Origin of the sequence: Kutzneria chonburiensis (genome assembly GCF_028622115.1) — a bacterium.
In the GTDB taxonomy this organism is placed as follows: domain Bacteria; phylum Actinomycetota; class Actinomycetes; order Mycobacteriales; family Pseudonocardiaceae; genus Kutzneria; species Kutzneria chonburiensis.
On sequence record NZ_CP097263.1, the window covers coordinates 8,681,359 to 8,739,029 of the forward strand.

The 57,671-nt window shown below is 70.2% G+C and carries 38 protein-coding genes and 1 pseudogene (2 of these 39 only partly in view); 29 read left to right on the plus strand and 10 right to left on the minus strand.

Annotation, left to right across the window (positions count from 1 at the left end; all coding sequences use genetic code 11):
• A protein-coding gene (locus M3Q35_RS40540; RefSeq protein ID WP_273937865.1) for a dihydrofolate reductase family protein crosses the window boundary here: on the minus strand, positions 1–20 show its 5' end (the start). Its footprint begins 655 nt before the window's first position; 20 of the gene's 675 nt are visible here — the first part of the coding sequence; it begins with the start codon at positions 18–20; its stop codon lies off the left edge, out of view.
• Between the two features lie 210 nt (positions 21–230).
• Between M3Q35_RS40540 and M3Q35_RS40545 the strand changes: the two genes are divergently transcribed.
• Together M3Q35_RS40545 and M3Q35_RS40550 are read left to right on the plus strand one after the other, a co-directional pair.
• Positions 231–1,049, plus strand: a complete 819-nt coding sequence (locus M3Q35_RS40545; protein ID WP_273937866.1) for an NAD(P)H-binding protein — start codon at positions 231–233, stop codon at positions 1,047–1,049.
• A gap of 65 nt (positions 1,050–1,114) precedes the next feature.
• A complete protein-coding gene (locus M3Q35_RS40550) occupies positions 1,115–2,047 on the plus strand; it encodes an XRE family transcriptional regulator (protein ID WP_273937867.1) in 933 nt (310 codons plus the stop codon).
• A 51-nt stretch (positions 2,048–2,098) separates the two neighbouring features.
• Here the strand turns inward: M3Q35_RS40550 and M3Q35_RS40555 are convergent, their stop codons facing one another.
• Positions 2,099–2,419, minus strand: coding sequence for a putative Ig domain-containing protein (locus M3Q35_RS40555; protein ID WP_273937868.1), 321 nt, complete (start codon positions 2,417–2,419; stop codon positions 2,099–2,101).
• A complete protein-coding gene (locus tag M3Q35_RS40560; RefSeq protein WP_273937870.1) occupies positions 2,416–5,340 on the minus strand; it encodes a protease pro-enzyme activation domain-containing protein in 2,925 nt (974 codons plus the stop codon). The genes M3Q35_RS40555 and M3Q35_RS40560 overlap by 4 nt, the downstream gene beginning before the upstream one ends.
• 741 nt (positions 5,341–6,081) lie before the next feature.
• Here M3Q35_RS40560 and M3Q35_RS49160 point away from each other — a divergent pair.
• From M3Q35_RS49160 to M3Q35_RS40575, 3 genes and pseudogenes are all read left to right on the plus strand, one after another.
• Positions 6,082–7,842: pseudogene (locus M3Q35_RS49160) on the plus strand (DUF6531 domain-containing protein); the annotation flags it as partial.
• Positions 7,843–8,276: 434 nt separating this feature from the next.
• The gene (locus M3Q35_RS40570) at positions 8,277–9,464 is read left to right on the plus strand and encodes an RHS repeat-associated core domain-containing protein (protein ID WP_476408951.1); all 1,188 of its coding nucleotides are present in this window, start codon (positions 8,277–8,279) and stop codon (positions 9,462–9,464) included.
• Positions 9,465–9,475: 11 nt separating this feature from the next.
• Positions 9,476–9,883, plus strand: coding sequence for a hypothetical protein (locus tag M3Q35_RS40575; protein ID WP_273937872.1), 408 nt, complete (start codon positions 9,476–9,478; stop codon positions 9,881–9,883).
• Between the two features lie 148 nt (positions 9,884–10,031).
• Here the strand turns inward: M3Q35_RS40575 and M3Q35_RS40580 are convergent, their stop codons facing one another.
• The gene (locus tag M3Q35_RS40580) at positions 10,032–10,781 is read right to left on the minus strand and encodes a hypothetical protein (RefSeq protein ID WP_273937873.1); all 750 of its coding nucleotides are present in this window, start codon (positions 10,779–10,781) and stop codon (positions 10,032–10,034) included.
• Complete coding sequence (locus tag M3Q35_RS40585) at positions 10,778–11,386, minus strand: RNA polymerase sigma factor (RefSeq protein WP_273937874.1); 609 nt, start codon at positions 11,384–11,386, stop codon at positions 10,778–10,780. Before M3Q35_RS40585 ends, M3Q35_RS40580 begins: the two co-directional genes overlap by 4 nt.
• 182 nt (positions 11,387–11,568) lie before the next feature.
• On the opposite strand from M3Q35_RS40585, the gene M3Q35_RS40590 reads away from it, so the two are divergent.
• The 6 genes from M3Q35_RS40590 to M3Q35_RS40615 all read left to right on the plus strand — a co-directional run bounded on the left by M3Q35_RS40590 (position 11,569) and on the right by M3Q35_RS40615 (position 19,053).
• Entirely contained in the window at positions 11,569–12,285 is a 717-nt protein-coding gene (locus M3Q35_RS40590; RefSeq protein WP_273937875.1) for a hypothetical protein, read from the plus strand.
• A 193-nt stretch (positions 12,286–12,478) separates the two neighbouring features.
• Positions 12,479–14,317: a glycoside hydrolase family 9 protein gene (locus tag M3Q35_RS40595; protein ID WP_273937876.1), complete on the plus strand. Its 1,839-nt coding sequence runs from the start codon at positions 12,479–12,481 to the stop codon at positions 14,315–14,317.
• 119 nt (positions 14,318–14,436) lie between these two features.
• Positions 14,437–15,927: a PKD domain-containing protein gene (locus M3Q35_RS40600; protein ID WP_273937877.1), complete on the plus strand. Its 1,491-nt coding sequence runs from the start codon at positions 14,437–14,439 to the stop codon at positions 15,925–15,927.
• Between the two features lie 20 nt (positions 15,928–15,947).
• Complete coding sequence (locus tag M3Q35_RS40605) at positions 15,948–17,405, plus strand: PKD domain-containing protein (RefSeq protein WP_273937878.1); 1,458 nt, start codon at positions 15,948–15,950, stop codon at positions 17,403–17,405.
• An 85-nt stretch (positions 17,406–17,490) separates the two neighbouring features.
• Positions 17,491–17,859 (plus strand): VOC family protein, encoded by a 369-nt coding sequence (locus tag M3Q35_RS40610; RefSeq protein WP_273937879.1) that lies wholly within the window; start codon positions 17,491–17,493, stop codon positions 17,857–17,859.
• 246 nt (positions 17,860–18,105) lie between these two features.
• Positions 18,106–19,053, plus strand: coding sequence for an SdiA-regulated/phytase-like domain-containing protein (locus M3Q35_RS40615; protein WP_273937880.1), 948 nt, complete (start codon positions 18,106–18,108; stop codon positions 19,051–19,053).
• Positions 19,054–19,097: 44 nt separating this feature from the next.
• Here M3Q35_RS40615 and M3Q35_RS40620 read toward each other — a convergent pair whose 3' ends face one another.
• From M3Q35_RS40620 to M3Q35_RS40630, 3 genes are all read right to left on the minus strand, one after another.
• Positions 19,098–20,051 (minus strand): SMP-30/gluconolactonase/LRE family protein, encoded by a 954-nt coding sequence (locus M3Q35_RS40620; protein WP_273937881.1) that lies wholly within the window; start codon positions 20,049–20,051, stop codon positions 19,098–19,100.
• The gene (locus tag M3Q35_RS40625) at positions 19,964–20,500 is read right to left on the minus strand and encodes a lectin (RefSeq protein WP_273937883.1); all 537 of its coding nucleotides are present in this window, start codon (positions 20,498–20,500) and stop codon (positions 19,964–19,966) included. The genes M3Q35_RS40620 and M3Q35_RS40625 overlap by 88 nt, the downstream gene beginning before the upstream one ends.
• 101 nt (positions 20,501–20,601) lie before the next feature.
• On the minus strand, positions 20,602–20,976 hold the full coding sequence (locus M3Q35_RS40630; protein WP_273937884.1) for a glyoxalase superfamily protein: 375 nt from the start codon (positions 20,974–20,976) through the stop codon (positions 20,602–20,604).
• A 90-nt stretch (positions 20,977–21,066) separates the two neighbouring features.
• Between M3Q35_RS40630 and M3Q35_RS40635 the strand changes: the two genes are divergently transcribed.
• From M3Q35_RS40635 to M3Q35_RS40655, 5 genes are all read left to right on the plus strand, one after another.
• Positions 21,067–21,864 carry a MerR family transcriptional regulator gene (locus tag M3Q35_RS40635; protein ID WP_273937885.1) on the plus strand — a complete coding sequence of 266 codons (798 nt, stop codon included), beginning with the start codon at positions 21,067–21,069 and terminating at the stop codon, positions 21,862–21,864.
• A 9-nt stretch (positions 21,865–21,873) separates the two neighbouring features.
• Positions 21,874–22,230: a VOC family protein gene (locus tag M3Q35_RS40640; protein ID WP_273937886.1), complete on the plus strand. Its 357-nt coding sequence runs from the start codon at positions 21,874–21,876 to the stop codon at positions 22,228–22,230.
• A 19-nt stretch (positions 22,231–22,249) separates the two neighbouring features.
• A complete protein-coding gene (locus tag M3Q35_RS40645; RefSeq protein WP_273937887.1) occupies positions 22,250–22,900 on the plus strand; it encodes a hypothetical protein in 651 nt (216 codons plus the stop codon).
• 103 nt (positions 22,901–23,003) lie between these two features.
• Positions 23,004–23,621, plus strand: a complete 618-nt coding sequence (locus tag M3Q35_RS40650; protein WP_273937888.1) for an RNA polymerase sigma factor — start codon at positions 23,004–23,006, stop codon at positions 23,619–23,621.
• On the plus strand, positions 23,618–24,295 hold the full coding sequence (locus M3Q35_RS40655; protein ID WP_273937889.1) for a hypothetical protein: 678 nt from the start codon (positions 23,618–23,620) through the stop codon (positions 24,293–24,295). Before M3Q35_RS40650 ends, M3Q35_RS40655 begins: the two co-directional genes overlap by 4 nt.
• Here the strand turns inward: M3Q35_RS40655 and M3Q35_RS40660 are convergent.
• Positions 24,292–25,419, minus strand: coding sequence for an acyl-CoA dehydrogenase family protein (locus tag M3Q35_RS40660; RefSeq protein ID WP_273937890.1), 1,128 nt, complete (start codon positions 25,417–25,419; stop codon positions 24,292–24,294). The two genes, M3Q35_RS40655 and M3Q35_RS40660, sit on opposite strands and share 4 nt — an antisense overlap.
• A gap of 270 nt (positions 25,420–25,689) precedes the next feature.
• Between M3Q35_RS40660 and M3Q35_RS40665 the strand changes: the two genes are divergently transcribed.
• From M3Q35_RS40665 to M3Q35_RS40690, 6 genes are all read left to right on the plus strand, one after another.
• The gene (locus M3Q35_RS40665) at positions 25,690–26,271 is read left to right on the plus strand and encodes an HNH endonuclease family protein (RefSeq protein ID WP_379794615.1); all 582 of its coding nucleotides are present in this window, start codon (positions 25,690–25,692) and stop codon (positions 26,269–26,271) included.
• 290 nt (positions 26,272–26,561) lie between these two features.
• Positions 26,562–28,172, plus strand: a complete 1,611-nt coding sequence (locus M3Q35_RS40670) for an ABC-F family ATP-binding cassette domain-containing protein (protein WP_273937892.1) — start codon at positions 26,562–26,564, stop codon at positions 28,170–28,172.
• 87 nt (positions 28,173–28,259) lie between these two features.
• Positions 28,260–29,888, plus strand: a complete 1,629-nt coding sequence (abc-f, locus tag M3Q35_RS40675; protein ID WP_379794614.1) for a ribosomal protection-like ABC-F family protein — start codon at positions 28,260–28,262, stop codon at positions 29,886–29,888.
• Positions 29,889–29,963: 75 nt separating this feature from the next.
• Entirely contained in the window at positions 29,964–31,130 is a 1,167-nt protein-coding gene (locus M3Q35_RS40680) for an alpha-hydroxy-acid oxidizing protein (protein WP_379794598.1), read from the plus strand.
• 133 nt (positions 31,131–31,263) lie between these two features.
• Positions 31,264–32,085 carry an AfsR/SARP family transcriptional regulator gene (locus M3Q35_RS40685; RefSeq protein WP_273937894.1) on the plus strand — a complete coding sequence of 274 codons (822 nt, stop codon included), beginning with the start codon at positions 31,264–31,266 and terminating at the stop codon, positions 32,083–32,085.
• Positions 32,086–32,122: 37 nt separating this feature from the next.
• The gene (locus M3Q35_RS40690) at positions 32,123–32,764 is read left to right on the plus strand and encodes a ScbR family autoregulator-binding transcription factor (RefSeq protein ID WP_273937895.1); all 642 of its coding nucleotides are present in this window, start codon (positions 32,123–32,125) and stop codon (positions 32,762–32,764) included.
• Positions 32,765–32,851: 87 nt separating this feature from the next.
• On the opposite strand, the gene M3Q35_RS40695 is transcribed toward M3Q35_RS40690, so the two are convergent.
• The gene (locus M3Q35_RS40695) at positions 32,852–33,484 is read right to left on the minus strand and encodes a ScbR family autoregulator-binding transcription factor (protein ID WP_273937896.1); all 633 of its coding nucleotides are present in this window, start codon (positions 33,482–33,484) and stop codon (positions 32,852–32,854) included.
• Between the two features lie 287 nt (positions 33,485–33,771).
• Between M3Q35_RS40695 and M3Q35_RS40700 the strand changes: the two genes are divergently transcribed.
• The 7 genes from M3Q35_RS40700 to M3Q35_RS40730 form a co-directional block, all read left to right on the plus strand.
• Positions 33,772–34,665 carry a ScbA/BarX family gamma-butyrolactone biosynthesis protein gene (locus M3Q35_RS40700; RefSeq protein ID WP_273937897.1) on the plus strand — a complete coding sequence of 298 codons (894 nt, stop codon included), beginning with the start codon at positions 33,772–33,774 and terminating at the stop codon, positions 34,663–34,665.
• A 45-nt stretch (positions 34,666–34,710) separates the two neighbouring features.
• Positions 34,711–35,697: an NAD-dependent epimerase/dehydratase family protein gene (locus M3Q35_RS40705; protein ID WP_273937898.1), complete on the plus strand. Its 987-nt coding sequence runs from the start codon at positions 34,711–34,713 to the stop codon at positions 35,695–35,697.
• Between the two features lie 231 nt (positions 35,698–35,928).
• On the plus strand, positions 35,929–37,842 hold the full coding sequence (locus tag M3Q35_RS40710) for an alpha-ketoacid dehydrogenase subunit alpha/beta (protein ID WP_273937899.1): 1,914 nt from the start codon (positions 35,929–35,931) through the stop codon (positions 37,840–37,842).
• A 15-nt stretch (positions 37,843–37,857) separates the two neighbouring features.
• The gene (locus M3Q35_RS40715; protein WP_273937900.1) at positions 37,858–40,302 is read left to right on the plus strand and encodes a beta-ketoacyl synthase N-terminal-like domain-containing protein; all 2,445 of its coding nucleotides are present in this window, start codon (positions 37,858–37,860) and stop codon (positions 40,300–40,302) included.
• Positions 40,303–40,319: 17 nt separating this feature from the next.
• Positions 40,320–51,008: a non-ribosomal peptide synthetase gene (locus M3Q35_RS40720; RefSeq protein ID WP_273937901.1), complete on the plus strand. Its 10,689-nt coding sequence runs from the start codon at positions 40,320–40,322 to the stop codon at positions 51,006–51,008.
• Positions 51,009–51,024: 16 nt separating this feature from the next.
• A complete protein-coding gene (locus tag M3Q35_RS40725) occupies positions 51,025–57,498 on the plus strand; it encodes a beta-ketoacyl synthase N-terminal-like domain-containing protein (protein WP_273937902.1) in 6,474 nt (2,157 codons plus the stop codon).
• 10 nt (positions 57,499–57,508) lie between these two features.
• A protein-coding gene (locus M3Q35_RS40730; RefSeq protein ID WP_273937903.1) for a phosphopantetheine-binding protein crosses the window boundary here: on the plus strand, positions 57,509–57,671 show its 5' portion. Its footprint extends 77 nt past the window's final position; 163 of the gene's 240 nt are visible here — the first part of the coding sequence; it begins with the start codon at positions 57,509–57,511; its stop codon lies beyond the right edge, outside the window.

Here is a 57,671-nt window from a genome sequence, read left to right on the forward strand (position 1 = left end):
CCGGCCGGTGATGTCGTCATGACTACCCCTTCCCATCTGCGGTTTCACCCACAGGTCGGATGCCGACGACGATTCTCTACATCGGCCGGGGATTTTTCTCGACGAACCTTCGACATGGCCTCTGACCTGGTGGTTCCGCGGGATTGCCGTGGGGGCGTTGCACCTGCGGACCTGACGTAGCCGTCAGCAATACCCGCACAAGTACGGACCGTGCGGCCTAGTATCGGCGGATGATCGTGGTGGCTGGGGCGACCGGGAACGTGGGGCGTGAAGTGGTCCGCCACCTGCTTGAGGCGGACGAAGCGGTGACGGCGCTGGTGCGGGATCCGGCGAAAGGGGTGCCGGCGGGGGCGAAGGCGGTGGCGGGGGATCTGACGGACCCGGCGACGCTCGGGCCGGGGCTGACGGGGGCGGACGCGCTGTTCCTGCTCAGCGGATACTCGCCGGACATCTTCACGGAGGCGGAGAAGGCCGGCGTGCGGCGGGTGGTGCTGCTGTCGGGCGGCTCGGCGGAGACGGGTGATCGGACGAACGCGGTCGCGCGCTACATGATCGACACGGAAGACGCGCTGCGAGCGTCGGGGCTGGCCTGGACGATGGTGCGGCCACGCATGTTCATGACGAACGCGTTCCAGTGGACGGAACAGATCAAGCGGGGCGTGGTGCGGGCGCCATGGGCGGACGTGCCGTCGGCGGTGATCGACCCGGCGGACATCGCGGCGGTGGCGGCGAAAGCGCTGGTGTCGGCGGAGCACGAAGGCCGCGAATATGCGGTGACCGGGCCGGAAGCGCTGCGGCCGGGGGATCGTGTCCGGATCCTCGGCGAGGCGCTGGGGCGGGAATTGCGCTACGAGGCGCAGCCGGACGACGAGGCCCGCGCGGACATGCTGGCGCAGATGCCGGCCGAGTACGTGGACGCCTTCTTCGGCTTCTACTCGGACGGAAAGCTCGACGAGGCAACGGTTTTCCCGACCGTGGAGCAGGTGACCGGCCGCCCGCCGCGGACGTTCGCGGACTGGGCCGCGGCCAACGTGGCCCGGTTCAAGTGACGTAGCGCAGCCCTGTCGCGCGGGGTAGTCGGCCGCTAGCATTCGTCCGTCTGGAGGTGAGACGAATGCTTCCGACGAACGACCGCGAGCTGCGCAGACTGCTGCGCCACGGCACGTTCGCCCAGGCGCTCGATCGTGCGATGACCGTGCGGGGCTTGAGCCTCGACCGCGTGCAGCAGCACCTCGCGGCGCGGGACGTGCGGGTGAGCCGGGCGGCGCTGAGCTACTGGCGCCGAGGCCGCAGCCGTCCCGAGCGGACGGAGTCGTTACGGGCGATCCGGGCGCTGGAGGATCTGCTCGGCCTGCCGGCGGAATCCTTGGTGGCACTGCTCGGACCGCCCCGCCCGCGCGGACGTACCGTGGGATCCGAGGCAGCCTCGGTTGACCGGCGCCGGCTGTGGACGGCCTGCGGGCCGCTGCTGGCCGACATCTCGGCCCCGCCGGAAGGCCAGGTGCGTTATCTGGCCGTGCACGAACACGTCTCGGTCGACGGCGACCGGTATCTGCGGTCGGTGCGGACCAGGCTGGTGCTGGAGGCGGCGGTGGACCGGGTCGACCGGTGCGTGGTCTACCAGTGGGCCGAGGATCCGGTGCGGCCGAGCCTGGACGGGCTGGCCTACTGCCGGCCCGGCCGGATCCGGGTGGACGCCTCGAACGCGGCGATGGTGTGCGAACTCCTGCTGGAGCAACGACTCGGGGCCGGCGAGCGGACGGTCGTCGAGTACGGCTTCACCTATCCCGCCGGCCTGCCGCTGACCTCCTACGACCGGCGGTTCACCCGGGCCAGCCGGCAGTACCTGCTACAGGTGGCGTTCAACGACGACGTGCCGGCGAGCTGCATGCCGTACCACCAGGCAGCGCCGGGTGCGCCCCGGCACGTGGAAGGCCCGCTGTGGCTGGGTGCTTCGGCGACCGCGCACCTGGTGGTGCCGGACGCCGGCCCGGGAATCGTCGGTCTGCGCTGGGAATGGGGCGAGCGGGCCGCCGCAGCCTCGTGAGCTGCGACGGCCCTTTCCGGAACCCGCCTGCCCGAGTGCCGGAGTCGGTCCTCAGTAGACGAACCAGTACACGGTGGTCTTGCCGCTGGCCCCGGCGGTGTCGGTCGCGGTGACGGGTGACTGGTACGAGCCGGTGGCCGGCCGGCCGGTGATCACCCCGGTGGCGGGATCGAGGGACAGGCCGGGCGGCAGGCCGGTGGCCGACCACCGGTAGCTCCCGGTGCCGCCGCTGGCCTTCAGCGACAGGGTGACGGTTTGGTTGTGCACCAACTGGAAGCCGGGATCGGCCACCGTGACGGGGCCGGAACTGCCCGGCTGCACGGTGAGGCTGATCGTGGCGGTGTGGGTGTGTTGGGCGTTCTTGCCGGTCACGGTGCCTTGTAGGTACCGGCCGGCGTCGACGAACTGGTGGCGATGGTCAGCGTCGACGACCCGCCGGCGTCGACCGAGCCGGGGGAGAAGGACGCGGTCGCGCCGGCCGGCAATCCGTCGGCGCTCAGCGCGATGCCGCCGGTCCCGCTGGTCGGCAGCTGGGCCTTGATCTCGTCGGCGTAGGTGGTGACGCGGGCGTACACACCGTAGGTGTTGCAGGCGTTGGACATCCACGAGAAGAAGCCGATGATCTGGTTGCCCACCAGGAACGGGCTGCCGCTGTCACCGACGCAGACGCCCTTGTGGCCGTCGGCGTAACCGGTGCACAGCATGGACCCGTCGTTCTTCCAGTACGACGACTCGTCGGTCTGGTTGGCGCAGCCCGAGTCCTCGGCCACCGGGAACTCCGCCGTGCGCAACACATCGGAGTAGGTGTCGGCGCCGGTCTTGCCCCAGCCGAGGGCCCGGCCCATGGTGCCGGGCTTGTTCAGCGAGGTGTCGGTGGCGATGGTCGGATACTGGATGCCGGCCGGCACCGGGACGTCCCGGTCCAGCGTGATCACGGCGACGTCGTGGCCGTTCTCCCAGCTGGTGTAGGCCGGATCGGTCCAGGACGACGCGATGTCGGCCCGGAACCCGGTGTCGTTGAGATTGGTCGCGCCGTAGACGAACCACTTCGTGCCGGCCTTCTCCAGCAGGCAGTGCGCGGCGCCGACCACGGTGTGCGGTCCGACCAGCGCCATGCTGCACGACTGCTGGCCGGGGAACACGCTGCCGTCCCGGCGCATCGAGATCATGAACGGGTACTGGTCGACGGTGGTCGGCTCGCCGCCGACCACATTCGACCTGACGGCGGCCGCGGTCTTCACGGTCGCCTGCGCGGACTGTCCTATTGCGACACTCAACGAGGTCGGATCGGTGCTGAGCGAGAAGTCGCCGGTTCCGGTGCCGTTGACGGTGAGCGCGACGGTCGTCGTGTGGGTGGCGTCGGATCCCTTGCCGGTCACGGTGATCGTCGCATTGCCGGCGGCCGCGGACGCCGATGCGGCCAACGTGAGGGTGGCACTTTGGCCGGCTGTGACGGAAGTCGGCGAGAACGTCGCGGTGACGCCGGCCGGCAGACCGCCGGCGGTGAGGTCGACGGATTGCGCCGAGCCCTTGGTGATCGTCGAGCTGATGGTGGCGGTCACCGACTTGCCCGGGTCGACGCTGACCGAGGACGGGTCCGCGGCGAGCGAGAAGTCGTTGCTGGGCGCGGGACCCGTGCCGTTGATCAGCGGGTCGGCCAGGTTGTCACCTCGCATCGATCCCCAGCCGGTGCACAGGTCGTAGCCGGTGCCGGCGCTGTAGGTGCCGTTGTTGCCGGTGGTGACGTCGTGGAAGGTGTTGGCGTACTGGGAAGAGCCGGCGATGGCGTACAGGGTGGGGTTCATCGCGCCGACGGTGTTCTTGTCGCCGGCCTTGGCCTTCTGATTGACCATCGCGACGTAGCCGGCCCACAGCGGGGAGGAGAGGCTGGTGCCGCCGACGTCCTGCCAGCCGCCGTTCATGTACACCGACAGCGCGCCGGCGCCGTAGTCCGCGTCCAGCGCGACATCGGGCACCGAGCGGTGCGCGTTGGTGCCGGTCTGCCAGCTGGGGCGGTCGAACAGCTGGGAGTAGCCGCCGCCGGAACGCGTGTTGCCGGAGCTGCCCTGGTTCCAGCACGACTCGGACTGGTAGGTGCCGGCACTGTCGCTGGTACGCAGCTGCGTGCCGCCGACGCCGGTGAACAGCGGGTCGCTCGGCGGATAGTCGGCCTGCACGGTGGAATTGTCGCCGTTGTAGCCGCAACCCGTTGCGCCCCAGTCGCCCGAGGCCGACAGCAGCGTGACGCCCTGGGCGGCCAGCTGCGAGTACGAGTCGTGCGAGGGATTGATCGGGTCGGCCTCGCACTTCTCGCCCAGCAGCCAGGAGTTGGACAGCACGGTGACCGCGTTGTCGCCGGCGATCTTGGCCATCTCGTCGACCCACGCCTTGTCGCTGTTCGGCGCCTCGTAGACGACCTGTGCGGCGCCGGGCGCGGTGGCGGCGACCGCCTCCACGTCCAGCGTCACCTCCAGCTGGTCGCTGCCCGGCGAGGAGACGCCGCCGTCGACCGGGACCACCTTGGGGCTGACCGACGGCTGCTTGAAGTACTGGGTCCACGAGTTCAGGTCGGACTGCTTGAACGCGTCGAACTCGATCAGGCCGACGGTCTGCCCGGATCCGTTGTAGGAGCCCGAGATGCTGCTCATGCCGTACGCGGTGCGGAACTGGGCCGGCGTGTAACCACCGCCAGGGCCGCCGGGGCCGCCCGGTGCGGCGGACCGGTGCGCGGCCGTTCGGTCCGACAGTCCGGCGACGCCGCGGACGATGCCGGCCAGGGTGCTCGGGATCGTCGGTGCGGTGTCGTTGGCGTGGAACCGTTCGCCGCCGGCGGTGTAGGTGCTCAGCCGCGTGCCGAACGCCGCCTCGACCTTGTCGGCCGGGCCGGCCGCGTCAACGACCTGCCGGTTGGCCGACCTGGACGTGATCGAAAGTCCTTGTGCCTGAAGGAAATCCGTCACCTGTCGAACGTCAGATGCGGTGGGCGCGAACCGGTCGTTGTACTGGGCGCTCGTGAGGTGGTGGCGGTACTGCGGCGAGCGTGGATCGCTGACCGCGGCGACGAACCGGTTCAGGCCGGCCTGGTCGTGCGGCTTGAGGGAGATCGCCAGATCGACCCGGGTGTCACCGGCGAGCCGGGCTCCGCGCTGCGCCCCGGCCGGGGCCGTCGAAGCGCCGGTCAGCGGCACCCGCCCGGGCTGTGCGGTCGCCGTCGGCGTTGACAGGGCCGCCGTCGCCAGTACCAGGCCGGTCGCCGCGGCGACCAGCCTCCCGAAATGCAGGGATAAGGGCATGCCTTCCTCCTGAGATTGCCGTGTTCGGCGACGCTAACGAGAGGAATTGCCCGACGAATCCCCTGAGTGGAAATTCAGTTCCGTCAACAGCTCGGGTCTACTCTTCGGGATTTCCGCAGCTCAGGGTGGTCATTGGTGACCAGGCGTCCACAGTTTCCCGCGGTGTTCAACCGTTCCGACGGAGGGTGTGCGGCCTGTGGGCCGGCGAACTCGTCCGGGGCGGAAGTTCGCCGATCGGCCGTGCGGCGACGGTCGGTGGCCTACCGTTGCCGTGAGGACGAGCCGGCTGGGGGACCCGTGAGCAAGATCAATATTCACCCGGACCATCTGCGCAGTTCGGGCGGCAAGCTCAGTGCCTTCGGCGGGAAGCTGGCTGAGGGCGGGCAGAAGCTGGAGTCGGCCGGCCAGAGCCTGGTCTCGCACGCCGGCGGGGACCGCTCCGGGATCGGCGCCGTGGTGGCCAAGGCGTTCGGCAAGGGCGTGCAGATCACCGGCAAGGTGTTCAGCGAGGGCGGCCGGGTCGTGGAAGGCGCCGGCAAGCGGCTGCACACGACCGCGAACCTGCACGAGGACGCCGACAACCACGCCGCCGGTCTGCTCAAGCGGCATCACTCGGGCGGCAAGGGCGACATCGACCCGAAGGGCGGCGGCCGCCGCAGCGCCACCCGGGTGGGCAGCGGCGGCAGCGGCAAGCCGTCCCGGGCACGGCGGCTGCTCGGCGGCAACGCCCGCCGGTCCGCGGTGCCCAACGGCAAGAAATGCACCGGCGGCGACCCCATCGACATGGCCACGGGTGACGTGCTGCTCACCCACATCGACGTCGAACTGCCCGGCACGCTGCCCCTGGTCCTGGCCAGGACCCACCTGTCGTCCTATCGGGCCGGCCGCCGGTTCGGCCCGAGCTGGGCGTCCACTGTGGACCAACGGTTGGAGATCGACGCCGACGGCGTCGTCTTCGTGACCGACGACGGCATGCTGCTGTCCTATCCGACACCGTCCGCCGACGGCGACGCGGTGCTGCCGGTGGAAGGTCCGCGCTGGCCACTGAGCCGCGTCGAGGACGGCTACCGGGTACGGATCCCGGAAACCGGGCTGACGCTGGACTTCGCGGGCGACGACGAGCTGGCGCCGTTGACCTCGATCTCCAACCGCGCGGCCGACCGGATCGACATCGAGCACGGGCCGGGTGGCATACCGGTGGCCGTCCGGCATACGGGCGGCTACCACGTCGTCGTCGGCACGAGCGGCGAACTGATCACCGGGCTGGCGGTGCGCACCGAGGACGGCGACGTCACGGTCCGGCGGTTCGGCTACGACGACCAGGACCGGCTGACCGAGGTGTTCAACGCCGCCGACCAGCCGCTACGGCTGGCCTACGACGCGGAAGGCCGGCTCACCGAGTGGATCGACCGCAACGGCATGTCCTACCGCTACGGCTACGACGCCGTCGGCCGGTGCGTGCGCGGCGAAGGCGACGGCGGCCATCTCGACTACACGTTCGACTACGACACCGTCGGCCTGGTCACCACGGCGACGAACTCGTTGGGGCACAGCACGCGCTACCACCTGAACGAGGCGTTGCAGGTCGTCAGGATCGTCGACCCGGTCGGCGGGGAGATCGTCTCGGAGTTCGACCGCTACGACCGGGTGTCCGCCCGCACCGATCCACTGGGGCGCACGACCCGGTTCGAGCGCACCGACGACGGCGACGTGCTGCGGGTGACGCGCCCCGACGGTTCGCAGACGTTGGCCGAATACAACGACTTCCGTCTGCCGATCACGTTGGTCGACCCGGACGGGGCGGTCTCCCGCTGGGAGTACGACGCCGTCGGCTCGGTCGTGGCCGAGACCGACCCGCTCGGCGCCACGACCCGCTTCGGCTACGACGAGAGCAATCACCTGGCCTCGGTCACCGACGCGCTCGGTGCGGTGACCAGGATCGTCTGCGACCGGGCCGGTCTGCCGGTCGCGGTGACGGATCCGTTGGGAGCGAACACAAGCTACGTCCGTGACGCGTTCGGCCGGGTCACCGCCGTCGTGGATCCCTTGGGCGGCACCACGGAGCTGGGATGGACCGCCGACGGCAAGCCGGCGTGGCGGCGTGAGCCCGACGGCGCGGTGCAGCGCTGGTCCTATGACGGGGAAGGAAACCAGGTCGAGCACGTCGACGCGCTCGGCCAGCTCGAACGCACCGAGTACGGCCCGTTCGACCTGCCGGTCGCCCATGTCGACCGCAACGGCGAACGGACCGGGTTCACCTACAACACCGAACTGGGCCTGGTCGCGGTGACCAACCCGGCCGGCCTGGTGTGGCGCTACGACTACGATCCGGCCGGCGACCTGATCGGTGAGACCGACTTCAACGGCCGCACCGTGCGCTACGAGCGCGATGCCGCCGGACAGCTGGCCGCCCGGACCAACGGGGCCGGCCAGACGGTCACGTTCAGCCGGGATGCGTTGGGGCGCGTGGTCGAGCGCCGCGCCGGCGACAACGTGACCACGCTGGCCTATGACGCGGCCGACCGGATCGTACGTGCCACCAACCGCGACGCGGATGTGGTGTCCGCGTACGACCCGCTGGGACGGCTCGTCGCCCAGACCACCAACGGCCGTACCGTGTCCAACGGTTATGACGCGGTCGGGCGCCGGGTCCGACGGATCACCGCCAGCGGTGCGGAAACCCGCTGGCACTTCGATCCGGCCGGCAATCTGACCACTGTGGACACTGCTGCGCGGCGGCTGGAGTTCGGCTACGACACGGCCGGGCGGGAGGTGTCCCGCCGCCTCGGCGCCCTGACGCTCGACCAGACCTGGGACGCCAACCACCGCTTGCGCACCCAGGCGTTGACCGCCCCGGCCCGGCCGGTCGGCGGCTTCTCCAGCGGCGTGCGTACACCTACCGCGCCGACGACGCCGTCACCAACATCGTCGACCAGCTGGCCGGTGTCCGGCAGTTCGACCTGGATCCGCTCGGCCGGGTCACCGAGATGCAGGGCGTCGAGCGTCGGGAAAGCTATCGCTACGACGCCAGCGGCAACGTCGAACAGGGGCAGGTCACCGGCACGCTGGTCCGCGCCGCCGGCAACGTCCGCTACGACCACGACGGCCAGGGCCGGGTGATCATGCGGCAGGCCCGGACCCTGTCCGGCCAGGTTCGCGTCTGGCGTTACTCGTGGGACGCCGACGACCGCCTGGCCTCGGTCACCACCCCCGACGGGGTCGTCTGGCGCTACGGGTATGACGCCTACGGCCGTCGCGTGCACAAGCTGCGGCTCGCCGCCGACGGGCAGATCGCCGAACGCACCGACTTCACCTGGGACGGCGCGACCCTGGCCGAGCAGGCCCATTCCGGCGGGCACATCACGACCTGGACCCACCGGCCGGACGGCGTCACGCCGCTCACCCAGGCCGATCGTGTGCGCGACGCGTCGCAGGGCTGGATCGACCGGCAGTTCTACGCGATCGTCACCGATCTCGTCGGCGCGCCGGCCGAACTGGTCGACGATCGCGGCGAGGTGGCCTGGCGGGCCGACACCACGCTCTGGGGCGCAGTGCTGGGCCAGCCGGCCCGGTGCCCGCTCCGGTTTCCCGGGCAGTACCACGACGGGGAGACCGGGCACGACTACAACCTGTACCGCTACTACGATCCCGCCGCCGGCGGCTATCTCTCACCGGATCCGCTCGGCCTCGACGGCGGCCCCAATCCGCACGCCTACGTGCCCAACCCGATCACCTGGTTCGATCCGCTCGGCCTGAAGTGCCAGCCGAAGCGGATCTACGACGACTCCTCGTACGGCAAGCACGGCCGCAGCGAACGGCAGACCTCGCGGGGCGTGTCGAGCCGTCGGCCGACCAACGGCCAGGCCGCGCTGGACCGGTCGATCGACCCCGACCCGGACAACCCCGCGGTGTTCCGCCGCTACGGTGTCGACCACGAGAACGGCGAGATCGTCGTGCTCGACCGGCACCACTACGAGGAGGACAAGGACGGCAACATCACCAAGGAGTACTACCACGGGCACGTGCCCGATCCGGACACCATCCCGTCCAAGATCATGACCATGCTCAAGCGGAACGGCATGGTCGGCAAGAAGAACCGGGTCCTGCCCCCGGACAGCGACTAGGAAACGGAACCGTGGACGACATCGACTGGGCGACCGGGCGTGGGCTGCTGGCCGTCGACGACCCGGCGGAGGTGGACGACGCCTTCGCCCGCAAGGAGAAACACGTCGGCATCGCGGTCGTGGGGCTGGCCTTGAACAACGAGGACCTCGACGCCGTCGCACCGCGGGTGGTGCGGGCCATCGAGTCCGACGACGTGGAAACCCGGCGGCTCGGATTCACTGCCGCCGGGCACAGCGCCCGGCTGTTCCAGACGCTGGACCCGCGGATCGGGGAAGTGCTGCACCGCTTCCGCAAGGACGGCATCGCCTCGACCGCGCTCGACGACGTCCTGTCGTTCGTGCCGTTTCGACAGCTGCCACGGTGGCTCAAGGTCGAGTCGGTTCGGCGCAAGCTGCGGTGGCTGGTGCTCCGGCGCTGAACCACGGCCGCGGCGCGTGCGGCGATGGAACGTTGACCCGTTGTAGCGCAAGAAAAAGGACGGGCGGCGGTGGGCTGGGGGTACACATCGCCGCCCGTCCGTCATGCGGCGCGGGGAGGGAGGCCCGGGCGCCGCAGGTCTGACGAGCTCAATGGCCCGGATGCGTGGTCGGTGGACCAGTGGGATGGTCCGGACCAGGATCCGGGTGCGTGCTCGGCGGGCCGTGACCCTGGCCGCCGTGGTCCTTCTCCTTGGTGGTGGTGGTCGTCGTCGGTGTGGCCGAGCCCTTTTCCTGTTTGCCGGCAAGCAGATCGGCGCAGTAGGCGTCGACCTTGTCCCGTCCGCCGGCGGCGGTGATCAGGGCGGAGAACGCCGGGTTGTCCAGGGCTTTGCCGTGGTCCGAACCGGCGCCGGCGGTGAAGGCGTTGCACAGCCCGGTCAAGGACGGGGACGGCGAGCCCGATGTCGGCGCGGCACCGTTCTCGTGTTCGGTGGTTGTCGGGTGGCTCGTCGGCGGTGGGGCAACCGCCGACGAGCCGGGATCTCCGGTGCGGGATGGTGGTGCGACGTGGGAGTTCCCGCCCAGTGGTCCCGGCAGGTAGCCGATGACGGCGGCCGTGGCGACGCCGCCCGCGGCGACGGCGAGTACGGCGACGACGGCCGCGAGCTTGGCGCTGAACAACTTCGCCAGCAACGGTCTCCGGGGCTGCGCTGCGCTGGTGAGACGAGCGGCGCGGAATGCCGCGACCGCAGCGTGTTCACCCGCCAGCTCGCTGTCACGGGCTGGGGCGGCCGCGACGGCGAGCAGGGCGTTCAGCGGGTGGCCGCCCGCAGCCGGCGCACCGTCGAGCATCTCCTCAGCGGTGCGCCGATCTGGGCGGCGGTCGTGCGTGCTCATCTCACCTGCTTCAGCGTCGGGGTGGACAGATGTGTCACACCACCCGCTGACCTGCGGGTTTCCGGCAGCAGATCGGCCAGCGTGCGCAGTCCGCGATGGGCCGCCATGCGCACGGCGCCGGCACGCTTGCCGAGGACCTTGGCCGCGGCCGTGGCATCGAGGCCCATGACCGCACGCAGCAGGACCGCTTCGGCCTGGTCACGGGGCAGTTTCGCGATCAACGCCAGGGCCGCGTCGGTGTCCATCGCGGTCACCGCGGACTCGGCCGTGTCCTCGCGGGCCGGCACCTCGGACAGCTGCTCGTCGGTGGCCGCGCTGACCGGGCGTCTGCGCTGGTGGCGCAGGTGATCCAGGGCTCGGTTGCGGGCGATCGTGGCGGCCCAGCCGCGGAAGCCGTCCTCGTCGCCCTTGAAGGTCGACAAGTCCCGCGCGATGTGCAGCCACGCCTCCGAGGCGACGTCCTCGGCATCGGTGCCGACCAGCACACGGAGGTAGCGCAGCAGGCCCGGTTGAACCGCGCGGTACAGCACCCGGAAGGCGTCCTCGTCCCCGTCCTCCCGCGCCGCCCGCAACGCCGCCGACACCTCTCCGTGGTGCTCCGACACCAGCGCCTCACCGCCTCTCCCGCCGCGCCATCATGGTGCATGCGGGGCCGCAACGGAACCACTGCGGAGCGTGGTGTCCACAAACCGTGTCGTCTAACGAAAAGCTAACGACACTGTCCATTGCGGAGCGAGCGGCGCAAGATGCCGCGTCATAGCCTTCCGCCCGCTTCCTGGAGTCCACCATGGTCAAAACCGGTCTGCTCAGAGTCGCCACCGCGGTGCTGCTCACGCTCGGCGCCACGCTCGTGGCGTCCGGTGTGGCCGCCGCGGCCACGGACACCCCGCCCCCGTCAGGGGATGATCGGGCGGTTGTCCACTCCGGCAACGCCGTCACGTGCGAGCAGGCCCACCTGGCCGGCACCATCATCAAGGTCACCGCGAAGGTGGACGCCAGCAACACCTACGTCACCGTGACCGGTGTGCCCGACGGCACCACCGTCACCGGCATCGTGGTCAAGGGCAGCGACGCCTTCAACGTCTACGCGCCCGGCAAGCTCGGCCCGTTGCCGTGGACGAACCTGCACTCGCCCATCGCCGGCAACAGCGGCAAGCCGGCCACCATCAGCCACTGGTTCGCCTGCGGCACCGAGACCACGACGACCAGCAAGACGCCGTGCCCGCCCAGCAGCACCAGTGTCACCAGCTCCACCAGCAGCACGAGCAGCACCAGCAACACGAGCACCACCACCGCGCCGTCGTCGACCACCACCACGACCGCCCCGGTGACGACCACCACGACCGCTGTGGCCGCGGCGACCACGACCACGGACTCCGCTGACACCACCCCGCTGGCCTACACCGGCTTCAGCGGCGGCTGGCTGGTCATCCTCGCCGCCATCCTGCTGCTCGGTGGCGCGGCCCTCATCGCCATTCCCAAGCTCCGCGCCCGCCGTCGCTGAGTAATCCTCATATAGGTAGGCCGTGACCCGCATCACGTGACGTGGTGCGGGTCACGGCTTTTCCGGCTCCAGCTGTCCAGTTTTGGGGACGGCACGCACTGAGCGCGACCCCTTGGCAGGGCGGGACCCATGGTCAATAATTAGGAAACTTTCCTAACCGTGGGCCAGCCGCCAGCCCTGCACTGGAGGACCCATGCGTGTTGCAGCAGCGGCCATGGCCGTGGTCGCGTCGGTGAGCTTGGCGGTGCCGGCGGCGGCCGCGACGACAACGGCTCAGATTCGGGTGGACCAGGTCGGTTATGCGACCGGGGAGGCCAAGGCGGCCTATCTGATGGGGACGACGGTGAACGCCGGTGCGGCGTTCACCGTCACCGACGCCGCCGGCAAGTCCGTGCTGACCGGCAAAGTCGGTGCCAGCACCGGGAAGTGGAGCACGGCGTACTCGGCGGTCTACCCGATCGACATCTCGGCGCTGAAGACCGTCGGCACGTACCAGATCAAGGTCGGCAGCACGGTCTCGCCGTCGTTCAAGGTGGACAGTGCGAACGCGCTGTTCGGGCCGCTGGCCGACGACACCGTGACGTTCTTCCAGATGCAGCGGGACGGCGTGGACGTCATCCCGGGCATCATGGATCGCAAGCCCAGTCACCTCACCGACCGCACGGCCGCGGTCTACGAGGCGCCGAAGTTCAACGACGAGACGATCACCAGCAAGATGACCAAGACCGGCGCGACGATCGACGCGTCCGGCGGGTGGTTCGACGCCGGCGACTTCCTCAAGTTCACCGCCACGGCTTCGTACACCGTGACGAATCTGCTGCTGTCGCAGCGATCCCACCCCAACGCGGCGCTGACCGCCGAGGCGCAGTACGGCCTCGATTACCTGAACAAGATGTGGGACGCCAAGAACGGCGTGCTGTACGCGCAGGTCGGCATCGGGGTCGGCAACGGCAAGGACTTCGTCGGCGACCACGAGGTGTGGCGGCTGCCCGAGGCCGACGACGCGTTGACCGTCAAGCCGGGCGACAAGGACTACTTCATCAAGTACCGCCCGGTGTTCGCGGCCAACAAGGCTGGCGAGAAGATCAGCCCCAACCTGGCCGGCCGGATGGCCGCGGCTTTCGCGCTGGCGGCGCAGAACACTTCCGACAAGGTGAAGGCCAAGCAGTACCTGGCCTCCGCCGCGTCGATCTACGCGTTGGCCAACACCGCCGGCGGCAGCATCGTCTCGGTCTTCCCGCACGGCTACTACCCGGAGTCGTCCTATTTGGACGATATGGAGCTCGGCGCCACCGAACTTTCCCTTGCGGCCACGGCACTGGGCGACAACCGTGCCGACGGCTGGGCGGTCGACGCCGGCACGTATGCCAAGGCGTACCTGGCCAGTAGCAACAAGGACTCGCTCAACCTGTACGACACCAGCGCGCTCGCCCACGCCGACCTCATCCAGCTGCTGCGCCGGCCCAACGCGCCCAAGCTGGCCGTCACCGAGGCCAAGCTCACCGCCGACCTCGCCCGTCAGCTCTCCGCCGGCGCCGCCCAGGCCGCCAAGAGCCCCTTCCGCACCGGCGCTCCGATCCAGGACGGCGACGGCGCTACGCACACCTTCGGGCTGCTCACCACCGCCTTGCTGTACGGAAAGCTCACCGGCAAGCACGACTACGACGCCTTCGCCACCCAGCAGCGTGACTACATCCTCGGCTCGAACGCTTGGGGCATCTCGATGTTCGTCGGCGTCGGCAATGCGCCGAAGTGCGTGCACAACCAGGTCGCCAACCTGTCCGGCAGCCTCACCGGCACCGGCAAGCTCGCCGTCGGCGGCGTCGCCAGCGGCCCCACCAACGCCCACCAGTTCGACACCATCGACCCGCTGCCCGACGGCTACCGGGCGTGCAGCGACCCGTCGTACAAGACCTACGACTCCAGCACGGTCCGCTACCTGGACAACATCCTCACCTGGGCCACCAACGAGCCGGCCGACGACTACACCTCGACCGGCACCCTCGCCCTGAGCCTCACCGCGGCCGGCTGAGTCGATACGGCATTCGGCGCAATTCCCCCGGTATCGGTCACATGGGTGGCTCCCGGCCCGATGTACTGGGCGGGGAGCCACCGTCGGTGGTGGCACGGATCTTTGCGGGGGGATGAACGATGCTGCTCTCGCAGCGATTACTGACGCATGCCCGGACCACGGCGGTCGCCGTGGCCGCCGCCGTGTCGGCGGTGCTGGCGCCGGGCGTGGCGCATGCCGCGACGCCGCCGGCCAACGACGACTTCGACAACGCGACGGCCATCACGGCGTTGCCGTTCAGCACGCAGGAGGACACCAGCGCGGCCACCAAGGCCAGCGACGATCCGTACTGGTGCGACAACTTCGCGATGGTCGGCTCGGTGTGGTTCCGGTACACCGCCACCGAGGACGGGTGGCTGCGCGCCACTTCGGCCGGCAGTGACGGCTCGAGGATCCTGTCGGCCAACACCGGGGAGCGGGACAACCTCAGCGGCGTGGACAACGGCTGCGAGAGCGGCGCCAACGCCACCATGGCGTTCCGGGCCACCGCCGGGACGACCTACTACTTCATGGTCGCCGGCTACTACGTCGCGGGCGGCGTGCTGTCGTTCGCCGTCGACCGCGCCGCACCGCCGGCCAACGACAACTTCGCCAACGCCACGCCGGTCAGCACGCTGCCGCAGACCCTGCAGCCCGATCTGACGACCGGCTCGATCGAGGCCGACGAGCCGCAGTCGACGTGCGACAGCGACCGGACCAGGCCCTCGGTCTGGTACTCCTACACCGCGACCGGCGCGGCGACCTCGGTCACCGCGAAGATCGACGGTTTCGACTCGTTCGTCACGGTGTACAGCGGGGACTCGCTGCCGGCGCTGAAACAGGTCGGGTGCACCCAGTACGCCATGGGGGCCACGGTCTTCCGCACGAATCCCGGTGCGACCAGCTACATCCGGGTCACCGGGAGCCGCTCGACGGCCCCGCCGACCCTGACCCTGGCCGAGGCGCCGGCGCTGGACCCGGAGTTCAGCATCTCGCCGTCCGAGCCGACGGTCTACGACAACATCTCCCTCGCCGCCCACTCGTGGAACTCGTTCGACACGCCGATCACCGCCTCCTGGGACTTCGGCGACGGCACCTCGGCGCCGGCCGGCACCGATCCCGTGCACCACAACTACAAGGTCGACGGCGTCTACCAGCTGACCATGCACGCCAGTTCCCCGGACGGCCGGACGGTCACCAAGACCACGCCGCTGACGGTGAACACCCACGACGTGGGCATCACCAAGTTCGACGTGCCCAGCTCGGCCCGTGACGGCCAGCAGAAGTCGATCACCGTGCACGTGTCCAACACGCGGTACGCCGAGAAGCCGACGGTCACGCTGTACAAGTTCGACGGCAACTTCTCGACCACAGTCGGCACGCTCACGCTCGACGTGCCCGCGCGGGCCAGGGGCAGCGTGGCCTTCCCCTTCGCCTACACGTTCACACCGGACGACGCGCTGGTGGGCAAGGTGACCTTCCGCGCCGTCGTGCAGCTGCCCTACCCGGTGCGGGACGCCCGGGCGGCGGACAACGAAGTGATCGCGATCGCCACGACCGTGAATCCGCGGACCGTCCGCCAAGCCAGCTGATTTCGAAGGGGGAGAACGAGATGACGCTGTCCATCAGACGCATGAGCGCATCGGTCGTCGGCCTGGTGGCCGTGGCGACCGTGCTGTTCCCCGGCATCGCGAACGCCGCGCCGCCGTCCAATGACGACATCGACACCGCGACGGCCATCACCGCCCTGCCGTTCGCCGCAACGCAGGACACGACCCAGGCCACCAAGGCCACCGACGACCCGACCTCGTGCTACGCCTACGGCCAGCGGAGCACGTGGTACGACTACACCGCACCGGCCGACGGCGTCGTGCTGGCCACGGTGTCCGCCACCGGGTCGACGCCGGTGCTCGCGGCGTACACCGGTGCCCGCGACGCCCTGACCCAGGTGACCGATTCCTGCACCAGCTACAACCACCCGCCGTCGAGCACCTTCCACGTCACGGCCGGCACCACGTATCACCTCCTGGTGCTCGACCTCTACGCCGGCAGCCAGGTCACCTTCCGCCTCAACCTGGTGCCGGCGTCGCCCAACGACAACTTCGCCGCGGCGATCGTGCCGGCCTTTCCCGGCGACCTGACCGGGGACCTGGCGCGGGCGTCGGCCGAGCCGGGTGAGACCCCGCCGAGCTGCGACGCCACCGTGGACCATTCCGTCTGGTACCGCTACACGCCGGAGCGCACGCGGTCGGTGAGCGTGGAGCAGGTGAGCTACTTCGACGCGCCCTCGATCAGCGTGTACCAGGGCACGAGCGTTGACAGGTTGACCGAGGTGGACTGCGTGCGGTCGCAGGATCGCCTGAACTCGGTCTTCACCGCGGTGGCCGGGCAGACCTACTACATCCGGGTGGCCGCGGGCGCCGACCATGCGCGCTCGTTCGACCTGAGCATCGCGACCGCGCCGGCCCTCGCGCCCGGCTTCTCCGCCAATCCCGAGCGTCCGTCGGTTTTCAGCGACATCCAGTTCTACACCTACCCGGGTGATCCGCTCGGTCGGAAGTTCGCCAGCGGACAGATCTCCTTCGGCGACGGCACGTCCGCGCCGCTCACCGGCGACCCGATCCATCACCAGTACACAAAGGACGGTCAGTACCAGGTCACGGTCAGCGGCGCCACCAACGACGGCCGCACCGGCTCGACCGTGCGGACGCTCAAGGTCGAGACGCACGACGTCAGCGTCGCCAACCTTGTCGTGCCGGCCTCGGCCCGTGCCGGCCAGACCAAGTCGATCAAGGTGTCGGTGGTCGACACCCGCTACGACGAGGACGTCACCGTCACGCTGTCCCGGCTGTACGAGAACGGTGTGTACAACAGCATCGGCTCCCTCACCCAGCGGGTCGCCGCCGGCCACACGGTCGAGTTCCCGTTCGCCTACACCTACACCGCCGCAGACGTCGCGGCCGGCAAGGTGACCTTCCAGGTGAGCGCCGGCTTGCCCAACCACTATCCCGCCGACGACCATCCGGACGACAACCAGCTGGTCGGCGTGACGACCAGCGTGCGGTCCTAGCTCCGAGCCGTCGCCGCTGAGGCTCTGCCTCAGCGGCGACGAGCTTGTGCTCGTCAAGCGGGCGTGGGTGGGGCAGACTGCGCCGATGGAGCGAGTCACGGGTATTGGCGGGATCTTCCTTCGGGCGCGGGACGGGGAGGCGCTGCGGGCCTGGTATGCGGAGCATCTGGGCGTGGACATGGGGGAGTGGGGCGGCAAGCAGTTCGAGTGGACGGCGGGCGGCTCGACGACGTGGGCGGTGTTCGACGCGGATGCGGAGCACCTCGGCGAGCCGACGCAGAGCTTCATGGTGAACTACCGGGTCGCGGATCTGGACGCGATGCTGGCGCAGTTGCGGGCGGCCGGCGTCAAGGTGTCGGACGAGGTGAGCGACACGGACTACGGGCGCTTCGGGTGGGCGCACGACATCGAAGGCAACAAGTTCGAGCTGTGGCAGCCGCCGGCCGGGGAATGAGCAAGTAGCCGATCGGCCACAAAGCCGGACGAAACACCGCCGATCGGCCCGGGTCACTCCGCCGTTGGAGTGATCGGCGCGCGTAGTTTCGCCGGTGTTCAACGTAAGATCATGTTGCTGGACATGAGCATTCCCCCTGCCAGGGAAGTGTGGCTTCCGTTTGCCCTCTACCTGGGAGAGGTTCGCGTGAACGAATCGCGTACAAGCCGTCGTGTCCTGGTCGTGCTGATCGGAGCGGCGTTAGCCATGAGCGGGGCGGCAACCGCCGACGCGGCGACGGCGGTGGCCTGGCCGGGCAGCAGCTCGGTGTCCACGGCGGATGCCGCCAACGCCTTCGGTGAAGACATGAGCGGCCTCTACCAAGAGGGCAACGTGCTCTGGGTGGCCCAGAACTCCGGCATGCTGTGGCGCCTGAAGCGAAACGGGTCGAGCTGGACCCCGGACACGGCCAACGGCTGGTCCAAGGGCAAGACGCTGCACTACCCGAACGGCTCCGGCACGCCTGACGACGAGGGCGTGACGCTCACGGGCGCCGGCGCGGCCGGCGGCGTTTTCGTGTCCACGGAACGAAACGGCGACAAGTCGGGCACCAGCCGCACCTCGGTGCTGCGTTACGACGTGAGCGGCACGAGCTCGACGCTGACCGCTACGAAGGAATGGAACCTGACCGCGGACCTGCCGCCGGTCGACCCCAACCTCGGCTTCGAAGGCATCACCTGGATCCCCGACGCCACGCTCACCGCGGCCGGCTTCAAGGACTCCTCGACCGGTGCCGCGTACAACCCGAGCGGCTACGGCCCCCACACCGCCGGCGTGTTCTTCGTCAGCGAGGAGGCCACGGGCATGATCTACGGCTACGTCCTGCAGGACTCCGGTGCGTTCAAGCGCATCGCCTCGTTCAGCAGCGGCATGAGCGCCGTGATGGAGCTCCAGTGGGAGCCGCAGGCGTCGCGGCTGTGGGCCGTCTGCGACAACCACTGCAACGGCCAGCACCGGACCATGAAGATCAACGCCTCCGGCCTCTTCGCCGCCGATGCCGTCTACAACCGGCCGTCCGGCATGCCCAACTACAACAACGAGGGCTTCGCCATCGCCGGCGCCGACGAGTGCGTGAGCGGCAGCAAGCCCGTGTACTGGTCGGACGACAGCGACGACGGCAACCACGCGCTGCGCCGCGGCACCATCACCTGCTGACCTCAACGGCCCCGCGGCCGAAAGCCGCGGGGCCGCAAGGGTTGTCAGTACGGCCAGCCCGGCACGTTCAGCCGAATGCCGTACAGGCCGTAGTTCCCGGTGTCGCCGCCGCTCGACGGACGGCCGGAGGTGATGTACAGGGTGCGGCCGTCCGGCCCGCCGAACGCGGCGTTGGTGGCGTTCTGACCGGCGCTGATGGTGCCGAGAGCCTGTCCGGCCGGCGAGAAGACATGGATCTTCCCGTCGCTGAAGGTGATCTGGTAGACGTTGCCGGCGCAGTCGACCGTGCCGCCGTCGGTGCCGCCGAGCGCGGCGAAATCGCTGCGGGGGCCGGTGCTGCCGTCGGCGTTGACCGGGTACTTGTAGATCTTGCCGGTGGCGTTGCCGCCGACGTACAGGGTGCGGCCGTCGGGGGACAGCTCGATGCCGTTGGGCTCACGGATCGAGTCGTCGATCAACGACACCACACCGTTCTTCACGCGGAAGACGTCGGTGTGGCCGGACATCTGGTCGGGCCGGTCGGCCCGCTGGAAGTCGGGGTCGGTGAAGTACACGGTGCCGTCCGCGCCGACGGTGACGTCGTTGGGCGAGTTGAACTGGTGCCCCTGATAGTTGGCGGCCAGCGTGGTGCGCTGCTTGGTGGCCAGGTCGTACGCCGACACGCTGCGCTGGTCGTGGGTCGCGGCGATGACCGTCTTCCCGTCCCGGCTCAGGGAAAGCCCGTTGCTGCCGGAGTTGGCGACCCACGTGGAGAAGCTTCCGGTGGACGGTGTGAACCGCAGGATGTCCGACGCCTGCACGTTCTGCGGGCCGGAGCCGTCATGCATGTTCGTCAGCAGCAGGGTCTGGCTGGCCGCGTCCCAGACCGGGCCCTCCAGGAAGTTGTAGCCGTCCTTGATCTTCGTGGCGGTCAGGTTCTGCGACGGCAGCGGATTGCCGAACGGGCCGCTCGGGCAGGGGCCGCCGGCCGGAGGGTGGTGGTGGCCGGCAGCGTCCACTGCTGGTTCGCGCCGCCGCCGCACGTCCAGATCTGCAACGGCGTGCCGTCGGCGCTGCTCACGCCGGTGGCGTCGAGGCATTTGCCGGAGCCGGCGTTGACCAGCTGCCCGCCGGACGACGTCCACCGCTGCGCCGCGGTGCCGTTGCAGTCATAGATCTGCACCTTGGCGCCGTTCAGGGTGGACCCGCCGGCGACGTCCAGGCATTTGCCCAGCGCCCGGAGCGAGCCGTCGTCGCCGGTGGTCCACTGCTGGGACGGGCCGCCGGTGCACGTCCACAGCTGGACCCGGGTGCCGTTGGCGCTGGTGCCCCCGGTGACGTCGACGCATTTGCCGCCGTAGCCGGTGATCGTGCCGGTGGCCGCCTGGGCGGTCGGGACACCGAGCGCCGCGACGGCGATGGCCGCCGCGGCGACGGCGAAGGTTCTGGTGAGATGGCGAGTTCTCATGGGCCTTCCACGGGTGGCAGGGTTCGTGGGGCGCCTCGCCGTGGCGGCTCGCCGAGACAGATCTTCTGTCTACACGACGAATCGCCTGTTTCAATGTGTTACTACTGCCCGGGCCGGACGATCTGCTGCAACGCCCAGTGGTTGCCGTCGGGGTCGTCGAAGAACACGAAGCGCCCCCAGGCCAGGTCCTGCACCTCGCTGACCTCGGCCCCGCGCTCGACCAGCTCGGCCCGCACCTTGTCGGCGTCGTCGACCACGGCCTGGAGGCCCTTGACCGTGCCGGGCGCGGCGTCGGTGAGGCCCTTGCCGAAGGCGATCGAGCAGGCCGAGCCGGGCGGCGTGAGCTGAACGAAGCGGATCTCGTCGCTGACCGTGTGGTCGTGGTCGAGGTTGAAGCCGATCTTGTCGACGTAGAAGTCCCGGGCCCGGTCGATGTCGGTCACGGGCAGGATCACGAGCTCGATTCTGATCTCCATGTCGACGACGATAGCCGCCATTGCGGACAGCTTCGGTCCTCAATGGGAAAGTTTTGACCCTCCTGTAAGGGGAGGGCCGATGATGCGTGCATGGCGGTCCTGCTGTCCATCGGCGACTTCTCGCGGATGACCTATCTCAGCGTCAAGGCGCTGCGGCACTACCACGAGCTCGGCCTGCTGGTGCCGGCCGAGATCGACCCGGCCACCGGCTACCGGCTGTACGGGCCGGAGCAGGCGCGGACGGCGCAGGTGATCCGGCGGTTCCGGGACCTGGGCATGCCGTTGGACGAGGTCAGGGCGATGCTGGCGGCCCCGGACGTGGCGGCCCGCAACGCGGTGATCGCCGCGCACCTGCGGCGGGTCGAGCACCAGCTCGAACGGACCCAGGCGGCGGTCAGCTCGCTGCGGTCGCTGCTGGAGCAGGAGGCCTCGCCCATCGAAGTCGAGTGCCGCTCGGTTCCGGCGATGACGGTGCTGGCCGTCGGCGACCACATCGCCATGGACGACAGCGAACGCTGGTGGGCCGAGGCTTTCGAGCGGCTGGAGGCAGTGGTCGGCCCGCACCGGGCGGGACCGCTCGGCTGCCTGTACCACGAGGAGTTCTTCACCGACGACGCCGGCGACGTGCTCGCGTACATCCCCGTGCACGGCGAACCGGTCGGACACGGCGTCGAGCTGCTGGAACTGCCGGCCGCCGACCTGGCCGTGACGCTGCACCGGGGGCCGTTCGGCGAGCTGGACCGGACCTACAGCGCACTCGGCACGTACGTCGCCGGCCGGCAGATCGGCGTGCCCGGACCCATCCGCGAGACCTATCTGGTCACCGCGGGCGGCGAGTCCGCGCACCGCACCGAGGTCGGCTGGCCCGTCTTCCCCATCACCGATTAGGAGCACACCATGGGTAGCACTGTCTTCGCGGTCACCTTCGACTGCGCCAACGCCGCCGAGCTGGCCGGGTTCTGGGCCCGGGTCACCGACCGCGAGGTCGACGCCGACGGTTCGGCCGCCTTCGCGTCCGTCGGCATCGCCGCCGAGCAGCCGGGCCTGCCGCGGATGATGTTCTTCGCCGTTCCGGAGGGCAAGTCGGCCAAGAACCGAGTGCACCTCGACCTGGTCGCCGCCGACCTGGAGGCCGAGTTGGCCCGCCTGGTGTCGTTGGGTGCGACCAAGGGCGCCGAGTTCGACGAGGGCGGCGCGCGCTGGATCACGCTGGCCGACCCCGAGGGCAACGAGTTCGATCTCGTCGCGGCCTGACCGGGCGCGGCCCGCCGGCATGACGCGGGTCACGCAACGCGGTGACGGCGGCCGGGAACACCTGGTCATGACGACCAAGAAGCTGACTCTGGCCCTGGCCGCGGCGGCCGCGATCGGCGCTCTCGCCGTCGGCGGGGCGGTGGCCTTCGCCGCCGTGCCGGGCACCACCACCGACGCCGCCACCCAGGTGGCCCCGGCCGCCACCGGCAACGCGAAGATCATGTTCGAGTGCCTGGCCGCCGACCAGGTGGCCAACCGCGCCGCGTGGCGGCCCGGCGCCCGTGTCGACGTCGACGCCACGCACGGGTTCCTGGTGATCCGCACCGACAAGAACGCCGCGGTGTGCGTGGTCGAGGACGGTCACGGCACCGGTCTGATGGGCGGCCTGATCGACAACCACGACTACGGCAAGCTCACCGCGCAGCGCCCGTTCGACTACCTGACGTCCATGAACTACCCGCACCAGTCCGTCCACTTCGGAATCTCCACTGCGGACGTCACCGGCGTGTCGCTGGTCGGCCCGGACGGCAAGTCGGTTGCCGCCACGGTCAAGGACGGCACGTTCGCCGTGCTGGCCAAGGACGGCGAGAACAGCAACGAGTCGACGACCAACCACATCCGAGCGACACTCGCCAACGGCCAGACCGTCGCCGGCCCGTTCCGCGGCTAGGATGAGAGCCGGCCGTGCCGCAGGTCCGCGGTGCGGCCGGTGGTCTCGTCTCGCGCAGGCATGCAACGCCGTCGGGGCGACCGGGAACTAGCCCGGTGTGACGATGGCTGGAGAGCACGTGCGGCTGGTCGATCCGCCCGAATGGGACGATCTGCCGCCGAGCGACGACCAGACGCTGTGGGAGCAGGCGGCGCGCGGCGACAAGGCGGCGTTCGGCGAGCTGTACCGGCGGCATGCCGAGGCGGTGTGGAACTACGCCTACCGGCTGACCGGGTCCTGGGCCACGGCCGAGGACCTGACGTCCAACACCTTTCTCGCCGCGTGGCGCAAGCTGGGCGAGATGACGCTGGTCAACGCCAGCGCCCGGCCGTGGCTGTACACCGTGGCCGGCAATCTGGCCCGTCACGAGTACCGGCGGGTCGGTAGGTTCTCGCGGGTGCTGACGCGGCTGCCGCTCAACGACACCGCCCGGGACCACGCCGAGGACGTGGCCGCGCAGATCGACGCCGACCGGCGGCTGCGGACTGTGCTCGAGGCCGTCGACAAGTTGCCGAAGGGGGAGCGGCAGGCCGTGGAGCTGTGCCTGCTCGGCGAGCTGTCCACCGCCGACGCCGCCGAGGTGTTGGGTATCGCCGAGGTCAGCGTGCGGGCGCGGGTCTCGCGGGCGCGCAGCCGGCTGCGTGGTCTGCTCGGCGGCGTGGGCCTGGAGGAGGGGCGATGAACGACATCCCGAAGCGGCGGGAGATGCCCGAGGCTCTGCGTGAGCGGCTCTGGACCGAGGACATCGAGCCCCAGCTCGCGCCGCGGCACCGGTTCGGCTCCATGCGCGCACCCCTGGCCGTCGCCGCGTCGGTCGTCGTGTTGGCCGCCCTGGTCGCCATCGGTTTCACCCAGCTGCGCGGCACCGACACCAACGTCGCCTCCGGCCAGTCCCAGCTGGTCAAGGACTGCGTCCGCACCACCCGCAACATGCCCGACCCCACCAGTTGGCGCGCCGCCGCCCGCTACGACCTCAGTTCCCAGCTGGGCTTCGTGGTCATCCGCAACAGCCGGACCGCCGCGGCGTGCGTCATCGAGAACGGCAAGGCCACCGGCGTCATCGGCGGCGCCCCCGGCTCGACCGACCTCTACGGTCAGCTCACGCCAGAACGGCCGTTCGACTACCTCACGTCGATGAACTACCCCAAGGAGTCCATCCACTTCGGCATCACCACCGACGACGTGGTCGGCCTGTCCCTGATCGGGCCGGACAACTCCGTGTCGCCGGGCGTCGTCGCCGACGGGACGTTCATCGTGCGGGACCCCATCGGCGAGAACAGCGGCCAGCCCACGACCAACTACGTCCGGGCCACGCTGGCCAACGGGCAGACCGTCCAGGGCCCGCTGCGGAACTAGTCCGCCAGCAACCCCGCCCCGATCACGTCCTTGCACACCTCCACCGAGTAGGCCATCAGCCCGCCGGCCTGCGCGTCCCGGAACAGCCGCTCGATCGGCGACGACCGCAGGTAGCCCGCCGACGCGCCGCCGACCCGTACGGCCAGCTGCGCCGCGTCCACGGCGATCACGTTGGCCAGCTGCTTGGCCCGCATGGTCGCGGGGATGAAGTCGGCCGAGTTCTGGTCGGCCAGCCAGCACATGTGGTGCGCGTACATCCCGGCCGCTTCCAGCCGAGTGTGCACGTCGGCGGCCTCGAACCGCAGCCACTGCATCTCGGCCAGCGGCTTTCCGGTGGTCGGAATGACGCGCTTGCGGGCGTGCGCCACCAGCGCCGTCACCGCCGCGTCCGCGATGCCGAGCGACAGGAACGCCAAACCGGCCCCGATGTGGTTCGGGTGCGGCCCGGTCGACGGTGGGCACAGCCGGTCGGCCCGCAGCAGCGTGCCGGTGAACTCGATGAGCTGGCTGCGGCTGGCCCGCAGGCCCATGGTGTCCCAGATCGGGATGTACGCCATGGTCGACGGGTCGGCGGCCAGGCCGAAGAAGGCGGGCTGCCCGTCGACCAGGGCGTTGATCAGGAAGTGGTCGGCGATCTCGCAGCCGGAGGCGAACCGCTTGGCCCCGGTCAGCTCGTAGCCGCCGGGCACCGGCGCGGCATGCTGCAACGGCATCAGGAACAGGTTGCCGCCGGTGGGCTCGGACAGGGCGTTGGCGAACCGCCGCCCGGCGATCAGCTCGTCGGCGTAGAAGCGGGCGACGTCCGGGGTTGACCGGGTGACCAGGCCGGTAGCGGCGCCGATGTGCATGACCCAGATGCATGCCGTCGACGGGCAGGCGGCGCCGAGCAGACGGACGATCGTGCCGAAGCTGCGGTAGCTCAGCGATTCCCCGCCGTACTCCGCCGGCAGCAACGCCACATCGAGCCCGCTGGCGTGCAGCGCCTGTAGGTTGGCCAGCGGCAGCTCGGCGCTCTCGTCGTACTCGGCGGCGGTTTTGGCGAACTCGGCCGCCAGCTCGGTCGCGGTGTCGATCCAGCGCTGCTCGTGCGACGGCGGCGCGAACGGGTGGCCGGCGGCGATCACGCCGACCTCTTTCCCGGCAGTCTGTCCATCTTTGTATGGATACCAGCAACGTCTTCGGCGAGCTCGGGGTTCGGCGGCCAAGCCGTTGCGACAAGCAGGTGACGGCTGGGCGGCCGGACGGCGAAATGTCGCAATGGGCACGGGCGGACGGGTTGAGCAGCGGGGACGCGGGTGCCAAACATGAAAGGCGTCCAGCCCTGCGAACGTCCTGGAGGCCCGACCATGGCGAAGACCGGTTCCTTATCCCTGGCCCTGCTGACCTGTGCGGCGATGACGGTGGGGCTGGCGCCGTCGGCGGGGGCGACCCCTCCGGGTATTCCGAGTGCGGCGACGGCGAAGTCCGAGCTGAGCGCGTTGACCGTCAAAGCGGAGGGGTCGATGTCCGGCTACTCCCGGGATCGTTTCCCGCACTGGATCATCATCTCGGGTACCTGCGACACCCGGGAGACGGTGCTCAAGCGGGACGGCAAGAACGTGACGACGAACAGCGCCTGCTCGGCGACGTCCGGCAGCTGGTACAGCCCCTATGACGGCGCGACCTGGACGGCGGCGTCGGACGTGGACATCGACCACGTGGTGCCGCTGGCCGAGGCGTGGCGCTCGGGCGCGTCGAGCTGGACGGACGCCAAGCGCCAGCAGTACGCCAACGACCTGACCGACCCGCAGCTGATCGCCGTGACGGATAACGTGAACCAGTCCAAGGGCGACCAGGACCCGTCGACCTGGCAGCCGTCTCGCACGGCCTACCGCTGCACGTACGCGGAGATGTGGGTCCGGGTGAAGTACGTGTGGAAGTTGACGCTGCAATCGTCGGAGAAGTCGGCGCTGACGACCATGCTCAACGGCTGCTGAGCACCGCGCTCGGGGCCGGTCGAAAGACCGGCCTCGAGTGATCCTCGACCGGTTCTTGAGCCCGAAACACCGCCCTGACCAGGGAAAACGCCTCAAGATCCGACATGATCGGGTGATAGGACGTCTGCTGCCGTTGACGCCTTCCGGCGCGGCTGCCACACTGTGATCACTATGGTTTACTGACTTCGCACCCAGCCCGCGACCGCGGCCCGCGACCTCACCTGTGCGTGAGGCGCAGACGGCCCGGCGGGCTCTCCGCATCCCCCAGCTCCTTCTGCGGTAGGTGTCGCATGTCAAACATTCCCTTTCTGCACGCCCGCGACCTGGTCAAGGCCTACGGCGACCGGCGCGTACTGGACGGTGTCAGCCTGACGGCGTCGCCGGGCCAGCGGCTCGGCCTGGTCGGCGACAACGGCGTGGGCAAGTCCACGCTGCTGCGCCTGCTGGCCGGCGACGAGGAGCCGGACGCTGGCACGGTCAGCCGGCCGCCGGACTGCGGATTCCTGTTGCAGGAGCTGCCTTTCGGCCCGGACAGCACGGTGCGGCACGTCATCGACGACGCGCTGGCCGAGATCCGGGCGGCCCGGCAGCGGCTGGACGACCTCGGCCGGAAGATGGCCGACGACCCGGACAACACCGAGCTGCTGGCCGAGTACGGCGACGTGCTGGACTGGGCCCAGGACCACGACGTGTGGGACGCGGACCGCCGGGCGGAGCTGGTGCTGACCGGGCTCGGACTGTCCGATGTGGACCCGAACCGGCGGCTGTCGGCGTTCTCCGGCGGCCAGCGGTCCCGGCTGGGCCTTGCCGCCCTGCTGATCCGCCAGCCGCGGGCGATGCTGCTGGACGAGCCGACCAACCACCTCGACGACGAGGCGGTGACCTTCCTCGAGCAGCAGCTGAGCCGGCTGCCGGGCACGGTCGTGGTGGCCTCGCACGACCGCGTCTTCCTGGACGCGGTGTGCACGGACATCCTCGACCTGGACCCGGCCCGCGGCGGGGTGACCCGCTTCGGCGGCGCCTATAGCGACTATCTGGCGGCCAAGCGCTCCGAGCGGGCCCGCTGGGAGCAGCAGTACGTCGAGGAGCAGCAGGAGCTGGCCGAGCTCAAGGAGTCGGTGAACGTCACCGCGCACCAGGTGAACCATCACCGGGTGATCAAGGACAACAACAAGGTCGGCTACGACCGGCACGGCGGGCGGGTGCAGAAGCAGATCTCCCGCCGGGTCCGCAACGCCCAGCAGCGGCTGGACGAGCTGACCAGGACGCAGGTGCAGCGCCCGCCGCTGCCGCTGCGGTTCAAGGCCGACCTGACCGGCAAGCCGGTGCAGGACCAGCTGGCCGTGTCGTTGCGGCACGTGCAGCTGCCGGGCCGGTTGCAGCTGGACCAGCTGGACGTCACGACCTCGGCCCGGCTGATGGTGCAGGGCGGCAACGGGGCCGGCAAGTCCACGCTGCTGAAGGTGTTGGCGGGCAAGCTGACGCCGGAGAGCGGCGTGGTGCACCGGGCTCGTGGTGTGCGGGTCGGACTGCTGGAGCAGGACGTCACGTTCGCCGACTTGACGAAGTCACCGCGGCAGATCTACGCCGCGGCCGCCGGGCCGGGCGCGGTGGCATTGTCCCAGTTGGGTTTGCTGGCCGGGCGGGACCTGGACCGGCCGGTCGGGCAGCTGTCGATCGGGCAGCGGCGGCGGCTGGCGCTGGCGGTGCTGATCGCCCGCCCGCCGGAGGTGCTGCTGCTGGACGAGCCGACCAACCACCTGTCCCTCGGCCTGGCCGAGGAACTGGAGCAGGCCCTGCGCAGCGCGCCGGGCGCGGTGGTCATCGCGTCGCACGACCGGTGGCTGCGCAAGACATGGGAGGGCGCCGAACTGGTGCTCGCCGACGGCAAGGTCGCATGACGACCTGAGTTACGAGTGCAAGGAGGGCCGAGCAGTGTTCACGCATCCGCGGCCACGTCCGACCGTCCACATCGAACTCAGGAGGCCATTTTGTCAGCTCAGCTCACCATTCGCAGTGCCAGCTTGGCTTTCGCGCACCGCCGTGTCCTTGACGCCGTCTCCGCGACGGTCCGTCCGGGCGAGCGGGTCGGTGTCGTCGGCGACAACGGTTCCGGCAAGTCCACGCTGCTGCGGCTGATCGCCGGCCAGGAGCGGCCGGACGACGGCGAGATCATCGTCGAGGCGCCGGGCGGCGTCGGGCACCTCGGGCAGGTGCTCGACCTGTCGCCGACGGCCACGGTCGGGGACGCGATCGATGCCGCGCTGGCCGAGATCCGTTCCCTGCAACGGCAGATCGCCGACGCGGAGCAGACTCTCGGCGACGCCGACGAGGCCGGCCTCGCGGCGTACGGGGAACTGCTGACGGCGCTGGAACTTCGAGACGGCTACCGGGCCGACTCGAAGGTTGCGGCGGCGATGTCCGCGCTGGGCATCGGCCATCTCGACCGTGACCGTCCACTCGGGACGATCTCCGGCGGGCAGCAGGCCCGGCTGGCGCTGGCCGGCGTGCTGTCGGCCGAGCCGGAGCTGCTGCTGCTCGACGAGCCGACCAACCATCTCGACGCGCAGGCGCTGAGCTGGCTGGAGGACCGGCTGCTGGCCCACCGCGGCACGCTCGTCGTGGTCACGCACGACCGGCTGCTGCTGGAGCGGGTGGCCACCGCGATCATCGAGGTGGACGGCGACCGCCGGACAATCACCCGCTACGGCAACGGATACGTCGGCTATCTCGACGAGAAGCGGGCTGCCCGGCAGCGCTGGGAGCAGCAGTACGCCGAGTGGGTCGGCGAGATCGACCACTGGGAGTCGTGGGGCGCGACCACGGCCTACCGGGTCGCCCCGGGCCGGCCGATCAAAGATCACAACAAGTGCAAGTACAACGGGGACGGCCAGCGGGTGATGGCCAGCATCACGACCCGGGTGAAGAACGCGGCCGAACGGCTCGACCGGCTGCGGGCCGATCCGGTGCCGAAGCCGCCGGATCCGTTGCGGCTCAACGCCCCGCTGTCCGGTGGCGTCGAGGACGGCACGGTGCTGGAGCTGTCCGACGTCACGGTGGCCGGCCGGCTCACGGTCGACCACCTGACTGTGTCGGCCGGCGAGCGGCTGTTCGTCTCCGGGCCGAACGGGGCCGGCAAGTCCACGCTGCTCGCGGTGCTGGCCGGCTCGCTGCAACCGGATTCCGGCACGGTCACGCGCAACGGCCGGATCGGCTACCTGCCGCAGGAGAACACGGTCCGGCACCCGGAGCGCAGCGTGCTGGCCACGTTCGCCCAGGGCCTGGTCGGCACGGCCGACGAGCACGTCGAGCGGCTGCTGTCGCTCGGCCTGTTCGCCGAGTCCGACCTGCGCACACCGGTGGGCTCGCTGTCCATCGGGCAGCAGCGCCGGCTGGCGCTGGCCCGGCTGCTGGTGCGGGAGGTCGACGTGCTGCTGCTGGACGAGCCGACCAACCACCTGTCGCTGTCGCTGGTCGAGGAGATGGAGGCCGCGCTGGCCGACTACTCCGGCGCGGTGGTGGTTGTCTCGCACGACCGGCTGCTGCGCAACCGGTGGCGGGGCGAGGAGCTGCCTTTGTGTGACGGCCGGCCGCTCGCACTGCGGGTGGCGGCCTGAAATGGGGTCGAAGGGCGCTCGAAACGGTGACGAGCGCCCTTCGGCTGCCCGCATGGTGGGGCGACCATGGCCGGTGTGAGCGGCACTTTCTCGACATACCAAGGCAAACTGCTGCGTGACGCGGCGGCGGGTCATCCGCCGCCGTGCCCGTGCGACGGCACCGAGCTGGAGGACGCCGCCGCGAAGGTGCTCGCGCCCGGGCCCTTCGGCTACGTGGCCGGCGGCGCCGGCAGCGGGGACACGCTGCGGGCCAACCGCGCGGCGTTCGCCCGCTACCGGCTGGTGCCGCGGATGCTGCGCAAGACCCAGCCGGAGCTGAGAACCTCCTTGCTGGGCAAGGAGATGGCCGCGCCGGTGCTGCTGGCCCCGATCGGCGTGCAGTCCATCGTCCATCCCGAAGGCGAGCTGGCCGTGGCCCGTGCGGCGGCCGAAACCGGCGTGACGATGATCGTCGCGTCGCCGGCCTCGTACAGCCTGGAGGAAGTCGCGGCGGCCAACGGCGACGGCGACCGCTGGTACCAGCTCTATCAGCCCGACGACCCCGAGGTGTGCCTGAGCATCCTCGACCGGGCCAAGCGGGCCGGCTTCACGGCGCTGGTCGTCACGGTCGACACGCCGCGTTTCGGCTGGCGGCCCAGCGACCTCGACCAGGGCTTCGCGCCCACGCTCCGGGGCATCGGCGCGGCCACCGCGTTCAGCGACCCCGTCTTCCGCGCCCGGTTGGCCCAGCCGCCCGAGCAGGACCTCGACGCGGCCGTGCGCCTGTGGCAGCAGATGTTCACCGGCACCGGCCGCAGCTGGGACGAGCTGGCCTTTCTCCGTGCGAACTGGGCCGGTCCGCTGCTGGTCAAGGGCATCCTGCACGCCGACGACGCCCGGGCGGCGCGCGACGCCGGGGCCGACGGCGTAGTGGTCTCCAACCACGGCGGCCGGCAGATCGATGGCGCCCTCGCCGCCCTGGACGCCCTGCCGGCCGTCGCCAAGGCCGTCGGCGACGAGCTGGCGGTGCTGCTGGACTCGGGCGTACGGACCGGCTCGGACGTCTTGAAGGCCCTCGCGCTGGGCGCCGACGCGGTCGCTGTCGGACGGCCGTATCTGTACGGACTTGCGCTGAACGGACAGTCCGGCGTCGGTCACGTCATCCGATCGGTGCTCGCCGACGCAGAAGTCACGCTCGGCCTGCTCGGCGCGGAAACCGTCCTTGACCTGGGCGAACGCCACCTCCACAAGATCGGCGGGTGATCACGTACAGAAAAAACCGACCGCCCGCCCCGGTTTGGGATTGAAACCGGGCGGTCGGTTTTGTAGTCTTCGGAGGTCGGTCGAACGGGGTCGCCGGGGGCGGCAGCGCGATCGACGACGGGAGGACCGGATCATGGACGTCGAAGTCTTGGGACCGTTAGCCGCACGGTTGGGCGGCAAGCCGGTGACGCCGACCGCGGCCAAGCCGCGCAAGGTGTTCGCGATGCTCGCGGTGCACGCCAACGAGGTGGTGCCGAACGCGTCGCTGTTCGAGGAGCTGTGGGGCCCGGACATGCCCCGCAGTGCCAACACGACCCTGCAGACCTACATCCTGCACCTGCGCACCCTGATCGGGGCCGCGGTGGCGCAGGACCCCGACGCCCCGGTCCGCGACCCGAAGCGGATCCTGGTCACCCAGCCCGGCGGCTACCTGCTCGACACCGCGGGGGGCGCGGTCGACGTGCAGCAGTTCGAGCGGCTGGCCGAGGCCGGGCACCGGGCCCGCGAGGCCGGCGAGTGGCACGAGGCGTCCGCCCGCTTCCGCGCCGCCCTGTCGGTGTGGCGCGGCAGCGCGCTGGCCGACGTGCAGGTCGGGGCGATGCTCGAGGTGGACATGCATCGCCTCGAGGAGGCTCGGCTCAACGTGCTCGACCGGCGCATCGACGCCGACCTCCGCCTCGGCCGGCACCACGAGCTGCTGTCCGAGCTGACCGCCCTGGTCGCGCGCAACCGCACCCACGAGGGGCTCTACGCGCACCTGATGCTGGCCCTCTACCGCTCGGGCCGGCGTGGCGAGGCGATCGACTGCTACCGGCGGCTGCGCACGTGCCTGGTCGACGAGCTCGGCCTCGAGCCCTCGCCGTCGCTGCACCAGTTGCAGCGCATGATCCTCACCACCGACCCGCGACTGTCCCTTTCGGACAACAACGGGATCCGGCTGGAAAACGTCGGCTGACACACAACTACATGAACCGCATGGAGACGGACAGACGGTGGTCAGGCAGCAGAGAGCCGAACTGACGCGGGCGAGGCTGATCGCCTCGGCGGCGGAGTTGTTCGACCGCAACGGTTTCATCGGCACCAACATCGACGACATCAGCCGTGCGGCCGGCGTGACCAAGGGGGCGCTGTACTTCCACTTCCCGGCCAAGAGCGACATCGTCGCCGCGGTCCAGGAGCCCGGCCGGGACCTGTTACGGCGGGCGGCGGCGGCCTCGGCCGGCGCGGCCTCCGGCGTGCAGGCGATGATCGACCTCAGTCAGCTGGTCGCCGGGTGGTTACGTGACGAGGCCGCGGTGCGGGCCAGCTTCCGGGTGGCTCGGGAGTGCGCCGAGCAGGGCCGCCCGTTCATCGACTTCTTCCTTGAGTGGCAGAACATCCTGCACCGGCTGGCCAGCCGGGCGGCGGCGGCGGGGGAGTTGGCCGAGGGGGTGGCCGTCGACGGCGCGGTCACGGTCGTGCTGGCGCTGTGCATGGGGATCGAGATGCTGTGGGCGTCGGCCATGTCCCGGGACAAGGTGGCGCGGACGCTGGCCGAGTCGTGGGCGATGATCCTGCCCGGGCTGACCGGCCGGGCGGCGATCGGCGGCCTCGACCTCACCGGGTCGACCGCCCGTATCGCCCCGCCGGACTGAAGGCGGCCCCAAGACTGAGAAACCGGCTGGGGACACCGCGATCCGGTGTCCCCAGCCGGCTTCTCGTGCGGGGGTTTTTCGTGCCGGTCAGTTCAGCGTCGTGTCCGGTGGCAGCGTTCCCTCCGAGATGAACTTGGCCAGCCGGCGGGGCGGCACCATACCGGGCAGCAGCAGCCGCCACATGATGGTCACGCGATCGGTCACGTCCTCCCGGCCGGTGAGCACCTCGGACGAGATCTGCACGCCGGTGAAGGAGGCGATGACCAGGTGCGCGGCGTCGTCCGGGTGCACCTCGGGCCGCAGGTCGCCCTTGGCCGCGGCCTTCTCAAGGCAGGACCGCACGACGCTGATCCACTGCTGGTAGGAGTCCGGTTTGGGGTCGGTGAACGTGCCCTGCTCGATGACCAGCCGGATGCTGGCCCGCACCCGCACGTCGTGCTGCAGGCTGCGAGCCATGTTGTGGGTCAGGTCGATCACCGTCTGCACGCCGATGTCCTTGGCCCCGGCCAGCGGCTCCCACACCTCGAACTGCTCCGCGACGATGGCGTGGGCGATCTTCTCCTTGGACGAGAAGTGAAAGTACATCGCCCCCTTGGTCACGTTCGCGACGGCGATGATGTCCGACAGCGTCGCACCCGCGTAGCCGCGGTCGTCGAAGACGGCAGCGGCGGCGTCCAAGATGGCGGCCCGGGTCCGTTCTGCCCGCTCCTGTAGAGCCAACGCAGTACTCTCCTTGCTATCCAGCGGCGGTCTTCTCGCCGCGTCGGAAGAAAATCCTACCCCCGCACCGTGACTCTTGCGTGCAAAAACAAACCGGGCGACTAGTATGGTTCTCATCGGTGCGGCTGGGGGCCGCATCGGGGGGACGTTCACTCAATCGGAGGGTTTCCGATGACTGCCATGATCAGGACGAACGCGGCCGAAATCCGTGAGTTCGACTCATCGTTCCAGGTGAGGGGGTTCGGGAGGGTCAGGCTTTCCCGGCATCGGTGGGCAGCGAGGGACGAGTGCTGTTCGACCGGACGGTGCCGAGGAGCCTGGTGCACCGGGCCGCCGTTTCGGAGGTGTTTCTGACCGACCTGTGCGTGACCGGTGAGAACACCTTCCAGGTCGGGGCCCAGTGGCCCCGCGCGCACAGCTTCTACTCGCCGGCCACCCTGCCCCGGCACGATCCGATGCTGTTCGCCGAGAGCCTTCGGCAGGCCACGCTGGTGCTGGCGCACCAGGTGTTCGACGTGCCGATGGACTGGAAGTTCCTGTCGCACGAGAAGAGCTACCAGATCTCGGAGGGTGCTCTGGTGCTCGGCGACCGTCCCGCGGACATCCTGTTCGCGGTCACGACGCGCGAGGTCAAGCGCCGTGGCGGCACGGTGAGCAGCATGATCACCGACTTCGACTGCTATCGGGACGGGGAGCGCGTCGGCTCCGCGTCGGTGCGCTGGAGCTGCGTGTCGCCCGCGGCGTACCGGCGGCTGCGGGGCGGCCGGGACGTGCCGCCGCCGGTCACCGGCGTCCTGCCGGCGGCGGTCACGCCGCAGTCGGTGGGCCGGCTCAGCGAGCGGGACGTCGTGCTGTCCGCGGGGGCGGACGGGCACAGCTGGCAGGTCCGCGTCGACCGTGACCATCCGGTGCTTTTCGACCACCCCGTCGACCATGTCCCCGGTATGGTCCTGATGGAGGCCGGTCGCCAGGCGGCCAAGCTGGTGCACGGACGTACCGACCTGCTCCCGGTGGGCTGCCGGTTCTCGTTCGAGCGCTACGTCGAGCTGGACACGCCGGTCGTGGTCACGGCCCTGCCCGTGCGGTCCGAGGTGCCCGGTGCGCTCGGCGTCGAGGCCGTCTTCGACCAGGACGGCCGGCGGGTCGCCCGCGGCCACCTGGACATGCTGGTCTGCGGCTGACCGCCACGGGGGGCGTCGACAGTGGACAACACAGTTCTGGGGGGAATGGCAGTGCAGGGGGAATGGGACCGCCGAAGAGGGGTCGGCGCCGTCCTGGTTACCGGGGCGACCGGTTTCGTTGGCTCGGCGATGATGACCGACCTGCTGTCCGGGCCGCGGGAGCACCGGCCCGAGATCCGCGTGCTCACCCGCAGCGGCGTGCCGCACTGGATGAGCGAGGCCGGTGTGGTCGAGGTCCGTGGCGATCTGGTGGAACCGTCGACCATGCGAGGGGCATGCGACGGCGTGACCACCGTGCTGCACCTGGGGTCGCAGATCGGCGGCAGCGCCGACCTCTGTGACGCAGTGAACCGGGACGGCACCCGGGTCCTGTTGGAAGAGGCCACGCGGGCCGGTGTCAACCGGTTCGTCTACCTGAGTACGACATCCGTTTACGGCAGCGGTGTGCACCGCGGCAGTGGTGAGTCGTTGCTGGCACCCGCGCCGGCATCGCCCACCAGTGCCAGCAAGCTCGCCGCCGAACGTTCCGTCCGGTCGTTCGGCGGGGTGGTGCTGCGGCCGCACCTGGTCTACGGGGCCGGCGACATCTGGTTCGTGCCGACACTGCTGCGGCTGCTGGAGAAGATCCCGGCGCTGATCGACTCGGGCGGCGCCCGCACCTCGGTCGTCGCCGTGACCGACCTGGCCCGGGTGATCGCCGCGCTGGCCCGGATGGCCTGGGGCCGCGCCCCCGGCGCCGTCTTCCACGTCAGCGACCCGCGGCCGGTGCGGATGCGGGAGCTGATCGGGCTGCTGTGTGCCCGGCTCGGGCACGCCATGCCGGAGGAAAGCCTGCCGGCGCCGGCGCATCGGGAGCTCACCCGGCAGGAGTTGCCCTCGATGACCGACCACCAGTTCGAACTGCTGGCGTACGACCACTTCTACGACAGCGAGCGGATCTGGCGGCACACCGGGGTGCGGCCGGGTCCGGGTGTGCGGGAGCGGATCGACGCCCCGGTCGCGCAGTGGTACCGGGAGCGTGTCGCCGCTTAGTGTTTTCCGTTGTGTGGGCCCGCCGGCTGTGTGCCGGCGGGCCCTCTTTGTCCTTTGTGGACGTAGTCCCTTCTGGTGAGGTTCTCATCCCCGCGGGGGAGTGCCTCTGGTTGCCCTCCCCCTCGGCGCGTAACAGGGCGACCGGTTTGTTTTGGGTCGCGGAAGCGATGTGGCCGACCCGGCCTGGAAAGCAGAATTCTCGGTGTTCGGCTTTCTCGTCGAGGGGACGTCATGAGCAACTCCGACCGCGCCGACCTGGTGGCCCGCATGATGCTCTCCCGCGAGTGCGACCGCAGGTCGGGTCTGACCCTGCGCCAGGGCAACGCCTGGTTCGCCATCTCGTCGGCCGGCCACGAGGCGTTCGCCGCGCTCGGCGACGTGCTGACCGCGGCCGACCACATCTTCCCGCACTACCGAGACCGCGCCATCGTGATGGCCCGCGGCATGACCGTCGAGGACGTCGCCCGTGACCTGATGGGCAAGGCCGACTCGCACTCCGGCGGCCGTTCGATGACCTCCCACTTCAGCCACCGCCCCGGCAACGTCGTGTCGGTCGCCAGCCCGACCGCCAGCCAGTGTCTGCCGGCGGCGGGGGCGGCGTGGGCGGCCAAGCTGCGTGGCGACGGCAGTGCGGTGCTGTGCTCGCTCGGCGAGGCGTCGAGCCGTCAGGGCGAGTTCTTCGAGGCGCTGGCCTTCGCCGTGCAGAACCAGCTGCCGCTGGTGTTTCTCATTGCCGACAACGGATACGGCATCAGCACGCCCACCCATGACATGAACCCACGGCACCTGGGCCTGCTGCCGGCCGAGCGGCTTTCCGTCGTCGACGGCTCGGATCCCGACGCCGTCCGGGCCGCCGGCCAGGACGCCTTCGACCGGGCGCGCGGCGGGTTCGGGCCGGTGGTGCTGTGGTGCGAGCTGGACCGGCTGGAGTCGCACAGCTCCTCCGACGACCACAAGCTGTACCGGCCGAAGGCCGAGCTGGCGTCGCTGCGGGACCCGATTTCCCGTTACGCCGCAAGGCTTGTCGCCGATGGCGTTGTGACGCAGGAGTGGGTGGACGCCCGTCGTCTTGAGATCGCCGACGAAGTGGAGCAGACGTTCACGCGGGTCGCGTCGGAGCCCGCCGCAGACGTGAAGTCGGTGAGCGAGCACGTGTTCGGGAGTTCGTCGGTAGCGCTGCCGGCGCCGCAGGTGTCCGGCGGGACGATGGTCGCCGCGGTCAACACCGCGCTGCGCGCCGGGCTCGACCGCTACCCGGAGATGATCGTCTTCGGCGAGGACGTGGCCGACCCCAAGGGCGGTGTCTTCGGCTTCACCAAGGGACTCGACCGTTCGCGCGTGATCAACTCGCCACTGGCCGAGGCCACCATCGTCGGGGCCGCCGTCGGCCTGGCCGCCGCCGGCATGCGGCCGGTGGTCGAGCTCCAGTTCGTCGACTTCGTCGGGCCGGCGTGGAACCAGATCACCGGGCAGCTGACCACGCTGCGCTGGCGGTCGCTGTCCGACTGGACCTGCCCGGTCGTGATGTACGCGCCGTGGGGCGCCTACCTGCCCGGCGGCGGCATCTGGCACAGCCAGAGCAACGAGAGCCTGTTCACCCACCTGCCCGGGTTGCGGGTCGTCGTGCCGTCAACGCCGGAGGACACGGAAGCGGCGTTTCTGACGGCCTTCGCCGGCGAGGATCCGACGCTGATCCTGTTGCCCAAGCACCTGATGCGCCGTCGATGCGAGCCCGTCGCGAGCTCCGGTGTCGGAGCACGGATCGTTCGTCCCGGATCTGACGTGACCATCGTGACCTGGGGAAACGGGGTCGAGCTTGCCGTCGAGGCGGCCGACCGGCTCGAGGTCTCGCCCGAGATCATCGACCTTCGGTGGCTGGTCCCGTGGGACCGGGAGACCGTGGCCGCGTCGCTGCGCCGGACCGGGCGGCTGGTCGTCGTGCAGGAGGACGGCCGGACCAGCAGCTTCGGCGCCACCGTGATCGCCGAGCTGTCCGGGGCCGACGACGACTTCTACTCGCTGCTCGCGCCGCCCCGGCTGGTGGCCAAGGACGACGTGCACATCCCCTTCCATCCCGACCTCGAACGCGCCGTCCTGCCCAGTGTTGACGACGTCGTCGCCGCGGTCCGCTCGGTCCTGATCTGAAAGGCGTCCACACACATGACCAGGTTGGCCGTGCCGCAACTGGGCGAGGGCATCGTCGAGGTCCGCATCCTCAGCCTGCGCAAGCAGCCGGGGGAGCGGGTGGCCAAGGACGAGGTCGTCTACGAGATGGAGCACGACAAGGCGGCCGTGGAGATCGAGTCCCCGGCGGACGGCGTGCTGACCCGCTGGCTGGTGGCCGAGGGCGACACCGTGCCGATCGGCGCAGTGGTCGCGGAGCTCTCGGCAGCCCCGGTAGAGGTTCCCGCTGCCGCTCCCGTCGCCAAGGTTCGGGTGCCACCGCGCACCCGGCTGATGGCCCGTCGCGCCGGCCTCGCCGACGAGCAGTTGCCGTCCATCCCCGCCGCCAGCTCCGTTTTGATGCCCGAGGACGTTCAGCGGTACCTGGAATCCCAGCGCTCGCAGGAACTCAGCACCCGTCAGCAGCAGCTGAACACCGCCATGCGCTCGGCCAAGGTCGTGCCGGCCGTCGTCGCCATGCCCCTCGACGCCGATTCCCTCGACCAGATCACGGCCACCCTCGGTGCGGAGACGGCGTTCCAGGGCTTCGCCCTGCTGGCCGCCCGAACGGCCATGGCGTACAAGGGATTCCGGTCGCGGCACGCAGCCGACAACAAGGTGCAGGTGCATGATCGGATCAACCTCGGAATCGCCGTGGCCACCGACTCCGACGACCTGACCGTCGCCGTCGTGCGGGCCGCCGACCAACTGTCCAATGAGGACTTTCACGCGCAGTACGTGCAGTCGGTTGAGCGGGCTCGTGACGGCCAGTCGCAGGCCGACGGCACGGTGTCGCTGATCCTTTCCCACCTCGGCGAGGAGTCGGCGACCTTCGCCGTGCCGGTGGTCGTGCCGCCGGCCGTGGCAACCCTGTTCCTCGGCTCGGTCGACCGGGGCAGCCGCCAGATGGTGCTGACCTTCGACCACACCCTGGTCAACGGCCGCGAGGCCGCCGCCTTACTGTCCGCGATCCGTGACGCCGCAACGATTTCGCCGGTCGTGGCGGAGCAGGCCGACCTGACTTCGATCCTCGCCGTGACGGAATCCGTGCTGGGACACGCTGTCGACCCCGATCGCCCGTTGGGCGAGCAGGGCATGGACTCCGCCGCCGCCGTCCGTCTGGTCCGCGAACTCGGCGTGCCGCTGGCGACGGTCTGGCGGCACCCTCGGCTCCGCGACCTGGCCGCTCACGTTCACGCTCCTGCCGAAGAGTCCACAAAGGATTTTGCTGCCGAGGTTGCCGACGACATCGCCGTGATCGGCATGTCGTGCCGCGTTCCCGGTGCCGACGACGTCGACGCGTACTGGGATCTGGTCGCCCGGGCCGAATGCCGCATCGGCACGACCACCCGTGCCGGCGTCCCGGAGCGAGCCGGTCTGCTGGACCGCATCGACCTCTTCGACGCCGAGTTCTTCGGCGTCACACCGCGTCAGGCCGCCTCCATGGATCCGCAGCAGCGCATGCTGCTCGAGCTCAGCTGGCACGCCCTCGAGCACGCCGGCGTCAACCCCGATGCCTTGGCCGGCACCGATGTCGGCGTCTTCGTCGCCGCGTGCAGCTATGACTACCGTGAGCAGCTCGTCGCCACCGACGCAGCCGACGGATACGCCACCATCGGCACCTTCCCCGCGTTCTTGGCCAACCGGGTCTCGCACTTCTACGACTTCACCGGCCCCAGCGTCACACTCGACACCGCCTGCTCCGGCTCCCTGACCGCCTTGGCCTCCGCCGTCTCCGCTCTACGGGCCGGCGATTGCACCACCGCCATGGTCGGCGCCGCCAACCTGCTCAGCAATCCCTTCAACACCACCGCGTACCAGCAGGCCGGCATGCTTTCTCCCGCCGGCCACAGCCACGTCTTCGACGCCTCCGCCGACGGTTTCGTCCGCGGCGAGGGCGCCGCTTGGGTCGTGCTCAAGCCCCTTCGCCAGGCTGTGGCTGACGGCGACCCCGTCCTCGCCGTCATCAAGGGCGTCGCCGTCAACCACGGCGGTCGGGCTGCCAGTCTCACCGCCCCCAACCCCGCCGCCCAGACCCGCGTGATCCGCCGGGCCCTGTCCCGTGCCGGTCTGCACGCCAGCGACCTCGGCTACCTCGAGGCTCACGGCACCGGCACCGCCCTCGGCGACCCCATCGAGATCGACGGCATCCTGAATGCCTTCGCCGACCCTTCCACGGCTGGTCCTTCGGCCGCCGGTCCTTCCGGCCGGCTGTGGATCGGCTCCGTCAAGGCCAACCTCGGCCACCTCGAAGGCGCTTCCGGTCTCGCCGGCCTCATCAAGGCCGTGCAGGCCTTGCGTCACAACATGATTCCCGCGACCCCCAACTTCACCACCCTCAACCCCAACATCGACCTGACTTCCACCCCCTCGCCATCGCTTCCCACTCCGTCCCGTGGACCGGCTCTTCCCGCTACGCCGCCGTCAGCTCTTTCGGCTTAGGCGGCTCCAACGCCCACGTGGTAATCGGTTCCGCCCCGGTCACCCCCGCCGAGCTCACCGCCCCCACCGCGGTCGCCTCGGCCACCCCTGCCGAGCTCGCCGCCTCCTGTGCGGTCGCCTCGGCCTCGCCTTCCGCAGTCGCCTCGACCACCTCCGCCGAGCTCGCCGCGCCCCGCGCAGTCGCCTCGGTCGAGTCGTCTGAGCTCGCTGCACCTTCCGCGGTCGCCTCGGGCAATCGTGCCGAGCTCACCGCATTCGTTGTCCCCCTTTCCGCCGCCACCCCGGAGGCACTGGCCGAGCTGGCGTCCCGTCTGGCCGATGTCGTCGAGTCCAGCACTGCGGACCTCGCCGACATCGTCTGGACCCTTCAGACCGGCCGCCGGGCACTGCGGCATCGCAAGATCGTCATCGCGCGGTCTCGTGCCGAGTTGGTTCGAGCCTTGCGGTCGGGCGATTTCGCCGATGCGCCAAGCGAACTTGCCGGCTGGCTGGGCGGCGGGAACGTGGACTGGACGGCGTTCTGGCCCAAGGGCACACCCGAGCGTCGAGTGCCCCTGGCCCCCTATCCCTTCCAACGCAAGTCGTTCTGGCTGCCCGGCACCCAACACGACCTGCATGACCACACGGTCGCCGGTCGTCGAGTGCGGCCGGGGGCCGAGCTGATCGACGCCTTCGCGGCGACCGACCTGGCCCGGATCCGGTTCCTGCGGCCGGTCCCGGTGACGGCGAACCTTGTGGCTGACGGCCTGACCCTCACCGCCGACGGCGAGGTTTGTGCCACGGCCATGGTGGCCAACGAGCCGATTGCCGGCGTGGAATGGCCGAGCGAGGAGACGTCCGAGCCGCTTGACCTTTATGGGCTGCTGGCCGGGCGAGGCATCGAGGTCGGGCCGGTTTACCGGGTGCTGCAACGAATCCGACGCAGCGGCACGCAGGCGTGGGCCGACATCGTGGCCGGGCCGGGCGACGAGCGAACCCGCCGGATCGCCTGGCTGGATGCGGCGCTGCAAGCCTCGCACGCCGTGCTCGACGACAACCGAACCTACATCGCGGCCGGTATCGACCGGCTCAGCTGGCAGCGGTCCGTGCCGGAGCGCGCCGAACTTCGGGTCCGCCGCACCGGCGACACCGTGATCGACATCGATGTTCCTGGAGTGCTTACCGTGCGCGGACTTCGCCTGCTGCCCGCCGACACCGTGCGGATGCTCGTGCCGACCTGGCAGGACATCCCGCCCTACCCGGCGACGCCCCCGACCAACACCCTCCTGCTGCACGACCGAAACACCACCGTTGCCGGCGGCGTCGACATCGCCGACCCGCAGCTGGCCGAGCGCATCGCCGGTTACACCGACGTGCAACTGATCGTCGGGGGCGCTCACTGGACCGACGACGCGTCCGGTGTCGCGGCGCTGCGGGAGTGGCTGCTGGCCCTCGTCACCACGGCGCGGACTCTGGGCGGTACGGGTGTCCCGGCGACGATCCGCCTTGTCACCACTGGGCTTTCGTCGCCGACACCGGGTGCTGCGCTTCAGGGTGCGCTGCTGGGCGCTCTCCGTAGCATCCCCATGGAGCTGCCCACGATCTCCATCGCCGCCGTCGATCTCGACCCGTCCTACGCGCTGCTGTCCGAAGTGGGAGACGTTCCGACGGGCCCTTCGCTTGTCTCCCTGCGCCCCGAAGGTCGACGCCGTCAGGTCTTCGTGGACCAGCCGGTCGACGCCGGCGTTCGGTCCTTCAAGCAGAACGGCGTCTACATCCTGTTCGGCGGCACCGGCGGCATCGGCACCGAGATCGCCCGTCATCTCGCCGCCGACTACAACGCCCGCTTGGTCCTCGTCGGCCGGTCGCCGGCCACGGTGTCGGTGCCCGGTGCCGTGTTCCACCCGGGCGACGTCACCAACCCGGCTGACGTTGAGGCAGTGTTGGCCTTCTGCCGCAACACCTTCGGTGAGCCCGACGGCTTCGTGCACACCGTGGGCTCAGTGAGCGCCGCCCTGATCGGCTCGCTCAGTCCGTCCGAAGTGGACGCTGTGCTGGCCACCAAGGTGACGGCCGTCCAGCACCTTCGTCGCCTCGCCGGTGACAAGCTGCTGGTGCTTTCCTCCTCGGTCGCCGGTCTCTTCGGCAGCCAGGGTGGTCTCAACTACGCCGCCGCCAACAGCTTCCTCGGCTACTACGCCCAGGCGGCCGGCGGCCGCGTGCGGACCCTCGACTGGGGTTTGTGGCGTGACACCGGCTTGGCCAAGCAGTACACGGATCACGTCCTGCGCAGCTACCCCGGATTGGCCGAGTACAGCCCGGCCGACGGCATCGCCGCACTGGAAACGGCGGTCGCCGGACAGCATCCCCATGCGGCTGTAGTGGCCGGCCAGCCCCAGGCATTGACCGCGCACCAGCCCCAAGCCACCGAGAGTGTTTCGGAGAGTGCCGCGCGGCGCATGGACTTCTACGCCCGGGCGCACCTTTCCCGTCGCATGGCGGAGATCGGCCTCGGCGACGCGCTCACCCCGCCGGCCACCTTCGGCGAGATCACCGAACGTCTCGGTGTTGTGCCGGAGCACCACCGACTTCTCGCCGCGGTGCTGGACCTGCTGGCGTCCGACGGCCTCGTCAACCAGGACGGCGGCAAGTTCGCCGGCCTGCGGACGTTCGAGCCGCCGAGCCGGGAGGCGCTGCTGGCCGACCACCCGGATCTGGCCGGCCACCTCGACCTCCTCGACCGCGCGCTGGCCTCGTACGGACCGGTGCTGCGCGGCGACCAGCGGGCCGCCGACGTGCTGTTCCCCGGCGGCGACCTGTCCGGCGTGACAGGGATCTACAGCGGCAACTCGTTGTTCGACCCGGTCAACCAGGTCGCGGCGCAGACCGTGGCGGCACTGGTCGCCGAGGGCCGGCAGAGCGTCCTGGAGATCGGTGCGGGCGTCGGCGGCACGACGGCCGGAGTGCTAGCAGCGCTAGCTTCGCCGGTGGAGTACGTCTACACCGACCTGTCCCAGGCGTTCCTCAACCACGGCCGCCGCCGCTTCGGCGACAAGATCAGCACCAGCCTGCTCAACATCGAGCACGACCCGGCCGAGCAGGGCTTTTACGGCCGGCGGTTCGACGTGATCGTGGCCAGCAACGTGGTGCACGCGACGCGGGACCTGGAGACCTCGCTCACCCACATCGGCCGGCTGCTCAACCCCGGCGGCCGCCTGGTGCTGTCCGAGATGGTGGCCCCCGCCGCCGTCTACACGCTGATCTTCGGCCTCACCGACGGCTGGTGGCGCTACGTCGATCCCGAGCGCCGGCTGCCCCACGGGCCGCTGCTCGACGTCCCCCGCTGGCAGCGCCTGCTCGCCGACCACGACTGGACCCTCAGCGCCAGCCCCACCGCCGACGACCCCGGCGTCGTCGCCGTCCTCACCTGCGCACCTCCATCGCCGGCCGCCGCCGTGCCGGCCGCCCAGTCCGGAGAGACCGTGACCGCCATCGCCGACGGCCTGCGCGACATCGTCCGCACCTTGATCGCCGACCCCACGGTGACCATCCCCGGCAACGTCCCGTGGCAGCAGCTCGGCATCGACTCCCTGCTCAACAACGAGCTGGTCGCCGAGGTGTCGAGCCGGTTCACGCCGGTGTCCTCGACGGTGTTGTTCGAGCACCGGACGGTCGATGCCCTGGCGGCCTTCCTTGCCGCCAAGCTGGAGCCGGCGACCCCGACTTTGACAACACCTGTTGTCACCCCGGTTGTGTCGGAGCCGACCCCGGCGGTCGTTCCAGTGACAACATCTGTTGTCAAGCCGCCGGTGGCTGCTCCTGTAGTCGCAGCGGCGAAGCCGATCCGTGAGCCCAAGGCCGGCGAGCCGATCGCGATTGTCGGCGTAGCCGGCCGCTACCCCGGAGCGGCCGACGTGGACGAGTTCTGGCGGCTGCTGGCCACCGGCGGCTCGCCGGTCCGTGAGGTTCCGGCCGACCGCTGGGACTGGCGCACGGCCCAGGGCTACGCCCGCTACGGCTGCTTCATCGACGACTGGGACGGCTTCGACCCGGAGATCTTCCGCATCTCGCCCCGTGACGCGGCGACGATGGACCCGCAGGAGCGGGTGTTCCTCGAAGTGGCCTGGGAGGCCTTCGAAACGGCGGGCTACGCACGCCGCGAGCTGTCCGGCGGGAAGGTCGGCGTCTTCGCCGGAGTGACCGGCACCAGCAACATCCTCGCTGGTCGGGACGCGCGGCTGGCCGGCTACGACAACCCCGAATACGCCGTGACGGCGTTGGCCTCGGTGGCCAACCGGGTCTCGCACGCGTTCGACCTGGCCGGCCCGAGCTTCACAGTCGACACGATGTGCTCCTCCTCGCTCACGGCCGTGCACCTGGCGTGCCGCGCACTGGAGAGCGGCGACGCGGACATGGCGCTGGCCGGCGGCGTGAACCTCTACCTGCACCCGGACCGCTTTGCCGGCCTGTGCGCGCTGGGCATGCCCTCGCATGGCAAGCACACCAGGGCTTTCGGCGCTGGCGGCGACGGTTTCATCCCCGGCGAAGGCGTTGGCGCGATCGTCCTCAAGCGACTGTCCGACGCCGAAGCCGACGGAGACACGGTGTACGCCGTGATCCGTGGCAGCGGCATCAACCATGGCGGCGGCACCGGCGGTTACACCGTGCCGAATCCGGTGGCCCAGGCGGCACTCATCGCCGAGACGCTCAAGCGGTCCACAGTGGACCCACGCACGATCGACTACATCGAGGCTCACGGTACGGGGACCGAACTGGGGGACCCGATCGAGCTCCGGGCGCTGGCGATCGCCTTCGCCGAGGCGAAGACGCTGCGAGTCGGCTCGGTCAAGTCCAACATCGGCCACGGCGAGGCAGCGGCCGGTATTGCCGGGCTGACCAAGGTGATCCTCCAGCTGCGCAACGGCCAGCTGGCGCCGACCCTGCACGCCGAACCGCTCAACCCCAAGCTGGAGTTGGCCGGTACCCCGCTGACCATCCAGCACCGGGCCGAGGTGTGGCCGGCCGGCGACCGCCCGCGTCGCGCGGCGATCAGCTCCTTCGGGGCCGGCGGCGCCAACGCCCACGTGATCATCGAGGAGTATCGGCAGCCGGCCACGGTCGAGAGCACCGAGACCGTGATGGTGCCGCTGTCCGCGCCGGACCGGACCCGCCTGGCTGAGACGGCTCGCCGCCTGGCCGCGAGCCTTCCTTTGAACCTCAACGACATTGCCCATACGCTGACCGTCGGCCGCGAGCGCTTTGATGAGCGGGCCGCCATCGTCTGCCGCACCCGGGGCGAGCTGATCGCCGCCTGCGAGGCGCTGGCCACGGGTGCATCGCATCCCAGCCTTGAGTCTGACCTTGAGTCGGCCCAACGTTGGCTGTCCGGCGGCGAACCGGACGTGACGACCGGACGGCGGATTGCCCTGCCGACAACGCCTTTCGCCCGCGCCGAGCGGCCGGAGCTGCCGCATCGGGGCAGCGATCTGCCGCTGGTGCAGTCGATCGAGGTGCCCACGACTCGTACCGCCAGCCTCACGCTGACCGCCGGTTCGCGGCTGCTCGCCGACCACGTCGTCGACGGTGTCGCGCTGCTGCCCGGGGCCGTGCACCCGGAGCTGGTGTTCGAGACCCTGTTGTCCGCCAGGCAATCCCCGTACGGCATGGCGATCAGGAGCCTGGCCTGGCCGGAGCCGGCCACCGGCGCGCCGATGGAGATCAAGGTGCAGCTGGACGGTGCCGCTTTCCGTGTCACGGCCAACGGCCGCACCGCCGCCGAAGGCACCGTGCAGGCCGTCGAATCGGGGCTGCGCATGGCCTACGACCCGGCTGACCTGGAGCGGCGGTTGACCGGCGACGCGACCGAGTTCTACCGTGCTTTCGAGGCCGCCGGCTTTGCCTACGGCCCGCTGTATCGGACGGTCACGGCCGTCGGCCGCGCCGGCGACGAGGTGATCAGTCGCCTGGCCCTGCCGGCCGGCGAGGACCCGGACGGACGCCAGGTGCTGCACCCGGCCATGCTCGACGGCGCCTGCCAGACCGCCGCCTACCGGCTGCTGTCCGACGATCCGACCCGTCGCTATCGTCCGCTCGGCGTGGACCGCATCACCGTGCACCGTCCGGTGACCGGCGGCTACGTGCATGCCCGGTCGGTCGGCCAGGACCAGCGTCGCGGCGTGCACACCTTCGACCTGCGGCTGATCGGCACCGACGGCAGTGTGCTGGCGGAGATCGACGGTTTCATGGTCCGCGCCGATGATCGGCCGGCAGTCGGCAAACCCGTTGTGGCCAAGGCGAAGTCGCCGGTCGCGGCGTACAAATTGGACTGGATCCCGTTGCCTTCCACCGGTGTCCAGGTGCCGCCGGCCGGCACGCTGGCGCTCGGCGACGGCACCGTGGCGCGCACGTTCGGTGCGAACCCGTTGCCCGGCTGGGGCGATGAGGTGAAGCCGGACGAGACTCCGCGTGACGTGATCGTCGACCTGACCACCGCGGTGTCGACGGACGCGATCTTCGCTGCACTGCGAGCGCTGGTGCGCAGCCGAAACATCGACGGTGCTCGGGTGCACGTGGTCACCGCAGCCGACGGTGAGCCCGCGCCGCTGCTCTACGGCCTCCACGGCCTGGTCCGCACCATCGCGGGCGAGACCGCCCGCTTCGGCATCCGGCTTGTCACGCTCGACACCCATTGGCTGGCAACGGATCCGGCCGGCGCTGCCGGCGCGATCGTCGGCGACGAGGACTTCACCGGACCGGCTTGGGTGCGCCTTGCGCCCGGTCGCCGCGAGGTCGCGACCCTCGTGCCCGACACCTCGGCGGCGGGCGACGCCGGGCAGTTCCTGTCTCCCAACGGTTGCTATCTGCTGGTCGGCGGTGCTGGCGGACTGGGCCGCGAGGTCGCGGCCAGCATCCTCAACGCTCAGCCGCAGGCTCGGGTCGTGTTGGTTGGCCGCTCGGCGCAGCCAGCCGGTTTGCCGTCCACTGTGGAGTACCGTAGTTGTGACGTGACCGACCGTGCTGCGGTGGAGGAGCTGGCGCGCTCGCTGCCGGACGTGCGAGGCATTGTGTACCTGGCCGGGCAGCTGCGTGACGGCTTCCTCAGGGCCAAGACGCCGGCCGCGGTGCAGGCTGTCTGCGACGCCAAGATCCTCGGCGCGACACTGATCGACGAGGCGTTTGCCGGCCACCGGCTGGACTTCTTCGTGCTGGCGTCGTCGCTGGCGGCGTTGGCCGGCAACCAGGGGCAGTCCGACTACGCCTTCGCCAACGGCTACCTGGACGGCTTTGCCGCCGCCCGGGCGGCGCGGCGGCCGGGGCGGACGCTGTCCATCGGCTGGCCGATCCTGGCCGGCGACGGCATGAGCCCCAACGAGGATTCGCTGCGCTACCTGGCCGAAACGCTGGGCCTCACGCCGCTGCCGATGGCTGAAGCGGCGGCCGAGCTCTGGCGTCGACTGCCGGACAGCGGATCGCACGTGGCACTCGTGCACGGCAACACGGCGGTGTGGGAGGCCGCGCTCGGCGTCGGAAGCTCCACTGTCGAGAGTGACGATCTGCTGGAGTGGCTGCGGGACCGTGTTGCCCAGTCCGTCGGCATCGCCGCCGACAAGCTGGACGCCGACCGCGACTTGATCGCCTACGGCGTGGACTCGGTCGCCCTGATGCGGCTGAACCGCATGCTGGAGTCGGACATCGGACGGCTGCCGATGACCACGCTGCTGGACAGCACCACTTTGCGCGACCTGGCTTCGCGGCTGCGCACCGACCACGCCGACCAGGTCAGTGGGTTCGGGCAGCGCTCGCCGGAACCCGTTGCGGTCGAGCGTGGGCCGGCCCCGCTGACCGAACGGCTGATGGGCATCTGGGCCGCGGACCAGCTGGCCGCGCCGCAGACCCCTTACAACATCTCGATGTCCTGGCAGCTTTCATCCACTGTGGACGTGCAGTGGCTTTCCAGGGCGGTCGACGCGCTGGTTCGCCGGCACCCGGCGCTGGGCAGCGTCGTCCGGCCGCATGGCGGCGAGCTGGCCTTCGTGCCGGCCGATCAGCTGCCACGCCTGGAGATCCGCGACGGTTCCGATGTTGTGGAGGAAGCCGACCGTCGGTTCCGGCTCGACGCCGAGGCACCGCTGCGCGTGGTGCTGCACCGGTCGTCGAACGTGCTTCAGCTCGTCACGCATCACCTGGTGGTCGACGGTCGATCGGCTGAGCTGCTGCGTGATGATCTCGACGCACTCTACCGGGGCGCGGAGTTGCCGCCGGTGACCGGTCGGTTCGCTGACTCGCTGCACGCCGAACAGGCCGTCTCAGCCGAGCGGCTGGCCGAGTGCGCCGAGTTCTGGAAGTCCCGGCTGGCCGGCGTTTCCGGGCAGCCACTATTCGTCGGCTCGGCCGATCGCTCTGGTGCGCACCGTGAGTACACCATTCCGGCTTACGGTGACCGGTCCTTTGTGTTGCTGCTGGCCGCCTTCGCCACTGCGCTGGCCCGCAAGACCGGGCAGCGGAGCCTGCTGATCTCCGTGCCGACCTACGGCCGCAGCTCGGCCGATCTGGACGACGCGGTGGGCTGCTTCGTGAACTCCGTGCCGCTGCGAATCGAGTTCGACCGGAGCAAGTCCACTGTGGACTTCCTCGCCGAGCTGCGGGAGCAGGTGCGGGGCGCGGTCGCGCACGCCGACCTGCCGTATCCGAAGATCGCCGAGCTGTGCGGCGACGCCGCCCCGACCGTCACCTTCGCCTTCCAGAACTGGCGGCGAGCCGAGGATCGGCGCGAGCTGCTCACCGACTTGGTGCACCAGCGCGGCCAGCAGGGCCACTTCGATCTCGGCCTCGAGGTCACGGAAACCGCTGCGGGACTGGAGATCCTGGCCAACCACCGCACGGCTGTGCTGTCCGGCGACGAGGTCGACCGGCTCGTGGACGACATGCGCAAGTTCGCCGCCGAGCTGTCCGGCAACGCCGTGCGGACCGTCGCCGACCTGCTCGACCCGGCCGCCGGCACGCTGGTCGGCCGCTTCGAGGCGGTCGTTGATCGCACGCCGGATGCCATCGCCGTCGAGGACGCCCAACAGCGCCTGACCTACCGTGAACTGGACGATCTCGTCCGCCGGGTGGCCACTGCGGTCACTGCGGAGACCCAGCCCGGCGAGCCGGTGGCCGTGCTGCTCGACCGAGACGTTGCGATGCCGGGTGTGCTGCTCGGTGTGCTGGCCGCCGGCAGCCCGTACGTGCCGCTGGACAGCTCGTATCCGGCGGAGCGACTGGCCCTCGTGCTCGAAGGCGCCGGCTGTAAGGTCGCCGTCGTCACCGCCGAGCAGGTTCACCTGCTGCCGGCGGATGTCACGCCGTTGCTGGTCGAGGACCTCGGTCCGGCGCTGCCCAGCGAGCGCCGACCTGCGCCGGATGAGTTGGCGTACCTCATGTTCACGTCCGGCAGCACCGGCAAGCCCAAGGGCGTCGGCGTCACGCACGGCAACGTGATCCACACTGTGGACGCCATCGGCGCGCGTGTCGGCTGGACCGAGCGGGACCGCCTGCTCGCCGTGACCACCGTCTGTTTCGACATCTCGGTGCTGGAGATCTTCCTGCCGTTGATCACCGGCGGCACCCTCGTCGTGGCCGATCGAACGACCATTGTGGACGCTCGGCGATTGGCTTCTGTGTTGGAGGACAAGCGGATCAGCGTTATGCAGGCCACGCCGGCCGGTTGGCAGCTGTTGCTGGACGGCGGCTGGGCCGGCAAGTCCGACCTGGTCGCGCTGTGCGGCGGCGAGGCGTTGCCCGAGCACCTGGCCCAGGCCTTGGTGTCGCGGACGCGGCGGCTGTGGAACGTGTACGGGCCGACCGAGGCGACCATCTGGTCCACCATCGCCGCGATCGATCCCGCCGGTCCCGTGCACCTCGGCGACCCCATCGGCGGCACCGACCTGGTGATCACGCCCAGCGGCGAGCTGTGGATCGGCGGTCCGGCCGTCGCCACCGGGTATTGGCAGCAGCCCGACCTGACCGCCCAGCGCTTCGGCCCCCACCCGTTGCGTCCCGACGCCGGCGGCCGCTACTTCCGCACCGGTGACCTCGTTCGGCTCGACGACCAGGGCCGGCTCCTGTTCATCGGCCGGGCCGACAACCAGGTCAAGATCCGTGGGCACCGCGTCGAACTCGGCGAGATCGAGGCCGTGCTCGACGCCCACCCGGATGTCGCTCGGTCCATCGTGACCTTGGTCGGGGAAGGGGCCGACGTTCGGCTCACCGCAACCGTCGTCGCGGATCCCGTGCCCAGCCTGGACGTTCTACGCCGGTTCGCCGAAACGCGGCTGCCGTCGTGGATGCTGCCGGACCGCCTGGTCGTGGTCGACGCGATGCCGCTCACGCCGAACGGCAAGATCGACCGCAAGGCGGTCGCCGCCCAGCTGGAGGCTCCGGCCGAGCCGACAACGGTGGTGGAGTCCCTCGATGGCGTGGCGACCGCCTGGGCGGAGGTGCTCGGCCTGGACGACCCGCCGCGCGACCGCAAGTTCTTCGATCTCGGTGGCAACTCGCTGCTGCTCGGCCGGCTCTTCGCCCGGCTGGCGGCGCTGTACCCGACCGCGGGCATCGAGGTGGCGGACCTGTTCGCCCGGCCGACGATGGCCGACCAGATCGAGCTGATCAGCCAGCGGCTGGGCGGCCCGTCCGCCCCGGCCGCCCCCGTTCGCGCCGCGAGCTGCGGCGTGCCTTCAAGACCGTGACCACTGGAGACCTGCGATGAGCGAGTTCACCGATCCCAACGCGGTGGCCGTGGTCGGCGTCGCCTGCCGGTTCGGGCCCGCGTCGACCGTGACCGAGCTGTGGGACCTGCTTGCCGCCGGGCGCAGCGGGATCCGCGAGCACACCGACGAGGAGCTGCTCCGCCTCGGTCACGCGCCGGAGACGTTGCGGCGACCGGGTTTCGTGCGGGCGGGCAGCGTGCTGGCCGACGCGGAGACGTTCGACGCCGAGTTCTTCGGCTACAGCCCGCAACACGCGGAGTGGCTGGAGCCGCAGCAGCGGCTGCTGCTCCAGACCTGTTGGCACGCACTGGAAGACGCGGCGATCCCGCCGCGCGGCGGCGACCTGCGCACCGGCGTGTTCGTGTCGGTCGGCCAGCCGACCAACCCGGCACTGGGCATCACCGACCTGGACGCGGCCGGCATGATCCGGTTTTCCTCGTCGGACAAGGACTTCGCGGCCACCCGGGTGTCGTACAAGCTCGGGCTGACCGGTCCGTCGCTGACCGTGCAGACGGCGTGCTCGTCCTCGTTGGTCGGCGTGCACCTGGCGGCGGAGAGCCTGATCAACGAGGAGTGCGACGTCGCCGTGGTCGGCGGCGTGTCGCTGCACTACCCGCAGGCCGGCTACCTGGCCAGCCGCGACATGATCCTTTCGCCGACCGGCGCCTGCCGCCCGTTCGACGACGAGGCCGACGGCACGGTGTTCGGCAACGGCGTCGGCGCGGTGGTGCTGCGCCGCCTGTCCGACGCGATCGCCGACGGGGACCCGATCCGCGCGGTGATCCGCGGCAGCGCCGTGAACAACGACGGCGGCCGGAAGATGGATTTCCACGCGCCGTCGCCGGAGGGCCAGGAGGCCGTGATCCGCGAGGCGCTCGCGGTTGCGGGCGTGGACGCGGGGACCGTCGGCTACGTCGAGACGCACGGCACCGGCACGCATCTGGGCGACCCGATCGAGCATGCGGCGCTGGCCAAGGTGTACGGCCGCGACGGTGACTGCCTGCTCGGCTCGGTGAAGAATGTCATCGGGCACACCAACACCGCGGCCGGTGTCGCCGGTCTGATCAAGGCTGTTTTGCTGCTGGAACACGGTGAAGTGCCGGCGCAGCAAGGATTTGGCCGGCCGAATACGCGCCTGGTGCCGTCGGGTTTGAAGGTTGGCGTCGGTAGCGAGTCGTGGCCGGTCGACGGTCTGCGGCGTGCGGCGGTCAGCTCGTTCGGGATTGGCGGAACCAACGCGCATGTCGTGCTGGAACAGGCTCCTTCGCGCGCAGTGTCCGAGGTTGCGCCCGGTCCGTACGTCTTCGAGCTCTCGGCCCGTACGCCGAATGCGTTGAAGGAGAACGCTTCTCAGCTGGCTGACTGGGTTGAGGCCACCCAACCGCGAATCGCCGATGTGGCAACAACGCTGGCCGATGGACGTAGCGAGGAGCGCGAGCGGCTGACTGTCGCGGCGTCCACTGTGGACGAGCTGGTGACCAAGCTTCGGACCGGTGCGCACGAGTCGGCGGAGTTTGAGCCGATCGACGGTGCGCAGAGGATCTCGGCGCCGGGCTATCCCTTCGCCCGCCGGATCTGGCCGCGCCCGGTCACGCCCAATCCAGCCGGCATGATCGACCGTAACGTGTCCACACTGGACTCCGTACGTTTCGAGCGGGTGCTGTCACCGCAGGAACCCGTTGTCGCCGAGCATGTTGTCGCCGGCGGGGCAGTGCTGCCGGCGGCCGCGCAGCTGGAGATGGCTCTTGGCGCGGCGAGTGAGGCGTTGGGGCGTCCGGTCGTTGGATTGCAGGACATCACGTTCCACCAACCGGTTCGGGTGACCGAGTCGACGCGGCTGATCGCCGAGGTCGTCAAGGACGACCGGGGCGTGCGGGTCCGGATCCTGTCCGACGTCCTGCACGCCGAAGCCCGGGTGCTCGACTCCGTCTCCACGGCAACGGATTCCGCCGTGGTCGGCGAGACTGTGGTTCCGCCGGCCGAGCTGTACCGGACGTTTGCCGCCAACGGCGTCGAGTACGGGCCGGCGTTCCAGGTCATCGGCTCGCTGTCCCGGGGCGCGGCCGGTGCCCAGGCTCGGATCAGCTGGAACCCGGGCGTGGACGGCCGGACCTACCGGGTGTCGCCGTTCCTGCTCGACGGCGTGCTCCAGACGGTGATCGGCTGTCTGTTCGGCGAGGACCTCGGCGGCGAGACGTTCATCCCGTACTCCTTGGCCCGTCTGGAGGTTCTGGCCGACCCCGGCAGCAGCCTCCAGGTGTCGGTGCGTCCGGTGCCGTTGGCCGGCGGGGGCAAGCGGGTCCGCAAGTTCGATCTCACGGCCGTGGGCGACGACGGCTCCGTGGTGCTGCGGCTGACCGGCCTGGCGCTCCGGCCGATCGGCGCGACCAAGCCGGCGGTGCACGTCTACGCGCCGGTCGAAACGACGCGAGGTCCGCTGCCGGGTGCCGGCGAGCCCATCGTGTGGTCCCCGCCGAAGTCCGCTGCGGAACCCGCCGTGGCGGCTCGAGATGCCGCCGTGGCGGCGATCGAGTTCCTCAAGCCGTTGCTGCGGGAGCACGGTCGACGCGGTGCCCACGTCGTCGTTCCCTGCGACGACGATCTGACCGGCCGGCTCATCGGCAGTGGCCTTGCGGCCTTCGGCCGGTCGCTGACCGCCGAGAACCCTCGCTTCGCGCTGACCACCGTCACCGATCCGGTCCAGCTCACCGGAATCGACGAGGTCTACCGGCCGGTGCGGTTTGCTAGCGGCGCTAGCGCCTTCGTCGACGGTGGCCGTTACTGGATCAACGGCATGGGCCACTTGGCCGAGGCCGTCGCGGCGCACCTGGTGCGCCGGTACAACGCCCACGTCGTGCTGACCGGCCGCTCGGACCGGACGGTCGATCACCTGGGCAGTTCGGTCGAGTACCACCAGCTCGACTGCACCGATGCCGCCGCCGTTCGTGCTTTCGCCGCCGGCCTGGAGCCCGTTCGTGGCGTCGTGCACTGCGCCGGCGTGCTGCGGGATTCCTTCGTGCTGCGCAAGTCCGCTGAGGCCGCTGCCGAGGTCATCGACCCCAAGCTGCTCGGCGCGGCCCTGCTCGACGAGGTCACCGCGGGTTGGCCGCTCGACCTGTTCGTGGTGTTCTCCTCGGTGTCCGGCGTGCTCGGCAGCCCCGGGCAGGCCGATTACGCCTTCGCCAACGCCGCTGCGGACCAGTTCGCCCGTCACCGTGCCACCGTTCGCGGCGGCCGGACGCTGTCGGTGGCCTGGCCGTACTGGGCCGAGGGCGGCATGGGCGACGCCACGGTCGAGGAGGTTCTCGCCGGTCTCGGCATGCGGCCGCTCAGCACAGCCGACGGCATCGCCACGCTCGAATCCCTGCTGTCCGACCCGAATGCCCCGATCACGCCGCTGGTCTTGTGCGGGGACAAGCAGAAGCTGCACGAGACGTTCCCGCAGCTGGGCACTGCTCAATCAGCGGAACCAGTGGTGGCGGATGCCCCGGCCGCACCGGAACCGCAACCGGAGACCGTGGCGGTTGTCGGCGACCTTCGGCCGGCGTTGGAGCTGCGGCTCGCGGCCGTGGTCGGCGAGGCCACGCGCACGCCGGTCGCCGAGGTCCGGCCCGACCGGTACTTCGAGGACCTCGGCATCGACTCGCTGCTCGTGGTCCGCATCGTCGAGCTGCTGGAACGCGACTTCGGCCAGCTGTCCAAGACGCTGCTCTTCGAATGCCAGACAGTGGCCGAGCTGGCCGACTACTTCCTGGCCGAGCAGCCGGACCGGTGTGTCGAACTGTGCGGCGTCAAGCAGCCCGTGACAACACCTGTTGTCAAGGCTGAGATCGTCGAAGAACCGCCCGTCCAGCCCATCGCCGGGGACAGCCGGGACATCGCCATCATCGGCGTCGCCGGTCGTTTCCCGGGTGGCGAGGAGCCGGACGAGTTCTGGCAGACCCTGTTGGCCGGCAAGGACCTCGTGACCGAGGTGCCGGCGGATCGCTGGGACGCCAACGCCATCTACGACGCCGACGCCACGCGCGTCGACCGCACGCACACGAAGTGGGGCTCGTTCCTCAACAACGTGCAGGACTTCGACGCACCGCTGTTCAACATCTCCCCGCGCGAGGCCGGCATCGTCGACCCGCAGGCACGGCTGTTCCTGGAGAGCTGCTGGACGGTACTGGAGGACGCCGGCTACCGGCCCGACCAGGTCGTCACGCGGGCCGATGACCTGCACCGACGGGACGTCGGCGTGTTCGTCGGCGCGATGTACGGCGAATACCAGCTGCACGAGGCCGAGGAACGCCTGCGCGGCAACCCGATCCTGGCCAACAGCGCGTACTGGTCGATCGCCAACCGGGTCTCGTACTTCTTCAACTTCCAGGGGCCGAGCGTCGCCGTGGACACGGCATGCTCCTCGGCGCTGACCGCGATCCACATGGCCAGCGAGGCGATTCGGGCCGGCAGCTGCAAGGTGGCGATCGCCGGCGGCGTGAACACGCTGATCCACCCCAACAAGTACTACATGCTCAGCCAGGGGCGGTTCGCCGCGAGTGACGGCCGGTGCCGCAGCTTCGGCGCAGGCGGCGACGGCTACGTGCCGGGCGAGGGTGTCGGATCCGTGCTGCTCAAGCCGCTGGCCGACGCGCTGGCCGACGGCGACCACATCCACGCGGTGATCAAGGGGACGTCCGCCAATCACGGCGGCCGGACTAATGGATACACCGTGCCCAATCCGAAGGCGCAGGCCGATCTGATCACGAAGGCGCTGCGGGACGCCGGCCTGGACGCCGGCTCGCTCGACTACATCGAGGCCCACGGCACCGGCACGTCCCTCGGGGACCCGATCGAGATCCGGGGCCTGACCAGCGCGTTCAACCGCGACGGTGTGCGGGCGAGGGGGATCTGCCCGATCGGCTCGGTGAAGTCGAACCTCGGGCACCTGGAGTCGGCCGCCGGTGTGGTGGCGCTGAGCAAGGTGTTGTTGCAGCTCAAGCACCGCACGCTGGTGCCGTCGATCCACTCGGAGCCGCCCAACCCGGAGATCGACTTCGCCCGCACGCCCTTTGTCGTGCAGAAGCAGGTCGCGCCGTGGCAGCCGCGGACGACCGGGCAGCCGCTGCGGGCCGGCATCAGCTCCTTCGGTGCGGGCGGAGCTAACGCGCATGTCGTTATCGAAGAGGCTCCGGCGCGGCCCGCACGCGATGCCGTTGCCGGTCCCGTCGTGCTGTTCTTGTCGGCACGGACCGAGACCGCCCTCGCCGCCTACGCCACGTCGCTTCGGGAGCACATCTCACGGCACGGCGGCGACCTGGGCGACATCGCCTACACCTTCGCCGTCGGCCGCGTCGATCTGGCCAAGCGCCGGGCGATCCGGGCGGCGAGCATCGAGGAACTGCTGGCCGGTCTGGCCGGTGCCGGTAGCGAGTTCGGTGCGGATGACCCGGTCACGCAGTGGCTCTCCGGCGGCAGCATCGACCGCGAGACTGCCTGCGGCGCTGCCGGGTATGGACGGCGGATTCCGTTGCCGCACTACCCGTTCGAGCGGGTGCGCTGCTGGTACGACCTGCAGATCGCCCACCTGGACCCGAAGCGGGACCCGGTCGAGCTGCCGCACCTGCGCGACTTCGGACAGGCCGTGCCGGCGGCACCGCAACCCGCCGCACCACAGCCGGCCGCACCGAAGCCCGAGCCGGTCGCCGCAGCACCCAAGCCGGTCGCCGTCGCGCCGATCCGGCTGCGCAAGGAAACCACGAACCGCCTGGAGGGCAAGTCGATGCCACGCGACCAGAAGATCTCCCTGCGCCGACTCGGCGGCGCACCGACCCCGCCTCAGCCTCCGGTCGTCCCGGCGCCGGCCCCAGCTACTCCGGTGGCCGTGACGTCCGAAGTGGACAGTGAGCTGACCGCGATGCTGAGCGAGGTCCTCTACCTCGCGGCCGGCGAGCTCGACGCCGACCAGTCCTTCCAGGACCTCGGCGTTGACTCCATCCTCGGCGTCGAGTTCGTCGGCGCGGTCAACCGCCGTTTCCAGCTGGCGATCAAGGCCACCGAGCTGTACGACTTCCCGACGCCGGCCACGTTCGCCGCACACGTCGCGGCACAACTCGGAACCGCACCGGCCGAGCCGAAACCCGTTGTCGCACAGCCGAAGGCCGACACCACGGCGGAGATCCGGGCCACCCTGCGGGCCCAGCTGGCCGAGGTGCTCTACACCTCGGTCGACGAGATCGACGACGACGAGACCTTCAACGCGCTCGGCCTCGACTCCATCCTCGGTGTGGAGTTCGTCGCCTTCGTCAACCGCACCTACGGCCTGGACGAGAAGGCCGGCGTGCTCTACGACCACCCGAGCCTCGGCCGCCTGGCCACCCACGTCGCCGGCCTGCGCGACGTGACCGGCGAGCTGGATGCCCTGCTCGCCGCCGTCCGTGACAACCAGCTCAGCGTCGACGACGCCATGAGCCTGCTGGGAAAGTGAGCGCGAACCCGTGACCGAGCAGGAGATCTTCGACGTGGTCCGGCGGCACCTCGCCGAGGTGCTGCCCGACCTGGACACCGCCCGCGTCCAGCCGGACGTGAGCATGCGCGAGCTGGGCGCCAACTCGATCGACCGGATGGACCTGGTCATCGGCGTGCAGGACGAGCTCGGCA

Excerpts from the sequence above, each read along its gene's own strand:
- M3Q35_RS40715 (WP_273937900.1), top strand. The coding sequence starts at position 37,858 with ATGACCAGGTTGGCCGTGCCGCAACTGGGCGAGGGCATCGTCGAGGTC.
- M3Q35_RS40665 (WP_379794615.1), top strand. The coding sequence starts at position 25,690 with ATGACGGTGGGGCTGGCGCCGTCGGCGGGGGCGACCCCTCCGGGTATT.
- M3Q35_RS40625 (WP_273937883.1), bottom strand. The coding sequence starts at position 20,500 with ATGAGAACTCGCCATCTCACCAGAACCTTCGCCGTCGCCGCGGCGGCC.
- M3Q35_RS40600 (WP_273937877.1), top strand. The coding sequence starts at position 14,437 with ATGCTGCTCTCGCAGCGATTACTGACGCATGCCCGGACCACGGCGGTC.
- M3Q35_RS40610 (WP_273937879.1), top strand. The coding sequence starts at position 17,491 with ATGGAGCGAGTCACGGGTATTGGCGGGATCTTCCTTCGGGCGCGGGAC.
- M3Q35_RS40580 (WP_273937873.1), bottom strand. The coding sequence starts at position 10,781 with ATGAGCACGCACGACCGCCGCCCAGATCGGCGCACCGCTGAGGAGATG.
- M3Q35_RS40685 (WP_273937894.1), top strand. The coding sequence starts at position 31,264 with ATGGACGTCGAAGTCTTGGGACCGTTAGCCGCACGGTTGGGCGGCAAG.
- M3Q35_RS40630 (WP_273937884.1), bottom strand. The coding sequence starts at position 20,976 with ATGGAGATCAGAATCGAGCTCGTGATCCTGCCCGTGACCGACATCGAC.
- M3Q35_RS40590 (WP_273937875.1), top strand. The coding sequence starts at position 11,569 with ATGGTCAAAACCGGTCTGCTCAGAGTCGCCACCGCGGTGCTGCTCACG.
- M3Q35_RS40725 (WP_273937902.1), top strand. The coding sequence starts at position 51,025 with ATGAGCGAGTTCACCGATCCCAACGCGGTGGCCGTGGTCGGCGTCGCC.
- M3Q35_RS40605 (WP_273937878.1), top strand. The coding sequence starts at position 15,948 with ATGACGCTGTCCATCAGACGCATGAGCGCATCGGTCGTCGGCCTGGTG.
- M3Q35_RS40550 (WP_273937867.1), top strand. The coding sequence starts at position 1,115 with ATGCTTCCGACGAACGACCGCGAGCTGCGCAGACTGCTGCGCCACGGC.
- M3Q35_RS40645 (WP_273937887.1), top strand. The coding sequence starts at position 22,250 with ATGACGCGGGTCACGCAACGCGGTGACGGCGGCCGGGAACACCTGGTC.
- M3Q35_RS40705 (WP_273937898.1), top strand. The coding sequence starts at position 34,711 with ATGGCAGTGCAGGGGGAATGGGACCGCCGAAGAGGGGTCGGCGCCGTC.
- M3Q35_RS40560 (WP_273937870.1), bottom strand. The coding sequence starts at position 5,340 with ATGCCCTTATCCCTGCATTTCGGGAGGCTGGTCGCCGCGGCGACCGGC.
- M3Q35_RS40650 (WP_273937888.1), top strand. The coding sequence starts at position 23,004 with ATGGCTGGAGAGCACGTGCGGCTGGTCGATCCGCCCGAATGGGACGAT.
- M3Q35_RS40670 (WP_273937892.1), top strand. The coding sequence starts at position 26,562 with ATGTCAAACATTCCCTTTCTGCACGCCCGCGACCTGGTCAAGGCCTAC.
- M3Q35_RS40655 (WP_273937889.1), top strand. The coding sequence starts at position 23,618 with ATGAACGACATCCCGAAGCGGCGGGAGATGCCCGAGGCTCTGCGTGAG.
- M3Q35_RS40710 (WP_273937899.1), top strand. The coding sequence starts at position 35,929 with ATGAGCAACTCCGACCGCGCCGACCTGGTGGCCCGCATGATGCTCTCC.
- M3Q35_RS40615 (WP_273937880.1), top strand. The coding sequence starts at position 18,106 with ATGAGCGGGGCGGCAACCGCCGACGCGGCGACGGCGGTGGCCTGGCCG.
- M3Q35_RS40545 (WP_273937866.1), top strand. The coding sequence starts at position 231 with ATGATCGTGGTGGCTGGGGCGACCGGGAACGTGGGGCGTGAAGTGGTC.
- M3Q35_RS40635 (WP_273937885.1), top strand. The coding sequence starts at position 21,067 with ATGGCGGTCCTGCTGTCCATCGGCGACTTCTCGCGGATGACCTATCTC.
- M3Q35_RS40640 (WP_273937886.1), top strand. The coding sequence starts at position 21,874 with ATGGGTAGCACTGTCTTCGCGGTCACCTTCGACTGCGCCAACGCCGCC.
- M3Q35_RS40595 (WP_273937876.1), top strand. The coding sequence starts at position 12,479 with ATGCGTGTTGCAGCAGCGGCCATGGCCGTGGTCGCGTCGGTGAGCTTG.